This window comes from Psychrobacter sp. UBA6766, from assembly GCF_002453355.1.
In the GTDB taxonomy this organism is placed as follows: domain Bacteria; phylum Pseudomonadota; class Gammaproteobacteria; order Pseudomonadales; family Moraxellaceae; genus Psychrobacter.
In genome coordinates, this window is the sequence record NZ_DKGQ01000044.1 from 1 (window position 1) to 49,280 (window position 49,280).

Here is a 49,280-nt window from a genome sequence, read left to right on the forward strand (position 1 = left end):
GCTACTTTTGCAAGAGGTCTATTATACAAGGTCAAACGCATTCATCCCACTACCTTAGAGGGAGAGGATTTCTGCGGTAAAATGTTAAATAAATTGAAATAAAAGTAACTTAATATAAAACCCGAATATTATTTTCGTTATCATAAAAATCTTATCATCATTAAAAAGGACAAACCTAATAGGCTTGTCCTTTTTTTGAAACTGTCTTAACAGTATTGATTATTGATTGATAATATCAACACCCTTTGGCGGAGTAAATTTAAACTGGCTGCTATTAATACTTGGGTTCATTTTAATACCGCTAAACTTAATCGTCGTGGTTTGTCCTAACGTATCATTTAGTACCATCATAACAGGCTTACCGCCACTAAAGCTTATCGATAAGCTCTTAAAGCTTGCGCTATCTGACTTTGGATATAGCACGTAGTAGTTTTTATTAGCGTACGGCTGGGTTATTTTAAAATTCTTATCAATCTGGCTTGGATCGCCTGATAAGAGTAACGCTGGCGTATTACCTACTTGGCTATCAACATTTTGCTTGGTTGCTTGCTCAAGATCTTTGTCATAAACCCACATTGAGCTACCATTCGCCACAATCAGCTGCTCTGACGGTGATTTGGTTTCCCAGCGGAAGTTGTTTGGACGCTGGACGCTCATCGTTCCGCTAAAAGTACCGCTATTAGCGCCTTTAGTGGTTTGGCTAAAATTCGCCGTCATGCTTTTGGTATTGCTTAATAATGTGTTTAAACGTTTAGCGGCAGTTAAATTATCCGCGGGTGCCGCTGTAGCTGATTGGGTCAACGCTATCATAGGAGCAGCAACCCCAAGTGAGGTCATCAATATCCCAGTTAAAGCGCCGCCCATCACTTTCTGTTTTAAAGTCGTTTTTTTCGTTAGTGTCTTTTTCGCTAATACAGTCATTGTAAGTCCTCTCTCAAATGCAAAATAGCCTAAAAATAATACGTTTTAATTAAAATTTTTGTTTTCAACAAATGCTTATCTTACGTCATTGAGTTGACGTGATTAAACAATGCAGACAGTGTGCCAGTTTTTTTATTACGCGCCTAGTCGTGATTTGCAATCTTTACTACCGACGCCATACACGCTTGTAACCGACAGCGTTACACGGCATATATAGTCAAAATATCCTAAAAACGCTACGGTATTGCTGATATCAATTTTTTGTAGCCTCTGTCTGCGCAGGCACAGCAAGCAAGAAAAATTGATATCAGCAGTGCGTGATGTATCGATATTAATTGTCAATCACAATAACGCTGTTTATTCGTTACTTTTCGTATAAATGAGCGACATAAAAAAGCCCTTACTACCAAAGGGTAATAAGGGCTTTTTTAGTCATCAGATTATTGTAGTGAATAACTAAATAACTTAGATAGGCAATTATGCGCTTTCAACCATAACGTAACGACGGTTGAGTTTACCTTTAGTCGCAAACTTTACCACACCATCATTTAGTGCAAATAAAGTATGGTCACGACCCATGCCAACGCCTTCGCCTGCGTGGAATTCAGTTCCGCGTTGACGAACGATGATGTTACCAGCTGTGATAGCTTGGCCACCAAAGATTTTTACGCCGAGCATTTTTGGGTTTGAATCACGACCGTTACGAGTCGAACCGGCTGCTTTTTTATGTGCCATGAGAAAATCTCCTTGTTAATGTGACTTATCGCTGATGCGACAACTCTTAAGCATTTAGTGCGCTAGTTTAGCAATAATCGCTAAATGGGTAATTAGGCATTAATGGCTTTGATTTTTAACAAGGTGTACCATTGGCGGTGACCTTGCTCTTTGTGATAATGTTTACGACGGTTGTGCTTGATGATACGGATTTTTTCGCCGCGACCATGCTCAACCACTTCAACTTCTACGCTAGCGCCTTCAACGACAGGCTGACCGATTTTGACAGTTTCACCGTCAACAACCATCAACACATCTTCAAATTTGATTGTTTCGCCTTTTTCTGCTTTTAGTAATTCAACTTTTAAAAGCTCATCGACGACCACACGGTGCTGTTTACCACCAGTTTTGATTACTGCGTACATTGCCTGACTCCGTTTAACCCGTGTGCCGTGGCTGATATCATACCAGCGCTTTTGCGACGAACACGACAGGGAAAAATTAAAGGCGTTATTTTAAGTTTTTTTAGCCAAAAAAGCAAGTCATCTCTGTGATTCGTTTGGCTATTTTTCTACTTACCCTATTTTTTTAACCAACCGTCATAACGATTTAAGCCAATAAGACTTTAGGCAAACAGTATGGTCAAACCACGATTCACTTTTTCAAGAATCGAACTATAAATCGTTTTATATTCGCCTGTTACCGTATCAACTTCATCTTCAACGATTGCGGGCGAATGCGGCACTAACTCAGCGTTATCGTTTATTCTTGCCGATAAGTAAGTTTCGATAAACCCATGATTTAGCGTATCATTTTGACGCTGTGCTTTGGACTCCCAAAAGCCGCTTAATGGCTCACCATTGGCAAATTGAGCATTAAAGTTCGATGACATTGGCTTACCGCCCTGAACAAATCCGTGAGCAAAGTAGACTGCATTATCATTAGGAATGGTAATATAGTCTCCAGATGGGGTTGTCCCTGCGACGTTTGCGACACCGACCACATGTAAGTTGTTGGCTAAACTCGAACCAACAGTAGCGTCTTGGTATAAATTAGCATAGATTCCTTGAGCCAGATAATTACCTTGAGAATGCGTGACCAAAATGACTTTTTCGCCATTCAGTATAGCGCCTCTTATCTCTTCTCCCAACTGCTCGTATTCGCTTATAGAACGTTTTCCTGCTTTGCTAATAAAGTTGAATACACTAAATTTCTTGGCTTTATAGGTTTGATTGGCTTTGAATATCTCTTCATTAAAAATGGCGCGGCGAAGAGTTTCATAGTCTTGAGCATCATAGCTGGCATTTAGGCTCTCTGCATCTAAACGGGCTTTAGTTGCGATAAGCGCAGTATCTTGGATAGAGGCCTGAGCATCTAACTCATACACGTCGCCTAAAAGAGGACTGCTTGGGTTATATAAGGTACGTAAGCTGACTTGCTGGTTATTGACCAAGCCTGCAAATTTCGGACTCTCTCTTAAGCGGTTAAACAAAGCAATGGTGGAAGTTTGCGCCTGTACTTCTGAATTATTAATACCGTTCATATAATAAACGGTTACTGGTTTTGAGGAGTCTTGAACTGTAGTAGCGTTAGCGTGTCCTATTACCGATACGGTTAAAGCTAAAGCAGCGACAATTAAAGTTTGACAGTTTTTACGGGTATGATCTTGAGCATAAAACATAGAAAAATCCTTTTTTAAAGTATATGCTGAAATAACACTTAACAACCTCTCTCAGAATAATGCTATTTACGCTCCTTATCATCCTATTTTAAAATTTGCTCTATTTAAAATGACACTGTTTCAAAAAGTCATTTAAACACTTATTTTAGAATACCAGTCTGCATGAACATTTTTTAATATTCCATCTAATCCATATTAGAGCAAGGACTAATCGCATTGCCTTGATTGTCTATTTGAATTTCTATACTAACCGCTGGCTGGTAACCTTTTAAGCCGTTTTTAATCTTATTTTTGCGCGTATCGGTATCAAAAGTGAGTGACTGGATTAAGTTTTGGTCAGCTTGCGTAAGCGGCAATACACTGCAGTCGTAACGTTTTATCATCGCAACCGCATCTTGGTTAGGTTGGTCAAGATAATCCTGCAAAATAGAGGCACCTCTTAACGCTGCTTTTAATTCTGTTTCATTCGAAAACTTAGCGTGCAAAATACGCCTGATTTCAGGTCGTAGTCCATCTTGATCATTATTTATCGAGCCTAACTGAGCTATAGGATTATTGTTTGTAGGTAACCCGTTATCCATATCGGCTTCGGTTGCGATCTTACTCGACTGCGTATCGTTCGATTCAGTTCGGTTGTTCATAGAATCAGCATCGCCTTTAGACAAGCTGATGGTTTGGTCGCTATTTTTTGTAGACGTAATGCTGGAGCTGCTTACGCCTTCATTTGCGGTACACCCATAGCTTATTGCGCCGATGAAGAGTGTTAATAATAAAGCAGTCCAAGTAATTAACCTTAGCTTTACTTTACTCATGAGCTTCCCTTCTATTCAACAGCTTTAATTAGTATCTTTGTGTCAAACCTATAAGCATTATTAAATACTTATTTAATTCAAAAGCTTAACACTTTAAAATTTTAAAATAAATAACTATTACAAACTCCCTTACAGTGACCAAAATATATATACTCTATTCAGGTTGGAATCAGATTAGTGATTAGATTATCAAAAGATTGGCTCGGCCAAATTGACAGTAGAACTTCAATGAGAAGGTCGACATCATCGCTGTATAAATATTAACATTCACGCCTAAATATGATAGCTATGCTATTATAAGCAATCTTAAAACCCACCCTATTAATACGACTATTTACTATGACTAGCACTTCTCTAGCCTCTTCGGCGCTTAACTATAGCGATATTCAAAGTATTGTTGCAGATGATTTTGACATCATGGACAAGCAAGTATTTGGTAGCTTGAATTCAAAAGTCCAGCTAGTGATGAGCGTCTCGCAACACGTGATTAACGCAGGCGGCAAACGTATGCGTCCGTTGATTACCTTATTGTGTGCGCGCATGTTTAATGATGAGCCGTCACAGCAAGCCATGCATTTAGCGGCAATTACTGAGATGCTACATACTGCCACCTTAGTTCATGACGATGTGATTGATGAATCAGGACAGCGCCGTGGTAAGCCAACGGCCAATGCTACTTGGGACAATGCTACCGCCGTATTGGTTGGGGATTATCTGATTGCCCGCGCCTTTAACTTGTTGGTTGGTTTCCAAAGCTTACCGTTATTGCAAGTATTCTCTGATGGGACCTGTGATATTGCAGAAGGTGAAGTATTGCAGCTACAACATCAGCACAACCCTGAAGCTACGGAACAAGACTACTTAAATATCATCGACGGCAAAACGTCGCGCTTATTTATGATGGCAACCCAAGGCGCTGCTATTTTGCAAAATAAAACGGAGCATTTGCAAGCATTGGCTGATTTTGGTCAGCATTTCGGTAACGCCTTCCAAATCGTCGATGACGTGCTCGATTATAGCGGCGATAGCGAGATGATGGGCAAAAACCTTGGTGATGATTTGGCTGAAGGAAAACCAACGCTGCCAACCATCAAGGCGCTTGAGTTGTTAAAAGACAGCGATAAAGCGGGCTATAAGCAATTACGTATTGCCGTGCAAACGGGCAAAACTCCAAACGCTGAGCAGCTTATCAACTTAGTGCGTGGCTCAGGCTCGCTTGAATACTGTAAGCAGCGCGCTTTGGAAGAAACCAAACTTGCCCAGCAAGCGCTTAGCAGTTTGCCTGACAACCGTTATCGCCAAGGGCTTTACCAATTGACGGAACTTGCCAGCGCGCGCTTATTATAAAGATGGTGAAATTAAACAACTCTTATTCCTAAAACATTTAACTCTCAGATTTTTGGTAAAAAATGTCTTACTACTGAATTTTAAGTTAGGTCTTACTTGATAGTATTCCATATATAAGAGACGATCATGGCTGTGATAATGCAGCCTCCTCTTCAATAAGAGTAAAACTCCGATCAGTAGTTAGTATTGGCTCTTATATCTTAGCGTTCACACTTGAGTGTTGCTAAAATAGGGTTTTTCTGTCCATTCTATTTTTTACTGTATTTTTATAAGGTTTTCTTGCTACTATCTCTTAATCTTTGTTAAAAAAACAAAATTTAACAATAATCTATCTCACTATTCATTGCGAATTTTATAATTTACTTTTGTTGTCATGCTTGTAGTATCAGTATTTGTTAAGCATTTATTGAGCTAAAGCACAATTATAAAGAATAAAGACGTTTTTTTACTTCTTGACTGTGGGGTATACCCTATAGTTTATAATCATCTATTACTTTAAATTTGCTTATCCGGTTGTTACATGATTAGTAACTGATAAATTAGCAAAGGTAAAGGCGTATTACTTTTCATATTTATCCTGTTAAGATTTATTCATAAAATTTTTATACTGTAATTATTTGATAATTATACTGCCGAGGACATTGATGAAGCACTCTACTCTTGCGCTTGTAATAGCATCTGTACTATCTGGCGCTGTACTGGTCGGCTGTGACAAAAACGAGGATGCAGCTGGTGCAGCCGCCCAGCAGCAGATGCCACCTGCCGTTGTCAACGTTCAGACCGTCACTTTAGATACCGTACCGCAAGTTCAAACCTTTGCTGGACGTACTGCAGCATACCAAACCGCTGACGTTCGCCCACAGGTGAATGGAATTATTGACGAGGTGTTGTTCCGTGAGGGCAGCAACGTCAAAAAAGGCCAGCCTTTATATCGTATCAATACCGATAATTATGCGACGTCTATCACCAGTGGGCAGGCAGCTATTCAACAAGCTGAAGCCAATTACCAGACAGCACTGGCAAATAATGCTAATGCCAAAGCTGAGCTGGTCAGTCGCCAAGCTTCATTATCACAAGCGCAAAATGACTTAAATCGGTTGCAAGGCTTGATCGAAATTGACGCTATCTCAAAGCAGCAATATGACCAAGCTGTCACCCAAGTTCGCACCGCACAAGCGGCAGTCGAAAGTGCTCGTGCTGCTATCGGCCAGACTGAAGCCGGTATTGAGAGCGCGAAAGCCGGCATTCAAACCGCGAAGGCAAACTTACAAGCAAGCACATTAGATCTAAACCGTACTATCGTACGGGCGCCTCTCGCAGGTCGTACTGATCGCTCTAGCGTGACTGCTGGTACTTTGGTCAGCGCCGGTCAACCTGATCCTCTAGTGACTATCTCGCGCTTAGATCCTATCTATGTCGATATCAGCCAGTCGTCTTCTGAATTGCTTAAATTACGCCAGCAAATTTCTGCCGGTAAAGCGCAAGCAGGCATGAATTCGGTTGAATTGGTATTAGAAGATGGCTCAACCTATCCGGTTCGCGGCGAGCTTGCCCTATCAGAAGCAAAAGTTGATGAGTCAACGGGAGCAGTAACTTTGCGTGCAGTCTTCCCTAATAAGAACAATATCTTATTACCTGGTATGTATGTCAGTGCCCGCTTAACCCAAAGCGTTATTACTAATGCCGCACTGGTACCACAAAGCGCAGTGATGCGAACACCAAAAAGTGAAACGCAAGTTTATATCGTTGATGAGAATAATAAAATTCAAGTACGTCCTGTCACTATTAACGGCACCTATAAAGATCAGTGGGTCGTTACTGACGGCTTAAAAGCAGGAGATAAAGTAGTGGTTATCGGCGGCTCAAAAGTGAAGCCTGAGCAAGAAGTAGTCGCGAAACCTTTAGAAAACCCAAATGCCGCCCCTGCTAAGTCAGGTGCTGCTACTGCTCAAACGCCGCAGCAAGCTGCAACAACGATGGATAAGCCAGCCAGTAAAGATACCGCTGCTAAAAAGCCAGCAGAATCTACCGCTAACTAATTCCATTCAAAGATAGGAAGACTAGGAATATACTATGTCACGTTTTTTTATTGATCGCCCTATTTTTGCTTGGGTGATGGCTATTTTGGTCATGCTCATCGGGGTAATATCGGTTATTAATTTACCGATTGAGCAGTATCCACGTATTGCACCGCCGACCATTTCGGTTAGCGCAAGCTATCCAGGTGCGAACGCGCAGACCGTTGAAGATTCAGTGGTTCAGATTATCGAACAACGTATGAAAGGGCTTGATGGCTTGATGTATATGTCATCGTCAAGTTCGTCAAACGGCGGAGCGTCAGTGACGCTTACCTTTGAAAATGGTACGGATCCCGACACCGCGCAGGTACAGGTACAGAACAAACTACAAGCTGCAATGAGCTCATTACCTGAGTCTGTACAGCGTCAAGGCGTCAACGTCAATAAATCCTCTAGTAGCTTTTTAATGGTACAAGGGTTTATCTCCGAAGACGGCAGTATGGATAACAGCGATATCGCTGACTATATCAACTCAAACGTCGTTGATCAGCTCAGCCGTGTTGAAGGTGTGGGTGAAGTGCAGGTATTTGGTTCAGCATATGCCATGCGTATCTGGCTTGACCCTTCGCTGCTACGTAGTTATAACCTAGTGCCAGCTGATGTGGTCAATGCCGTACGTGCACAAAACGCGCAGGTGTCTGCTGGTCAGTTAGGGCAAGCGCCTGCGGATACGGATCGACAAGTTATTAATGCCACGGTTACCGTGCAAAGCTATTTACAAACCCCTGAAGAATTTAAAAACATCTTATTAAAAACTGATGCCTCTGGTGCAAAAGTGCGCTTAGGTGATGTTGCAAAAGTTGAGATCGGTAGTGAAAACTATAGTGTGACTGCGCTTTATAATGGTCAGACTTCCGCTGGTCTCGGTATTTCTTTGGCAGGTGGCGCAAACGCGCTTGAAACTCGTGAAGCCGTTGGCGCTCGTATGGCGGAGTTGGAAAAAAACTTCCCGAAAAATCTAACGACCGTTGTGCCTTATGACACCACACCATTTGTACGCTTATCTATTGAGCAAGTTGTCAAAACGTTAATTGAAGCGATTGTTTTAGTATTTATCGTCATGTTCATTTTCTTACAGAACTGGCGTGCGACTATCATTCCAACCCTTGCCGTACCTGTGGTTTTGCTTGGTACCTTCGCTGTCCTATATATCGCTGGTTTTAGTATCAACGTCCTAACCATGTTTGCGTTGGTCCTGTCCATCGGTCTACTGGTCGATGACGCCATCGTTGTTGTTGAAAACGTTGAGCGTATCATGGAAGAAAACCCTCATATATCAGTCAAAGACGCAACGATACAATCGATGGGCGAAATCAGTAAAATCGTGGTTGGTATCGCCTTGATTCTATCGGCAGTATTTGTACCGATGGCCTTCTTTGGTGGCTCAACTGGGGTTATTTATCGTCAGTTTTCTATTACTTTGATTACCGCAATGGTACTGTCAGCATTAGTGGCCCTTATCTTTACCCCTGCCCTATGCGTAACCTTGCTTAAGCGTAGTAAGAGCCACGATAAAGGAACTACTGAAGAGCAAAAAGGTTTCTTCGGTTGGTTTAACCGTTCTTTTTATAAAGTTAGCCGTAAGTATGAAAATTCTGTCGGTAAAAGCTTTAAATTTAAGTGGTTATACTTAATTGGTTACGTCGCCATTATCGGCGTAATGGCCGTGATATTCTTACGTATTCCTGGCTCGTTTTTACCCGAGGAAGACCAAGGTATTATGTTTACCTTAGTCCAGCTTCCCGCTGGGGCGACGCTTGATGAAACGCAAGATGTCCTAGACAAAGTAACCAACTATTATGAAACCCAAGAAAAAGACAACGTGGCTTCCGTGTTCTCTGTGGCAGGTTTTAGTTTCGCCGGTCAGGGTCAAAATATGGGTCTGGCCTTCGTGCGCTTGACAGACTGGGCGGAGCGGAGCGGTGATGAAAATACCGCACAAGCGGTCGCTGGTCGAGCGATGGGTTATTTCTTTACCCAGTTAAATGAAGCGCAAGTCTTTGCGATTGTCCCGCCAGCTATTACCGAACTTGGTAACGCCAGTGGTTTTGATTTAATGATTCAAGATACGGGTAACGTCGGCCATGAAGGCTTACTTGAAGCACGTAATATGCTGCTCGGTATGGCTGCCCAAAACGATCAAGTAACGGGCGTGCGTCCAAACGGCCAAGAAGATGCGCCGCAGTTAAAAATTAATATCAATCAAGAACAAGCCGCTGCTTATGGCTTATCTCTGGCCAATATTAATAGCGTGATCTCAACCGCTTGGGGTTCAAGTTATATCAATGACTTCGTTGATCGCGGTCGTATTAAGCGTGTGTTTGTTCAAGGCGAACCAAGCAGCCGTACCAACCCTGAGGATATCGGCAAATGGTATGTTCGTAATGATGCAGGTGAAATGATTCCATTTGATGCCTTCTCTAGCAGCGAATGGCAATCAGGCTCGCCGCGTCTGACTCGCTATAACAGCTTACCGTCAATGAATATCCAAGGTAGCGCCGCGCCTGGCCTTAGTACGGGTGAAGCGATGAGCTCGATGGAAGCAATGATGGCAAAGCTACCTGAGGGTGTGGGCTACGAGTGGACGGGTATGTCACTTGAAGAGCAAAAGTCAGGTGCCCAAGCGCCCATGCTTTATGCGCTATCAATCTTAGTGGTATTCTTATGTCTCGCCGCTCTGTATGAAAGCTGGTCTATTCCTTTCTCTGTACTATTAGTTATCCCACTTGGGGTGCTAGGTGCGGTGATATTTACGTGGCTACGCGGCTTCAATAACGATATCTACTTGCAAGTTGGTCTACTCACGGTGGTTGGTCTATCGGCCAAAAATGCCATCTTGATTATTGAGTTTGCGAAAGAGCATCAAGAAGAAGGTAATACCCTAAAAGAAGCGGTTATGATAGCGGCGCGTCAACGTCTGCGTCCGATTATAATGACCTCGCTTGCGTTTGGGCTTGGTGTTGTGCCATTATTCATCGCCACAGGTCCTGGTTCAGGCAGTCAAAATGCCATCGGTACCAGTGTGGTAGGTGGTGTTGTCACCGCGACATTATTAGGTATCTTTTTTATTCCAATGTTTTTCATTTGGGTACGTAGTTTATTCCCGTACAAATATGAGAATGATAAACCAAACGATAGAGATGATGGCAACGACGGTACACCTGGACCGCAAAACCCAACGCCTTCTGACCCAATGCCTTCTGAAAATTATCAGCCTGCAAGCTTTGGAGATAATACACAATGAGTGCTCAAAAAAACTTTACTTTACGCTCAGCAGCGGTAGCAAGTTTGGCTACCACTGCCCAACCAGCGCTAGCAGTACTACGCAAAAATGGCGGCCGCCTCATTGGCCTAACCGCTTTAGCCTTAAGCATGGCAGCTTGTAATACCATTCCAAAATCGGATATGCGTCCTGTTCTTGCTGAGCCAAACGTTCCTATCGAGCAAGCTTATGGCGCGTTTGATAAAGAAACCGTCAGCAGCGCCAATCAATCCAGTATTGCCGCGCAGCGCTGGCAGGAGTTCTATAGCGACGAGCGCTTAAAAGGTCTGATTGCGTTAGGGTTAGAAAACAATAAAGACTTTGAAAGTGCGCGTCTGGCGATTGAAAGAGCACGCGCACAATATCAAATTACCGATATCAATGACTTACCAAGTATTAATGGTGAAGCAGGTTATTCTCGTAGACGTACCTCGGGTCCAACGGGTTCAAACACTGGCGATAGTTATAGTGTCAACCTTGGCTTGGCCAACTACGAGTTAGATTTTTGGGGTAAAATTGCCAGTTTAAAAGAACAGGCGTTGCAGAACTTCTTAGCGACTACAGCGGCGAAAGACACCACTCAAATCAGCCTGATTAGTAATATCGCTCAAAGCTATGCCAATTTAAGCTACAGCCTTGCGCAGTTAAAACTGGCAGAAGCTACGGTTGAGAGTCGTGAAAAATCCCTGTTTATTGCAGATAAACGCTTTGAAGCGGGCATTGATCCTAAATTGCCGTCTTTACAAGCCAGCGCGTCATTAGAAAATGCCAGACTTGCCGTTCTACAGGCACAAAGCAGTATTTTAAGATCGCGTAATGCGCTGCAATTTTTGGTTGGTGGCCCAATTCCTACCAATCTTATCCCCGCACCTGCGGTCAGCAATATCACAAGCCAGCAGATATTTAGCGCCGGCTTACCAAGTGAATTGCTTCGCTATCGTCCCGACGTATTGGAAGCAGAATACAATTTAAAAGCTGCTGGTGCCAATATCGAAGTGGCGCGTGCGTCTTACTTCCCATCTATCAGCCTAGCCAGTAGCGTGGGCGTGAGCAGCAGCAGTTTAGATGATTTATTTAAGAGTGGTTCGGTCGGTTGGTCATTTGGTCCAAGCATTAGCGTCCCTATTTTTGATGCGGGCCGACTAGATGCCAATTATGATGTCGCTAAAATTGAGCGCGAACAGACGCTAGCAAGCTATGAGCGCTCTATCCAGACGGCATTCCGTGAAGTATCAGACGTCTTAGCCACACGCGCGACCTTAGGCGATCAGCTGGCTGCACAGTACCGTCTACAAGATAACTTTGAGCAAACGTATCAGATTGCCGATGCGCGCTTTAAAGCAGGTATTGCTAACTACCTAGATGTACTCGATGCGCAGCGTTCGTTATTCTCAACGCAGCAAGGTATTTTGGACTTAGAGCTACAAAAACTCATCAGCCAAATCGAGCTCTATCAAGTACTAGGCGGCGGTGCCAATCTTGATGTGCCAACGGTAATCCCTGTGCCGCATAAAAACTTGGTGCAATTGGTCAATTTACCTGCCAATAGCAATAAAGCAAAAGCGGTCGATGCCATCAATGCGGCGAGCTCAGCACGTGTGGCTTCTGTACAAGAAGCGCAAGCGATCAAGCAAGCACAGCCAACAGAAAAAGCGACTTTTAAGCCAACTGCTGTCGTTGATGTCAATAATGATGGCACAACAGATGCTGCTGTAGGGGTGGTCACTGAAGAAACCACTTTTAAAGAGGCCAATGTTGAGAAAGTACCGGTTACACAAATTGTTGAACCTTAAACCGTTACGAAGCAATCATATCGTGATACTTTATTATCACGTTGATAGTCGATAAGTACAAAAAGCCCTACCGACTTGGTAGGGCTTTTTGCTTTCGATAGCGACTATTCGTTATAGTAGTGCTAGTTATAGCAAAACGTTATATGCACCACCCCTTTATCACCTTGGCTGTGCTAAATTTATAAAAATATAGTCTTTAAAACAGCTTGCTTAATAAAGCTGATAAATAACAATGATTAAAATTAAATAAGGAAACCTCATGACTTATACTTTTAACCGTCAGTTCCCTGAAACTCGCCTACGGCGCTTGCGTTATAACGACAACGTCCGCGCGATGATTCGTGAAGTTGAACTGCATCCTAAGCACTTTATCGCTCCTGTTTTTGTTTTAGAAGGCAAAAATAAGCGCGAAGCAATTGCTAGTATGCCAGGTGTTGAGCGACTATCGATTGATCTGCTGATTAACTATGCTAAGGAATTATTAGCGGAAGGTGTAACTACCATCGATATTTTCCCTGTGATTGATAATTCACTAAAAACGCCTGATGGGAAATCGGCTTATGATGAAAATGGCCTCAGTGCTCGCGCTGTTAAAGCAGTCAAAGATGCTGTACCAGAAATGGTCGTGATGACCGATGTGGCGCTAGATCCTTATACCTCACACGGTCAAGACGGGCTGCTTGATGATAGCGGCTATGTCGTCAATGACGAAACCGTTGAAGTCTTGGTCAAGCAAGCGCTCGTCCACGCCCGCGCGGGCGCTGATATCATCTCGCCAAGTGATATGATGGATGGCCGAATCAAAGCCATGCGTGATGCCTTTGAAGCCGAAGGCTTTGTTAATACTGCTATCATGGCCTATTCTGCCAAATACGCTTCTGCTTATTATGGTCCGTTCCGCGATGCCGTCGGTAGTGCTGGCAATTTAAAAGGTGGCCATAAAAAGCAATATCAGATGGACTTTGGCAACCGCGCCGAAGCATTGCACGAAGTCGCCATGGATATCAATGAAGGCGCAGATATGGTGATGATTAAACCCGGTCAGCCGTACTTAGACCTAATTCGTGAAGTTAAAAACACCTTTGGCGTACCAACCTTTGCCTATCAAGTTTCTGGTGAATACGCCATGCACATGGCTGCTATTCAAAACGGTTGGCTAACCGATGCGGTAATTTTAGAATCCTTGATTGGTTTCCGCCGTGCGGGCGCTGATGGTATTTTGACCTATTTTGCCCTAGAAGCGGCACGTCAGTTAAATAACGCTTAATATGTATTAAATGGTTTTATATAAAAAATCGCGCCAGCTTATGTATTAGCTGACGCGATTTTTTATTGGCCTTATTTTAAAAGCTCAATAAAACCTATAAACGCACACGGTCATGCGCTTCGTTAAAGTCAATTTCCGGCCCTACAGGAATAATACGTGTAGGATTAATGTTGGCATGACTGGTGTAATAGTGCGCCTTGATATGCTCAATACTGACCGTTTCTGCAATACCGGGCGTCTGATATAGATCACGCAAATAGCCCCAAAGGTTGGGATAATCCATAATACGGCGGATATTACATTTAAAATGTCCAACATAAACCGCATCAAAACGCACGAGCGTAGTGAATAAACGCCAATCTGCCTCAGTAATCGTATCACCAAGCAAGTAACGTTGGTCAGCTAACCGTGCCTCTAACGTATCAATCGCATCAAATAGCGTCACTACCGCCTCTTTGTAAGCAGCTTCGGTTGTTGCAAATCCTGCTTTATACACGCCATTATTCACCGTTAAATAAACGAATTCATTAATCGTATCGATTTCTGTGAGCAACTCTTTTGGTAAAAAGTTAACGTCCGTCGCCCCTACTTCATCAAAGGCTGAATTAAACATCCGAATAATCTCAGAGGATTCATTGCTAACGATGGTATTGGTTTTTTTATCCCATAAAATTGGTACGGTCACGCGTCCGGTATAATCAGGCTTAGCCGCCACATATACTTCATATAAATAGCTCGCATTGACAACCGGATCGGCAATCACGCCAGCACCTTCTGCAAACGTCCAACCTTTATCGCCCATAAAGGGATGCACGACAGACAGCGAAATCATGTCTTCCAAGCCTTTTAATTTACGATAAATTGTGGTGCGATGCGCCCACGGACAGGCAAGCGATACATATAAATGATAGCGATTGGCTTCGGCTTTAAAGCCGCCCACGCCGGTTGGGCCTGCGCTACCATCAGCTGTCACCCAGTTTCTAAATCCCGCATCTTCACGCTCGAAGCGTCCTCCGCTTGCCGCGGTGTCATACCATGTATCTTGCCATTGACCATCGACCAATAAGCCCATATTTTGCTCCGATTTATTTTGGTTTTAAATGAATGGATATCAAGAACGACTGCTAGTAAACAATCAGCATTAAATGGTTGCCATCGTCATTTAGTTTTAGGAGTTATAGTAACATTTCTATGTTGCCTAGCCATTAAGCTTTGTTTGTTTCTCAAACAAAGCTTTTGGAAGATTCTTTAGAAAAAAGTAGTCATAAACTTTAACGATAGAGTGTTTATTTTGAACTGACTATAGCAGCTCTTTTAAAAAACAGACGGGCAAGCGCACACGCAATCGTCAACGCAAGTAACATCGAGACTAAAGTATGACTAAAAAAATGATCGCCAAAGAGCATTTTATACAGTCCCATTACCCAGCTTAAGACAGTCACTATTTCAAATATTCTGTAGCGATACTGATGCAGAGTGGGTAAAAATACTAAGCCATATAAAGAAAATCCTGCGCTGGCATGCGCGGCAGGGAAACATTTAGCAGGCGTTTGCGCCACTATATTTTGCCAAAGATTAAGATAATCTAAGCTTCCTCCAAATAGCGTTAAATGATTGGGGCAACTGACATGCGTGATATCTTTTAATAGGGCAATAGTAGAAGGGACGAGGATAAGAACGGTCAACAAATAGCTGGTTTCGTGGATTGAAAAGGGAACCATAAATTTATTGAGCCAACTATTATTAGCGATAGCAGGATGGTTTGAAAGCTTTGTAGACTTGATGGCTAATACAGCAATCAAATAGAGGGCTAGCAAAATCAATAGCGCTTTCGGCCCATCATAAAAGATAAAGGCATAAGGCTGAGCACCCTTTTCTAAAAGCCATTGTCCATTTGTATAAAAAAGCTCACTAATACGGATATCAAGCTGGCTATGCTCAAACACCAAAGTCGCGATAATCGTTAAGCAAAATAATTTCAGCCATATCCAATTAGAGGCATTATTTTTAGAGGCATTGTTTTTAGAGGCATTGTTTTCTAAAATCATTTAAGACATCCCGCGTAACCGATGAAGCTAAAAAAGCATCAATATCTTTTATTATCAAAGGCTTGATAACGCCAGTAACCACAAAATCACCAACAGCAACAAGGCTAAAGACTGGGCAGCGGAGCCGGTATCTTTGGCTATTTTAGCCAATGGATGTTGCTCGGTTGAGGTATGATCGACACTCGCTTCAATAGCCGTATTGATAAGCTCAACGATAAGAGATAAAAAAGAAGCGGTTACAAGAAGCATTTTGCTAGCGACGCCAAAGGGCATCAATGTAATGACGATCAGCAATGCAAGATTTAACCATACCACTTGTCTAAATGCGGCTTCAAACTTATAAGCGGCTTTAAACCCCTCTATAGAGTAGCCCGTCGCCTTTAAAAGACGAGCCAGCCCTTTTTTACCTTTCACCTTACTCGCAAAATTGTCAGGCGGCAGTAATTCAGAAGCGTTTATTGGGCTGTTAGCGCCATGGCTTAGCTGTTCATTGTCAGGAGGCGTATATTTGATAGTGCTCATATTGATGGCTTTATACTCATTATCGTGTAGCTACGGAACTGATTGTTAGGGGCTTAAACAATCAACCATTAGCAGAATCAGCAATGTTTGAGTATAAAGGATGAGACGTTAAGAAAGCGTTAAGAGGATATAAACCAAAGACTGCGTTAAGTAAAAAGGGCTTTTAAGCAGATGGTTAATAGATGTTATTTATAATAAATACTAAATATACTACCGCCTGAGCCGCCTAACGCATTGGCCTGATGGGTTAACTGCCAGTCCATATGAGTCACGATACGTTGGACAATACTAAGCCCTAAGCCGCTGCCTTCTACTTTGTAACTAGAATAGCTTGTCGACAGTGCTTCTTTGTGCAATACCTTATCTTTTTCGTACGGCTTAAAACGCTCAAACCTTTCGTACAGCAACGGCATCATCTCCTCAGAGATACCAAGACCAGTGTCACTAACGGTTATTTTTTGAGCGTCTATAGTGATAGTTACTTCGCCATCATCGGTATACTGAAATGCATTTTTTATTAAATTTCCCAATGCCATCTTTAGCAGCTCAGGTCGTACATAGGCGAAATATTCTTGTTCAGCCACTAAACTACAAGTGACGGTCTTATGACGGAGCAAATATTTTAGCCGCTCAATTTCACTGAAAGCGATATCATTTATAGAGGTTTGCGGCGTATCCAATTTTTCAGGAGCGCGAGAGAGTAACAATAACGCACTAATAATCTCGGAGGTTTCTTTCGCCGTGTGACTGATACGATTGGCAAATTCTCTCAAATACCTGTCATTTTCTAATTGAGAAGCCAACACCTCTGACGCCCCCATAATAATCGTTAACGGTGTACGCAGCTCATGGCTGACATCGCCGGTAAACAGTTGCTCTCGTTTTAGGTATTGCTCCAGTGTTTTGTTTTTCTCGTCAATAGCTCGTGCCAATATACCGACCTCAGAGGGCAGATGGGTCAACTCGGTTAAATTTTGGTGATCGGTTTCTACCGCTTTTTTTAAATCTAATAGCGGCTTGGTGATTTGCTTGGAGGTTAACTGCGAGAATATAGCAGCGATAAGTAAACTTAGAATAACCGCCACTCTTAACGCATTGGCAAAGATATCTTCTACATGCTCAAAGATGGCAAGAACGGGAAAATTTCCCATCACCATCTCATCGTTTTCTAGATAAGTGAGAATATAATCTTCTTGGCCTTGATTATAAAAGAAGAAATGCAAGTTGGTGTTGGTTGTCCCTGTTGCCATATCAACCGTAACCGACTTTTCTTGCGGGGTGTCGGTTGCTAAAGCTTTTAAATCGTCGGGCGCATTAGCATAGCGATAGATGGTGATACCGGGTTCTGCATGATAAATGCCCTGCTCGCCGTCCTTTTCTTGGCTAAGCTCTAACTGCTGTAATAAACGCGCTTTGACCAGCTCTTGCTCCATCCTCACTTCAGCATACATAAAAATACTGACGAAAGCGCTGCAAAGCAATATCGCAAACACGAAATAAGATAGGCGGAATTTATTGGTGATTGAATCGATACTAAACATAGCAGTTACTTCGTTGTAAAAGGCGTTAGATAAAATAAATATAGGTTTCAGTCTAAGTTTAATACCGGCGGCTTATCATTCAGTTAAGCCGTTCACTCATCCTAAAATACTTTATACCTTATCAGGATCAATAATCTGATAACCAACGCCCGGCACCGTGACGATCATCGGTGTTGCAAATGGTTTATCGACTTGGGCACGCACACTATGCAGGTGAGTACGCAAGGCATCGCTACTCGGGATATCCGCGCCCCATACCTTCTCCTCTAGTTCATTCTTACTGACGACGCGCGGCGACGCGCTCATGAGTATATTCAAGATCTTAAACCCAGTAGGTGTCAGCTTCAGCACGTTACCTTCACGCATAACTCTATGTTCGCCTGCATTGAGCGTGACGTCACCAACCGTTATACTATGCTCAAAATGATCGTCTTGCTGTCGGCGGATTAACGCTCTGATACGCAATTCTAATTCAACAAGTGAAAAAGGCTTGACCAAATAATCGTCAGCGCCACTATCGAAACCTGCGACTTTATCCAAGATCGTATCACGAGCCGTTAGCATAAGGACTGGCGTTTTATTATGCCACTCTTCGCGAAGGGTTTTACAGAGTTTTGTGCCATCCATACCTGGTAGCATCACATCTAATAAAATAACGTCATAATGATTATTCGCAGCCAGCGTCAAACCACTAATGCCATTGTGGGCGTTATCTAGCTCAAAGCCTTTAGCCTCAAAAAAAGCGTAAATATTGGCGACGATATCAGGATTATCTTCAATAATAAGTATCTTATACATAGACTGTCTCAGTCATAAATCTATCCCTACTTAGGTCAATCGGATGAATGGGTGGACTTAAAAAAGGTTGGCGCGCCTGCTACCTCATCAGTCGTAATATTAAAAAAGTTAAGTAACGTCGGGGTAATAAAATCATGTGATACAGGCTGATTAATTACCCTAAGAAGGCTGTTTTTATCAATACTGTTGCTAGCCGGAGACCAAATAATAACTGGTATCTGCTTTTGAGAATCAGGCGCAATAGCATACGGCAAACCATGCAAGTAGATATTATTTTCGCCTAAACTCTCACCATGATCGCTGATATATACCATGACCACATCATAACCCTGCTCATAATTTTTTAGCGTATCAATCACATTATGCAAGAAATAATCAGTATAGCGAATGGCATTATCATAACCGTTAATCACGGATTGATTATCGCATTTAGACAGCTCGTTGGTCATACAGACGGGTTTGAATTCCTCAAACGCTTGGGGATAACGCTTGAAATAAGCGGGACCATGATTACCCATTTGATGTAAAAAAATGAGCGTGTCTTTGGGAGTTGTGGTTGACTTTACCAGCTTATCAAAGCCCTTCAGCATACCAATATCTCGACATTCGCTATCGCAACTTGGATTGGTTTTAGAGGTTTTGAAGTCCTCAAAAGTGACGCGGTCTGCTACGCCTTTAGAGCTAGAGTTATTGTCACGCCAAACGACATTAACACCTTGTTTGTGTAAGGTATCAAGGACGTTTTCATTATAATCAGCACGGTCTACTTCAAAGTTATCTCGGTTGGCATAACTGAACATACACGGTACTGAATAAGCGGTTGAAGTACCACAAGAAGTTGTCTGTTTAAAGCTATAAAGATTGTCCTGCTCAGCCAGTAACGGCGTGGTGTTACGCGCATAACCGTTTAAGCCAAAATGATCCGCACGTGCGGTTTCTCCTACTACAAATACCATAAGCTTAGGTTTCGTAGCTTTACTACTGGCGACGCTGCGTTTGGCATCTGTCGCGTGCAGCAATAGCGTATCAGGACGACGCAATGCATCGACATAGTCGCTACTTAATTTGGCGACAGAGTAGATAGAAGTGATGGGATTGACGTAACTGCGCACCATTTTATGTTGACGAAAAAAAGTAGCGTATTGGTCGCCAAAAGGTAGTAAACACACGGCCATTAAGCCTGCAGAAAGACTGAGAGTAACCGCCCTTTGCCATAAGGCGCGACGTAAAGGGGTGCGCTTGATACGAATTTTGGCGATAATAACAGCAGGTATAACGCCTAATACCAGCACCCTAATAAAGAAACTTAGCGACATCAATCCCATCGCTTCTTGTTGATCGGTCTGTAAGCCATTGATCAGCATACTACGATCAAATATTGTACCGTAAGCGTCTGTGAAATAACCGCACACTGCTGCTATCATTAGCACAGCGATGAGCATGGGTTTGGCAATAGGCCGATAACATAACAACTGCAATACTAGCCACATCAACCCTGACAATAATCCTGTGATAGAAACCATAAAACCAATATTACTACGAATAGGATAAATGCTTAGCACTTGCGCAAAAAAACTGACATTGGCAGTGGCGATTAAGTAGAGCGCCACAATTATCATCAAATAATGTAGATTAATCTCACGATGCGCAATATTGCTAAGATAGATTTGCTTGGTTTTAGCTTTAGCTTTGGTAATGTCAGCGCTAAGTGCTTGCGAAGTTAACATAGACGGGCTTCTCAACAGGGCAGTAAGAAATGGAATTTCTTACCATAACAGTTAAGCTGTTAAGAAGACGTTAAGGCAGTTCGATTGAGCGAAGGTTTGAATGAAAATGTCGACCAGTCAGTATATAAATACTACTCGTTTTTCAACACCTTGATTGAAAGATTTTTAGTACATTTCATCCTTATAAAACGGGCATAAAAAAAGCCCCAATCATAAAGATTGGGGCTTTCGAATCTGGTAGGCGTAACTAGATTCGAACTAGCGACCTCTACCATGTCAAGGTAGCGCTCTAACCAACTGAGCTATACGCCTATTTAGGACATGCATTTTAGCAAGTTTTTAAAACTTTGCAAGCCTTTTCTATCACAATATTGACTTATTATTAGAATACTTATTATTAAGCTTTATAATTAAGGACTTAAGAAAATCAGGTTATTCTAAAGAGCTCTAGTTATCTAAGATAGCTCATAATTTATAGATTTTTAATAGTACAGTCGATCCACTATAAAATAAACACAGGGCTACTGGGATAAATTTTGTGTAGCCTCTGGAGTGACGAAGTCACACAGCAAGCAAGGAAAATTTATACCAGTAGCAGTCCTAAAAATTGTATTCTTTTTATTTAAGATTCACTATATTAAAATATAACTTCCAGATTAAGGCAATCAAATGACCTTACGCATTCACGCTCTATTTCATACAGATTACGAAGACCTCAGCTTTATTAAGTATTGGGCAAATACTCATCAGCATTCTATTACCTACACGCGCTCTTATAATAAAGATGCCTTGCCTACGCTCGACAGTTTTGATTGGTTAATCGTCATGGGCGGGCCGATGAGTGTCCACGATGAAGACAGCCATCCTTGGTTGATTGAGGAAAAACGTCTGATTGGGCAGAGTATTGCTAGCGGAAAAACAATGATTGGCGTTTGCTTGGGCGCGCAGCTAATTGCGCATTGTTTGGGAGCGAGCGTAGAGCCAGCGGATGTTAAAGAAATTGGCTGGCTACCTATTAAATTAACCAAAGAAGCCCAAGCCCATCCTTTATTGCAAGATTTACCAAAGCAGCCCTGTACTGTCTTTCATTGGCACGACGATGGTTTTGAATATCCAAAAGGAGCGATCCCTTTAGCAACATCAGAAGCGTGGCCCAATCAAGGATTCCTGTATCAAACGCCTCGGCATAAAGCGCTCGGTAATTGGATCATGGCTTGGCAATGTCATTTTGAGATCACTAAGAAAAGTATCGTTAAAATGGTAGCAAATGGTAACCATGCCATTCAAACAGGTCTTATCGATTGCCCTGAAACCGTGCAGTCGCCTACTGAGATAGTAACGCTTGGTGATAAGTATATCGCCGATAATAATACTTGCTTAGCGGCTATGCTCAACCGCATGGTAAAAAGCCGCTAAGACGTCATTCCTGTTCTAAAATGAATATTTAAAGCATAAAAAGCTCAACGGTTTAGCCGCTTTTTGCCTTTTTTAGCCGCAAGTCCACTCTTTACCGGTTCTGCTGGTTTGATGTCACCATTTTTACGCCGCCATAGGTCACTAAGACGACACCGAGCGCTATTAATGACGCTCCTAAAAACAACCCTTCTGGTGGATTTTCTCCTTGTAAAAAAATAGCAATCGGTACACCAACGACCGCCCCAACTGAACCTAATAAACTTAGCAGCACGGGGCCACCCGTTTTTTGCAGTAAAAATAGCAGCAAAAACTGACCGGCAAAAACGAATGCCTGCACCGCAATCAATCCCAGCGGTAACATTTCAGCTAGCGGAACTGCCAGTGAATAATTTGGCAGGATGCTGACGAAACCCAGCAGCATTGAAGCAGCTATTAGCATGCCCGGTGCCAACGCGCTTGGCGACAGATTGTCTGGCCAATATAGGGTGCGATAAATATTGCCAATCGCTAATAACACCGGACCACAAAGCGCCAGACCAATCCAAAATACGCTGGCATCGGGCGCAGCAAATTTACGCGCTGCCAGCACCCCTGCTCCGGCCAGTGCCGCGACCACGCCAAGCGCGCGCAGTTTGGTAAAACGCTCTATTCTCAAGACTATCGCTGCTAAATAAGTCAGTAGCGGCGGCAGAGAAATAATCAAGGCAACAAAACCTGCGCCGACATGTGGAATAGCGGAGAAAAAAATGAGATTTGAGCCAGCGACACTGACTAAGGCAGCAACCAAATAATAGCTTAGCGTTGGTTTGCTTAAAGGTGGTAGCTCGCGGCGTAGAAATGCATAACTAAATAAAATAAACGCCGCGCCAGTAATGGACCAAAAGAGAAAGGCTAGCGGCGTTAGCCCAACCTCGCCGGCAAACTTTGCTAAATTGGTAGAAATACCGATTAACCCGCCGCCAGCGATAAGACATAGCACAGGAATGAGCCACGCTTTTTTACCATTTACCATACCTTGCTGCGCTGACTCATTCATAGGTTACCTTACTCTTAAAACAGCGGCTTTATCCATAGTCAACAGTACTGTTATCCATTAACTTGGCCTAGCATTATTATTAGCTTTTATCTTATCAAGACAGATTCGCGTTCGCGCCAATGCAACCACAAACGGGTATCGAGCTCAAACTGATGATAATTAGGTTCCATATGACAGCAAAGCTGATAAAAGGCTTTGTTATGCTCTTGCTCTTTGAAATGCGCCAGCTCATGCACCACTATCATACGCAAAAATTCAGGCGGCGCTTCTTTAAACAGGCTAGCCACCGTGATGCTGTTATGCGATTTTAGCTTACTGCCTTGAACGCGCGATTGATACGTATGAATACCAAGCGCCTGTTTGAGTACGGCAAGCTTACTATTATAAGTCACTTGCGACAGCGGACTGCTTTTACGCATATACTGATTTTTAATCTCATTAATATAGCGGTATAACGCTTTATCGCTTTGTATTTGATGGCGATGGGGGTAATTTCTATCCAAATACTCACCCAATCTGCCCGTGTTAATCAGCGTCGCCGCTTGGCTTTGAATCTGCTCAGAATAATGAGCAATATATCTTAACGTGGTCAATGTAGTTATCCTTGACGTTTTATTTTTAACGACTAATAGTTAGTAATTACTTAATGCGCCACTGAATTAGACAATAAATTCATCACCACCACCCCACCAACAATCATAGCAATACCAATCACGGCTGCGGTATCAAGCGTTTGCTTAAAGAAAAACAGCCCCACCAATGAGGTTAATACGATACCAAGCCCGCCCCATAATGCATAGGCAATACCAATAGGAATGGTTTTTATGGTTTGGGTTAATAAATAAAAAGAAATCGCATACAGCACTGCCATAATAAGGGTAGGAATCAGGCGTGTGAATTGTTCTGACTTGACTAAAAAAGTGGTGCCAATGACTTCGCAAACAATAGCGGTGGCAAGGTAACCGTAAGCAATCATGGTTGGACTCATATTTAAGGCACCTATATTGATTAAAAAGCAATTGATTAGAAAATAATCGGTTAAAACGTGTTGCATGGCAGCAGATAACACTAAAACACAGCCAATTAAAGCAAAAGCGCTAAAGAAACCTCGGATGGCTATTTTATAGGTTTATAAGAATGCTTGAAATAGAGATTTTGAGGTTTACCGTAATATAAGGTTTTTCTTTAGTTTCAAACAGATAGTCCTCTCAAACCAGTTAATAACGTGACATCTATAATCTCTATCGAAGCCCAGCTTTTCACACGCTCTAAATACATTGTATTAGAGTTACTGATGAAAAAATTCAACCAAGCCGCCATTTTAAAAGTAAACTCACTCAATTTTATCCTGTTTATCATTATATTTATAATTTATCGCCTAATAAGGTTGACAGCCCATAACTACTTGGCTAAAATGTGCCCCACATAACGCAAACAAGATAAGCAATCGCTCCTACCAAAAGCTTTGTAAACTTGTTTTATTCACCGTTATGACAGCTTATTCTCCAATAGCTCAGTTGGTAGAGCAACGGACTGTTAATCCGTGTGTCCCTGGTTCGAGCCCAGGTTGGAGAGCCATATTCTAAAAAGCCTTCATCAGTTACTTGATGGAGGTTTTTTTATGGTCGCAGCTTTTAGTCGTTAATCACACCCAGCGCAATACTCATAAAGCGACGGTGTTCTTTTAGCGACTTTTGTTGTATGGTAAGAAGACTGTGACCAAGTTTGTTTTTGTCTGAGTGTTTTATTCCTACTCACTAAAAGTAATGGTTTATTATGATACCTGTTCGTATAAAAAATAGATTCTCTGATCACCCGCAAAAAATCACACGCCCGATCAGTATTCGCTTGTCTGAAGAAATGATTGAGCTTTTGACTGCCACTGCATCAGAGTTAGGTTTTAAACGTATCCAAGGCTTAATTCGTCTCTATATCCGTCAAGGTCTTGACCGTGACCATCAAGACTATACCCTCGCTCATGATGAAGTCTTTATCGAAACGTTACGCAAAAAAGGCGTCAGTCAACGCATTATTGATGAGGCAATTGTGGTGACTCACAATAATAATATCACTCATCCCTTATCTGAGCTTCAAGACGATTAAATAGAGAATTCTTATAATCATTAAAAAGACTGAGACCGCTGAATGGCGCTCGGTCTTTTTTTAACCCTTCATCCGGTCAACTGCCAATCTAATTAATAAACTTCCTTCTTTTCCCTCCTTTAAAAATCTTCTTAAAGAGCAGCAATCTATATTTAAGGATAAATAAACATACACAACCATCAAGGCCTATAGATTATGATAAGAGCCATGTCTGAGTATAAAACATGGGGCTGTCCTAGATAAGTAAAATAAAGTCTTAATGATTCATGCAGTTTCACAAGGAGGGATAAGAGGATGAGTTTATATAATCGTTTCAACAAAGTTATGTTATTAACACTCACTTTAGTGATGCTGCCTATTATCAATGGCTGCTCACAGCCGCAACCTGATGTGAGTAGTCAGACCATACCAACCAACTCTGATCATTGGCAAAAAAAGCTAGGGGGTACATTCGAGCGCCTGCCTGAGACTGATAGACAACTCTTAAGCCGATATATGCTCCGCATGAAGCTGAGCGGCGCTTATGAGTCAGGAGCAATGCCTCGCATTACCATCAAGCAAGCGCTGATTCAACAAAAGGAATATGAGCGCCTACATCCTAATAATCCAACGGGTAAGAAAAGCCCGATTGTGACCAGTGGGCAGTTAGGGACTGGCAATGCACAAAACTACTCTGTCGCTCTACTGCCTGTCAAAGCCAGTGATAGTGACAGTTTAAATCAAATAAAACTGCATTTTATGCTGTCAAATCATGGCAAAGTGGCGATTAAAAGCTTTAAAGGTAAATTTGCTATGAAAGACAAGCGCCTACCAAAAAGCAAAGTCTTTAACGTACCACTGACGCAGTTCAAACCGCCCATTGAGCCTGAACAAACTGGTAAGATCATTATTGAGAGTAGTATTGAAGATATTAATGTCATGCGCGCGATTAAAAATAACAGCGACATCAGTATTGAGATTAACGAAGGCAAGCTGGTTTTGGTACATGGACAAGAAATAGTATTCAAGCAATCGTTAGCAAAATAAGAAAGAACTTACATAGTCAGCTCGAAATAAGATCGATACGTTAATAACGGCGGGCGACTGATATAAACTTTCCTTTTTGTGCAGTCATGAAAAAAGCCCCAATCAGTTATTGATTGGGGCTTTTAAATTTGGCGGAGACGGAGAGATTCGAACTCTCGAAGGGCTATGAACCCTTGCCGGTTTTCAAGACCGGTGCATTCAACCGCTCTGCCACGTCTCCATTGGTGCATCATTATATAGATATCATCGCATAATGCAAGCAGTTGATATTAAAAAAATGAAATTAATTTACAGATGTTTTTAAATCAATAACTTACCGTTTGCTCAAAACTTTTTACTCAGTGCTTGATCTTACAATATTCACTCGGCGCTACTTTATTTACTTGAAGCGAGATGCAGACACATATCAAGCAGCCTATTGGCATAGCCCCATTCATTGTCGTACCAGGCAAAAACCTTATATTGCTCGCCTACTTGCATCAGCTGCTGCCCATCAATAATAAGCGATTCTGGCTGATGGATAAAATCACTGGAGACCAATGGCTCCTCAGTATAAGCCATGATGGTTATCAAATGACCAACGCTGGCAGCTTTTAATCTTTCTCGAACCGCCTCAACGCTGACGTTTGGCGTACTAAACAAAAACGTCACATCAATCGCCGCCACATCAATGGTAGGAACGCGAATGGAGTGACCATTTATCTTTCCTATCATTGCAGGCAATACGCGTTCTGTCGCGGCGATACTACTAGAGGTGGTTGGAATAATATTATAACCAGAGGCACGCGCCCGTCTTGGGTCGCGGTGCGCTTGGTCCAAAACCGTTTGATCAGCAGTCACAGCATGAATCTCGGTCATCATTGCTGACTTTACCCCAAATGCCTTATCGAGCGTAGCAATCAGCGGCACCAACGCCTGCGTGGTACAAGAAACGCTCGATATAATGGGTAGTGCCCGCGTTAGCTCGTCGGTATTCACGCCCATTACAATACAAGCATCGACAGTGTCAAAGGGCGCGGCACCAATAATCACTTGCTGCGCGCCCGCCGCAATATGTAGCTGCGCTTGCTCGTAAGAACGAAAATGCCCTGTACACTCTAGCACCACATCGATGCCAAGCGCTCGCCAAGGTAGGTTTTTTGGATCAGGCTCTGAGAGCATTTTGATACAGTAAGTCAGATTGTTTTTAGTCAGACACAGCTGAGTGTTGTTGCCGCTGCTATTATCGTTACTGCTCTCGGTTTCATTACTGCTCTTGGTTTCATTGTCTAAAACCTCAGCACTGACGCCAAGTCGACTCAGACGGCCATGGGTACTATCGAATTTTAACAAATGTAATAAAATATCAGCCGGTGCCAAATCGTTAATCGCAACCACATGAATAGCGCGTCCTAACACCTCAAAGCGCTCTAGCAATGCGCGCAAGACATTACGCCCTATACGGCCAAAGCCATTAATAGCAATCCTCAAGGGCTGGGTATGCTCGTCTGTCGCATGCATAAGGGTTACTCTAGGATCAGCGTTTAATTGGTAAGTTGCGCTAGAAAAATCAGGCATAACATCAGACATACAAGGCCCTGCTATCAGAGGTACTACTATAAAAATATCGCCATAATGGGATATAAAAAGAATGACACGCGAGCTCTACACCATATCTACATGCTCGAACCATAGCAACACGACAATGCTATTGGCAAGTTTTTATCCCGCTCTAGATACTAAGGCGTAATAAAAATTAATGCCAAACGAATGGTATTATAATCAATCGCTTGCTTTAGATGCTCAAAGATTGGACGCAGCTTAATACTACCATCATCATTAAAATCATTTGGGTTATTGGCAACTCTAATCGCCACATACGCATTGCCAACCGCTGTCATCACCTCATCGTCTGGACGCAAATGATCACAAGCCAGGCTTGGATCTTGCGATTTTAGTTCAGCAATGTGGCGCATAATAGTGGATTGTGACAGCTGACGCGATTGCGAAATCTCCGCAATCGACAAGCTCTCTTCTAGTAGTATTCGTGTGGCTAGCAAGGTACTATCCGACTTATCAGAAACTTGGTTGCCAAGTTTTTGTTTTTTCTCTATCTGCGCTTGCTGTTGCTCACGGCGTTTTTTCTGCAAATTGGCATAAGCGTCAATCACCGACTTACTAAGCGTTCCGCCTGATTTTAGAATAAATTTCTCATGCGCCTGCGTCATACTTTCTTCATCGAGCATCGCATAATTGGCATCAGCTTCCTCCGACAGCGCCAAAAATCGTTTGTCGGCGCCGCGTGCCAATGGGTCGAGCTGCAAGCTCATATCATTCATGCCGAGCAGTTGCAGACCTGCCAGCGACTTTAATCGTGACAACGCAACATAACCTTGTCCAAGCTCAAAGGTACGCGACAAATCAATCTCTGCCGCCTCAAGGGTCATGCCTTGCGATTTATGAATGGTAATCGCCCACGCCAGACATAACGGCACTTGTAAGTAGCTTGCCAGCACATCACCCGTCTCATCTTCGATAATCCATTCTTCAGGCTCAGCGACGACTTCACGACCCGAGTTTAGTCGAACCACGGGCATTTTTTGCGTGGTTGGTTTTTTGGTTTTTGGCGGCTTTTTATCACTGGCTTTATCTTTTTTAGCTTTGTTTTTTATACTCTTAGCAGTATCAGTATCGCTTTCAGTACTTTCCTCACTACTTTCAATTAAATCATCGCTAGTATCTTTACTATCATCGATTTTTACCGCGGCAAAACCAATCAGCTCACCCATCGTCCCGTTAGAGACGCCAAGCTCGCCATTGTTTTTGATAAACATCACTTTGGCGCCGACCTTTAATACCAAATCATCTTGGGTACGAACCGTCTTTTTAAGGGTTTCAACCAATTTGCTATCGCCAGTCGAGGTGGCTTCAAAGCGCATCATCTCGCCATCTAAGGCGGCAAGCTCTTTGTCATTGATTTTATTAACGTTGAGGTTATGGGTATAAAGACGGGTACGCTTGATATCGACATTTTGATCGAAGGTAGCCTCCAGCGCAGCAATGGCTTCAAAGGTAACTTCTTGACGGCGAATTTGATTGAGAATATCGTCTAAATCAAGTCCACCATTTGCCGCTTCGCTCACTTGACGATGTTGCTCAGACAAGTAGCAAATGTGAAACTTGGCATCGAGCCACGCTTCACTCATAAAAGCAAACTTTTCACGATTGGTTTCGCCTTTACTCCCAATCGGTGGCAGCTGAAAAAAGTCACCCGCAACAACGACCTGAATACCGCCAAAAGCTTTGTCATTTTTACGCACATACTTTAAAACTTGGCTGACCAAATTAAGCTGCTTGGCATGCAGCATCGATATCTCATCAATGATGAGCACCGCGGTATCCTTTAATCGGTCTGCCAAAAATTGCTTTCGGGATAAATTGGCCAAATCGCGATCAGATAACTCGTCTTTAATCCCAATACCCGACCAACTATGAATGGTGGTGCCGTTCATGTGGGTGGCAGCAATTCCGGTACTAGCCGTGACGGCAACGGGGACACGGCGCGCGCGTAGATAATCGATATATTGGTTGAGCGTATAAGTCTTACCTGAACCTGCTGAGCCAGTCAAAAACACATTTTGACCTGTTTTTAAGATATCGAGAGCAGAAGATTGACGCATATATCCAAACCAATTAAATGAATAGTAATAAAAAAAAGGGCATAAAAACGGATTAGGGGGAAAAGCTATCAACAATTATAACAGCTGAACCGACTTTGCGAACCATTTTAACCGTTAACCTGTTAATAACTTAAAGTTATATGATACAAAATATATCATTATAAAAAGTCATTATCGCTTCAAGCAAAAGCTCAGTACGATAGGAAGATAGCTTGGTCAGGATGGCCAGGTATCTATGTTCAAGCCACCATAATACCCAACAAGGAATCGTTCATGTTATACGCTTATCCCAATACTGAAAACAGTCCCGTCCAATTCCGCGAAAAATATGACAACTTTATCAATGGTGAGTGGGTTGCGCCAGTCGATGGCGAGTACTTTGATAACCCAAGCCCAATCGATGGCAAAATCATTTGCCAAGTAGCGCGCTCAAAAGAAGCCGATATCGAAAAAGCCTTAGACGCCGCACACGCTGCCAAGGATGCTTGGGGCAAAACCAGCGTCACTGAACGCGCAAATTTGCTACTAAAAATCGCGGATAAAATGGAAGCCAATCTAGAGGCTATCGCCATTGCCGAATGCTATGAAAACGGCAAGCCAGTGCGCGAGACGCTCATGGCAGATATTCCATTAGCCATCGATCAATTCCGTTATTTTGCCAGCGCCATTCGTGCGCAAGAAGGCGGCATCAGTCAAATTGATGAAGACACCGTTGCTTATCATTTCCATGAGCCGCTTGGCGTGGTCGGCCAAATTATCCCATGGAACTTCCCGATTTTAATGGCCGTTTGGAAAATCGCCCCGGCCCTCGCCGCTGGTAACTGTATCGTTATGAAGCCTGCTGAGCAAACGCCTGCTTCTATCTTATTTATGTTAGAAACTATCGGCATTGCTGATTTATTACCAAAAGGCGTGCTTAATATTGTCAACGGTTTTGGCGTTGAAGCTGGTAAACCACTGGCCTCTAACCCACGAATTAATAAAGTGGCGTTTACTGGTGAGACCACCACTGGTCGCCTTATCATGCAATACGCCAGTGAAAACATCATTCCAGTGACACTAGAGCTTGGTGGTAAAAGCCCAAATATCTTCTTTGCCGATATCATGGATGAAGACGATGACTTCTTAGATAAAGCAGTAGAAGGTTTGGTCATGTTCGCCCTAAACCAAGGTGAGGTCTGTACCTGCCCATCTCGTGCGCTGGTACATGAAAGCATTTATGATGAATTCATGAAACGCTGTATCGCCCGTGTCGAAGCCATCAAAATGGGTAATCCATTAGATACTGACACCATGATTGGCGCGCAAGCAAGCTCAGACCAGTTAGAAAAAATCCTCTCTTATTTGGATATCGGTAAAAAAGAAGGCGCAAAAGTCTTGGTTGGCGGCGAGCAAGCCAAGCACGATAACGACTTAGCAGAAGGTTATTATGTGAAGCCGACCATCTTTGAAGGCACCAACGATATGCGCGTGTTCCAAGAAGAGATCTTTGGACCGGTACTTGCCGTCACCAAGTTTAAAGACGATGAAGAAGCCATGAGCATTGCCAACGATACCTTATATGGCCTCGGCGCAGGAATTTGGACTCGTAGCGTTCATAAAGCTTATCGTTTTGGTCGCGGTATCCAAGCAGGCCGCGTTTGGACCAACTGTTATCACATTTATCCATCGCACGCCGCCTTTGGTGGTTATAAGCAGTCGGGTATCGGCCGTGAAAACCATCTGATGATGCTCGATCATTATCAGCAAACCAAAAACATGCTGGTATCGTATAGTCCTAAGAAGATGGGCTTCTTTTAGATCATTCTTTGCATATTGTTAAATGAACCAATGCAATCTGTCGCAAGGTAGATTGCATTTTTGCCTTAATAAAGCATTAATAAGCATAAACTGCTCATAAGTGATAAGGAGTTCATAATGAAAGTGACGGCGACAGATTCCTGTAAAGCGCTCATTGAATTATTAAAGTCTAAACATGGCGATCTGATGTTTCATCAATCTGGTGGCTGCTGCGATGGTAGCTCGCCGATGTGCTATCCACTGGGCGAGTTTAAAGTAGGCGGTCAAGATGTGTTGGTTGGCGAGCTGGCGGGCTGTCCTTTTTATATGGGAAAAGCGCAGTATAAACTTTGGCAACACACCGATTTAACCATCGATGTGGTCGCTGGGCGCGGGGCAAGTTTTTCGCTAGAAATCCCCGAGGGCAAGCGCTTTATCGTGCGCTCTGAGATATGTGCGGTATAGCAGATTCATGGTAAAAAACGCTATATGCTTTAAATAGACGCTTTGAAATATTTACAGCTCGATATGTATAGTAAGTAAGAAAAACTTCTATCAGCACAGTTCCATTTCAAAGGCATCTGCTTTATATTGAACTGACTCTATTATTTCAGTGACCTAATAGATACGGTAAAACGTCAGCTATTTTAATCAGTACGTTTTAATAAGCATGGATGCTAAAAGGAAGATAATATGGAAGTTGATCCAAAATTTGACTACATCATCGTGGGCGGCGGTTCTGCGGGCTGCGTACTTGCCAGCCGTCTGACAGAAAATCCCGATATCAGTGTTTGTTTATTGGAGTACGGCGGCGAAGGCAAAGATCTCGCCATCCGCGTACCAGCAGGTTTAATCCTTTTAGTCCCAGGAAAACCGTTAAAATTAAACAATTGGTGCTTTCATACTACTCCGCAAACCCATCTTAATAATCGACGCGGCTTTCAACCACGCGGTCAATGTTTGGGCGGCTCATCCGCCATTAATGCGATGATTTATACTCGTGGTAGCGCGCTTGATTATGAACGCTGGGTTGAGCAAGGCTGCGAAGGTTGGGGTTTTGACGATGTCCTCCCCTACTTTATCAAGGCCGAAAACAATGTCCACGGCGCAGACGAGCTACATGGCGATAGTGGTCCCTTGCATGTCAGCGATTTATTAAGCCCGCGTGAAATCTCAAAAGCATTTGTAGAGGCAGCCGTCGCCAATGGCTTGGACCACAATCAAGACTTTAATGGCAAAAAGCAAGACGGCGCAGGGTTGTATCAAGTCACCCACTTTCATGGCGAAAAGCAAGGTCAACGTTGTTCTGCTGCTGCCGCCTATTTACACCCTGTGCAAAAAACTCGTTCAAATTTAACTGTCATTACTCACGCGCAAGCCAACCGCGTCATCTTTGAAAATAAACGAGCCGTTGGCGTCGCTTATGAAAAAGATGGCGTCGAGCATACGGTAATGGCGCGTCAGGAAGTTATTTTGTCAGGTGGCGCTTTTGGTTCGCCGAAAGTTCTGATGCTGTCTGGTATTGGTCCCGCTGAGCATTTACAGTCGCATGGAATCGATGTGTTGGTCGACGCGCCTGATGTTGGCGGTAATTTACAAGATCATTTAGACGTGGTTTTTGATTATGAGGTCAATACCACCGATGTTATCGGTATTGGTATGGCAACGCTCTCAACCTTGACCAAAAGTATTCGACAGTGGAGAAAAGATGGTACTGGTTTACTCTCTACCAACTATGCCGAAGCGGGTGCGTTCTTTAGCGTCGGTGATGCCCCAAAAGAGTGGCCAAATACCCAGCTGCATTTTGTGATATCTCGCGTCATTGAACACGGTCGTGACCTCAGACGCGGCTTTGCCATCTCGTGTCATGCCTGTTATTTGCGCCCTGAAAGCCGCGGTACGGTTAGGCTCGCGTCAGCCGACCCCTCAGAGTGCGTATTGATTGATCCAAACTTTCTCTCACATCCTAAAGACGTAGAGTATATGGTCGCTGGTGCGGAGCGTACCCGCGCTATTATGCAAGAAGCGCCCATCGCCAAATATATCACCGAAGATTACCCTGCCCCTTATATCGAAAAAGACGGTATGCTTGGCTATATTCGTAATAAGTCAGATACCATCTATCATCCTATCGGCACTTGTCGAATGGGTTCAGATGACAAATCTGTGGTTGATTTAGAACTCAAGGTGCGCGGCGTGAGCGGCTTACGGGTTATTGATGCATCCGTGATGCCGACACTAATCAGCGCCAATACCAATGCGCCAACGATTATGATTGCGGAGAAGATGGCCGACTTGATTAAAGCAAACCACAATCACGTTGAGCAAGTCGCGTCATAAAATACCAAAGGATAAATGTTTTATACGGGCGCTTTTATTTAACAAGCCCACCTATTAAAGATTGGCGCTTAGATTCAAAAATACAGATATTAAAATGGAACATTTTCTATCAAATTAAATAATAGATACCTTGCGTTACAACTGCGTAAGGTAGTATATTTAAACCAATTATTTATATTGCTATTTATTGCAGTCTGCAATTTGAGTTAATAACACCTGATTCATTTTCATTTTGCATACTATAAATACTTTATTTATAAACACTTTAAAAGGAATTAGAAGCTCGTTAATTATATAGGGTTCGCTTATGAACCTATAGATATGTTGGCGACTACTTATCATTACATAGGATGTAAGAATGCAAAAATCACTCTTCAAACTGACCCTGTTAGCGACGGTTATCTTGGGAATCAGTGCCTGTAGCGGCGACAACAAAACCACCGATGACTCTGCTGCCAGCTCAGGCGCCAAAGGCGCAAAAACCTTGCTTTATTGCTCAGAAGGTAGCCCTGCTGGCTTTGACCCAGCGCAGTATACGGCAGGAACTGATTTTGATGCCAGTGCCTATCCTATCTACAACGGCCTAGTAGAATTTAAAAGAGATGGTACCGAGATTCAGCCAGCATTAGCCGAAAGTTGGGATATCAGTGAAGATGGCAAAACTTATACCTTCAATCTGCGTAAAGGCGTCAAGTTTGGTAAAACCGATTACTTTACCCCGACCCGTGATTTTAACGCTGACGATGTTGTTTTTACCCTAGAACGTCTCACCAACCCAGAATTTGAATTTAACAAAGCGTATCCTGCTGAATTCCCGTATTCGGTCGGTATGGGGTTGCCTGACCTTATCTCTAATATCGAAAAAGTTGACGACAATACCGTCAAAGTCACCCTAAGTGAAACCAACGCTCCGTTTTTACAAAACCTAGCAATGGCCTTTGCTTATATCGATTCTGCTGAGTACGCTGACAAATTAATGGCGGCTGGTAACGCGGCTGATATTAATAATAAGCCAGTTGGTACTGGTCCTTTCGTCTTTACCTCTTATCAGAAAGATGCGCAAATCCGCTATAGCAAAAACCCAGACTATTGGAACAAAGATGACATTCATATTGATAATTTAGTGTTTGTCATCACCAAAGACTCAGCCGTGCGCGCGCAAAAGGTGCAGGCTGGTGAATGTCATGTATCTGCTTATCCAAAACCTGCTGAAATCGATTCTGTCAGAAAATCGGGTAAGGTCACAGTGCTTGATCAACCGGGCTTTAACGTTGGTTATGTCGGCTATAACGTTGAAAAACCGAAGCTTAGCGACCTTAAAGTTCGTCAAGCGTTAGATATGGCTATTAACAAAGACGCTATCATCAATGCGGTCTACCAAAGTGAAGGGGTTAAAGCAACCAATCCTATGCCACCAACGCAGTGGGGTTACGATGAATCGATTAAAGATGCGCCTTATGATGTCGAAAAAGCCAAAACCCTTATCAAAGAAGCAGGTGCTGATAACCTAGCTATCAACTTATGGTATATGCCGGTTCAGCGTCCCTATAACCCAAATGCCAAGCTCATGGCTGAAATGCTACAAGCAGATTGGGCCAAGATTGGCGTCGATACCAAGCTTGTCACTTACGAATGGGGTGAGTACTTAAAACGCGCCGCGAAAGGTGAGCCTGATGTGATTTTAGCGGGCTGGACAGGTGACAACGGCGATCCTGATAACTGGCTTGGCTCGCTATTATCTTGTGATGCGGTCGGTGGTAATAACTACTCGCGCTGGTGTAATAAAGATTTTGATAATTTAGTGACCAGTGCCCGTCAGATTACCAACCAAGATGAGCGTGTCGATGATTATGTAAAAGCTCAGCAGATATTTAAAGAGCAGCTGCCTTGGACGACGATGGCGCATTCGGTCGTCACCGTATTCACCGCACCAAACGTTGTCGATTATAAAATCAGTCCGCTTGGTGCCATACGCTTCGATGGTGTGAAAGTTGAATAGCAGCCACTCATAAAGTCCGGAACGACAGGCACAGTTATTTAATCGGTATTCGGCTGGTCAGACGTTTTGTTTGTTCCAGCCGAATTTCTATAAGTTCAGCATCCTGTTACGCGCTTTGCTCAACATTTTGTCGCGGACCTTCTCATTACTGCTAACGCTTTAATATTCGATTTATAACTTTTGCACCGTAACTATTGAACCACAACAATTGAGCAGCCCATGCTACTTTATATTCTGCGTCGAATTGCTATTTTAATTCCTGTTTATCTTGGCTTAACGCTATCCACTTTTACTCTGATTCGTCTCGTTCCTGGAGATGCTGTCGAGATTATGATGGGTGAGCGAATGGTCGATCCAGAGCTGCATGCTCGCGCTCTAGAAAGACTCGGATTGGATAAACCTCTCATCGTCCAATATTGGGATTACTTATCCGGTATATTGACCGGTGATTTTGGGGCATCCTTTCGAACGCGCGCCCCAGTATTACAAGACTTCTTTGCCCATTTTGTCCCAACACTAGAGCTTGCGGTATGTGCCATTATCATTGCTAGTGTCGTCGGTGTCAGCTTAGGTATCTTTGCAGCGCTGCGCCGCGGTACGTGGATTGATTACACATTGATGTCAGGTGCGCTGGCGGGATACTCGATGCCTATCTATTTATTAGGGCCTATCCTGACGGGTATATTTGCCCATTATTTAGGCCTGTTACCTGTCGCTGGAGTTATTTCTGTCGCTCAGTTTTTAGATGTCCATCCACTCTATGGCTCATGGCTATTAGGTTCTCTAACCTCCGGTGAGCCTGGCGCATTTTGGAACGTGGTAAAACATTTTATTTTGCCTTCTATTGCTTTATCGACCATTCCACTCGCGATGATTGCGCGGATGACGCGCTCGGCAATGCTAGAGGTATTGGATGAAGACTATGTGCGCACGGCACGTGCCAAAGGCTTATCGCCACGCCGAGTGATATTGGTACACGTGATGCGCAATGCCTTGATTACTGTCGTCACTGTGATTGGCTTACAAATGGCGACCTTGCTCGCTGGCGCGATTATCACCGAGACCATCTTTAGTTGGCCGGGCGTTGGTAATTGGCTTCTCGATGGCTTTTTTACCCGTGATTATCCTATTGTACAGAACGGTATCTTATTGGTCGCCACCGCCTTGATTTTAGTCAGCTTATTTATTGACATTTTGTATGGTCTGATCAATCCGCGTATTCGACATACCTCATAATTTGATAATGATAAATACCCATATTATAAATAGTGGCGTTAAATGCCTATATGATTTAGAGCAATTTTTAGCAAGTCCTCTGCCCTTTTTTTCAGGAATGAGGCTCTAAGTGCTCTTAGCGCTGGCCACTATAGGAACTACTCATGAAGCCTTCTGTTCTTCCCTCAGATCTTAATCTGATAGCCGCTACTCCGCCGTCATCTTTGCAGTTATTTTTGTCGACGTTTTGCCGAAATAAAGGCGCGGTACTGGGTTTTCTTGTCTTAGCCTTAATGGTCATTATTGCTGTACTTGCGCCCGCCCTCGCGCCGCATGACCCTTATGAATTATTTACCGGCCAAGAGCAATTACCACCAGCCTTTCTAAGCGGTGGCGATACCATGTTTTGGCTTGGTACTGATGATGCCGGCCGAGATACGTTATCGCGGGTAATGTATGGCGCGCGTTATTCTTTATTTATCGGTCTGAGCGCGACCACCCTTGCGATGCTGGTCGGTATCACTTTAGGGCTTAGCGCTGCGTTTTGGCCAAAGGTTTGGGGCAAAGCGGTGATGCTGGTCAATGATATTTTGATGTCTTATCCAAGCTTGCTATTGGCCATCATTATTGCGGCCATCTTAGGCCCTTCTATGACCAATACTATTATCACCATTGCACTGGTTTGCACGCCGCCGTTTATTCGTCTAACACGAGCAACGGCGATGGTAGAGCTACAGCGTGAGTACTTTATCGCCTCGCAAGTGATGGGTGCTGGCGTACTAAGATTATTATTTATCACCATTTTACCCAACTGTATGGCGCCGCTTATCGTTCAGGCAACGATGATCTTTTCCTCTGCTATTTTAGAAGCAGGGGCGATTGGTTTCTTAGGCTTTGGCGTCCAACCACCAGATGCCGAATGGGGCGCGATGCTCGGTACGGCGCGGCAATACATTCAAAGTAATGTTTGGCTTGCCATTTGGCCCGGTGTCGCTATTTTCTTAGCTGCTCTGTCGATTAACTTGACAGGCGATGGCCTGCGCGATGCGCTAGATCCAAAATTAAAGCAGGTGACCTAAATGACTGATACATTAAATGCAACCACTACCACTGACACTTCGATGAATGGTTCATTAACAAAAGAAACGCCGTTATTATTGGATATTGAAAATCTTTCGGTTACCTTTGGTCAAGGTGCGCGTGCTTTTCGCGCCGTCGATGATGTGTCATTGAAAGTCACCCAAGGCGAAGTCATCGCCGTTGTTGGTGAATCTGGCTCGGGAAAGTCGGTCACCATGATGGCGCTCATGGGCTTATTGCCGCCTTCTGCGACGGTTCGCGCGCAGCGGGTGATGTTTGATAATAAAGACATGCTCAGTATGTCCGCAAAAGAAAAACGCGGCATCATTGGCAAAGACATTTCTATGATTTTTCAAAATGCGATGTCTTGCTTGAACCCAAGCTTTACGGTTGAGATGCAATTGGGTGAAGTGCTACGTAAGCATCTTGGACTGCGCGGTTCGGCAGTTCGCTCGCGCATATTAGAGCTGCTCGAGTTGGTTGAGATGCCCGATGCTAAGAATCGGCTAAAAGTTTATCCGCATCAATTATCGGGCGGTATGAGTCAGCGTATTATGATAGCGATGGCTATTGCTTGTGAGCCAAAACTACTCATCGCGGATGAACCAACCACGGCGCTTGATGTCACCGTACAAGCGCAAATCATGGATTTGCTTGGCCGCTTACAACGCGAAAAACAGATGGCCATGGTATTAATTACCCATGATTTGGGTCTGGTCGCGCAAAATTCACGTGATGTTGCCGTCATGTATGCAGGACAAGTGGTTGAAACCAGTACAGTGCCAGAGATTTTCCAAAATCCTACTCATCCTTATACCGATGCCTTGCTGCAAGCCATTCCTGAATTGGCGATTGGTCAAGACAGACTCAACAGTTTGCCGGGTGTGGTGCCAAGCCAATATGACCGCCCAAGCGGCTGCTTGCTCTCCCCTCGTTGTCCGTATAAAGAAGCCGCTTGCGAAGTGCCACCGCCTATTTTAGATACGCCTAATGGCAAAGTACGCTGTATTCACTCCGAACTACCAAGCTTACCTACTCGCATTTCTACCCCGCATCCTGCTACTTTGGAGTCCCAAGCATGAGTCATAAAGTGGTCTTAAAAGCAGACAATCTACACAAGCATTACCCAGTATCCCAAGGGTTGGGAAAACCAAAAGCTCATGTGAAAGCGCTAAATGGCATCTCGTTTGAGCTTGAAGCGGGCAAAACGCTTGCCGTCGTTGGTGAGTCGGGCTGCGGTAAATCTACCCTTGCTCGTCAATTGACCCTGATCGAAGAGCCTACTGATGGTGAGCTATTTATCAACGATGAGGCGACAACTGGCTATAGTAGAAAAGCGTTAAAAGAGTTGCGAACCGAGATTCAGATGGTTTTTCAAAATCCTTATGGCAGCTTGAATCCGCGCCATACGATCGGTTATCAATTGACTGAGCCATTAGATATCCATACCAAGCTATCAAAGGAAGAAAAACGCGAAAAAATAAATGAGATGATGAGAAATGTCGGCCTACGTCCCGAGCATGCAGGGCGTTTTCCCCATATGTTTTCAGGTGGCCAGCGCCAACGTATTGCGCTCGCCCGCGCGATGATGCTCAATCCAAAAATTGTCGTCGCTGATGAACCAACCTCCGCGCTCGATGTGTCGATTCAAGCGCAAGTATTAAACTTATTCATGGATTTGCAGGACGAATATCACACTGCTTACGTTTTTATTTCGCACAACTTATCAGTAGTCCGTCATGTTGCTGATGACGTGATGGTGATGTATTTAGGTCAAGCGGTTGAGCATGGACCAAAAGAAGCGATTTATAATGCGCCAAAGCATCCTTATACCATTGCTTTATTGGCAGCGGCGCCCACTGTGAATGGTCATAAGAATGATTTAACGCTGCAAGGTGAGCTTCCAAGTCCGCTAAATCCGCCAAGTGGTTGCGCGTTGCATAAACGCTGCCCTTATGCCAAACCAAAATGCAGTGAAGTCGAGCCACAGCTGCGGGAGTGGGATGGCCGGTTGGTTGCTTGTTTACGCTTAGAAGAGATATACGGATAAAATAGCCGTCCGTTTATTAAGATGCGTTAAGCATTTATCACACCGCGACATTTTGGAAATTGACAACAGCCAAAAAAGTGCTGGCCTTGATGCGCGCCTTTTTTGGCGATTCGCTGAACCATCTCACCACTGCACTTAGGGCATTTTGGAAAAGTGGGAATATCCTCGTTACTGACAGGAGTAACGGGTTGCTTTGTTATCGAAGATTGCTGAGTTTGAGGTTCAGACTCTACAATTTTAAACGGGGTAATAAAGACTTGTTTAACGTTATTGTTATTATTAAGTACTTCAGTGCTAGGCAGTACATTGATAGAGGGAACCGTCGATGTATTAAAATCTGACTGTTCAACCTGCGTTTGACCAGACCAGCGAGCATACTCTTTAACTTCGGTTCTAATTGGCGCGTCTGCTTGAGGACTTGATTGTTCTGTCAAACTCGCATTTAGCTTCAATTTTTTTGACTTGCTAGCATTACTATGCTTATCTTTCAAATAAGCTTTATGCGCCCTGTTAGTGCGCCAAGACTTGCTAAATCGATTGCTCTCAATTTGTTCAACGATCGCTTTGACTTCTCCATCGTTAAGTATCTTATTCTGCTTTTTCTTAATATAAGAAACCATACCGCTCGTCAATACATGCTCAGGTAGTTCATCGCGAGTTTTAAGCTCACACTCCCCAATAAATGCAATCATCGAATGAAAATAACTCATCTCCAGTTCTAATAAATCAGACAGCGTTTTTATATGTAGATAATTTTGGTGCAGTGGATTTTGGAATTTATATTTGCGCCCATTCGGAAAGGCTTGGGTCCATTGTCGTTGTCTTTCGTTACCATATATCCAGCCTTTATAGTTCTTGGTTTCGATAACAAAGATGCCATACCTAGAGACGATAACATGGTCAATTTGGGTACTACCACCATCCGCTAATGGCAAAGTGATATTGTTTAAACGATGATACACGTCTTTATCAAGTTTTAGCCACATGGCCACATTGATGACGGTCTCGCCGACGATACCTTTAAAGCTGGACATCAAAGACATGGTTTTCTACTATATAAAAAGTCAAATTGGTTATTTTAAGCGATAAGCTCTTGGAAGGCGTACTTCTAAATCGCTCATAACTTTAATAATACATTGAAACAGCACAATTGTAGTAGGCTATCGCATGATTATTTAAGCTATAACGCTCAGTCATGCTCTAAAAGCATGTTCAATACTGACGACTTTATTACTACCCTTGGATCATACGTATGAATACTCGCGCCGCCTCTTTGCTAAAAATTACGCTTGGTACCTCTTTATTGTTATCTCTACCAATAATGGGACAGGCCGCTAGTACGACACCACAAAAATGGAAGCTGGATGTACCAAAAACCAGCGCAGATTTTGAGGTCAAATACTTAGGCAAGGCGACCACTGACGGTAAGTTTCGTAAGGTAAACGGCGCCATCAATTATGACGTCAGAAAGCCTGCCAGTACGACCATTAATTTTACCGTACATACCGATAGCATCGACACCGAGCGCCGCCTACGCGATAGTTTTTTGCGCCGAAAAGAGTTGCTCAATACCCAGCAATATCCAACGATGACGTTTGTCTCAAAAAAAGTCACGATGATTACCCCTAAAGAAGCCAATGTCACAGGCGATTTTACCGCCTTGGGTCAAACCAAACCGTTAACGGTAAGAGTCACTCTATCGGATGTCGAGATTGACCCTGTGACCTCTCAACCAACGTTAAAGTTTCGCGCAACGGGTATGGTAGACCGCTATAATTACGGGGTGACAGCCTTCCCAAAATTGATTAGCAATATCATCCCGCTTGAGATATCAGGAAAGTTGATTGCTGCGAATTGATTAAGTGACAAAAAACCCAACTTAGAAATTCTAAGTTGGGTAGATAACATTATAGATTTTCAAGACGTTCTTTACAGAAACGTTTAATTATTTAAAAACATTATGACCTAAAAATGACTCGAAAACCTATTGCATCTTAAGACTATATTTTCTAACGTTTTTAGTACTGCCATATTTGCTCTTCTGCTATGCCAGTTTTGTCTATTTTATTTCTTCTTTTCTGAATTTTAGTATCTATTTTTTCTTGCTTTTTCATCGCCTTTTGGTTGATATCGTCTATCATTGCCTGAATCTTTTTATCAATTTTATCTTGTTCTTTTTGACGCTGCTTGTCTACTTTATCCAGCTCTTTTTGACGCACCTTGTCTATTTTATCTTGCTCTTTTTGACGCTGCAAATTCAGCTTACTTAGCTTTTTTTTGACCTTTTTACTTAACGTAATATCATTTTTGGCTGATTTATTGGCAGGTTTATTCGACATGACGGCTCTCCTTAGTCGTATTTCACAAAACACTTAGATACTTGATGGTAAGTCAATCCTCATGTCTAATCAACGTGCCAGTACAAAACGGCTACATGTCATTAAGCTCTGTTTAGTTCAGGAAACTAGATATAACACTACTAACGTTCGACTATAAAAAGTTTATTTTATTTGAAAATCATAGAGAGCCAAGAGACAAAAAAATTAGCCTCGATATCTGCTGCTTTAAAAGTGGGGAAATATGCATGGCATGGGTCGATTTTCTTTAAAAGCTTCGCTCGGCGCTCGTCCCTCGCCCACACGTTTTAATTATGAGGATTTAAGAGAATTATTATTTCGTTTATTTGGATTTCTACCTTCTGAGTCTTGTAGCTCATACTATCGGTGACGTTCATTACGCTAGCTGATGTGTCTAATAAGTTAACAGACATTATTATTTTATTCGAAATAATTCCTCATAGCACTGGCAAATAACTGCTAAGCAGCTTTCTAAGAACTTATCATCAACATAAATTAAAGTCTCAGTTTCTGAGACATCACCTTCATTTCTAAAATATGAATCAGCAGGTGTAATTTCGAACGGTAAACTATCTTGCTTCTCTAAGAGCTCTGTATAAGAATGACCTTTTCCATGCTTTAATACATTAATAGCGTAGTAAAACTCTTCAAACCTTATGAGTAATTCCGTATTTCTATCTTTTTCAAGTCGTCTTTTTAGCTCTTTAAAAGCTGAACCTTTTTCAATTTTTAATTCATTCTGAATTACTGCTTCGAATAGTGAAAATAGTCCTATAACGAATATAGCTCTTTCCCATTGCATCTTTTGAAGATTTATCACTAATCTAGTCGAACCTGATTGTTGAAGCTCCTCATAAATCAGGTTTTCGATTCTATTAAAATTTTCAATGTGTGTTTCTGTACTTTCAGATATAATTTGAACAAATCTTTGCATCATTATTTTCCGTAGTGTTTTTAACAGAGAATAACTCAAAAGACCAAAAAGAACATCATAAAAAAGAGCTGCCAAATTACTCCAGCAGCTCTCATATAAACTCAAGAAATAGGTGTAAGCTTAGATTAATTAGACCAAACTATTCACCGCATCAATCACCGCTTCAGCAGTAATGCCGAACTCTTTATAGAGCTCGTCCGCAGGCGCTGACTCGCCATAAGTAGTCATTCCGATAACTTTACCATCAAGACCAACAAACTTATACCAATAGTCGACATGCGCAGCTTCTACTGCTACGCGAGCGCGGATATTGGCTGGCAATACCGCTTCACGGTAGCTCGCATCTTGCTCCATAAAGATTTCTGCACATGGCATAGAAACGACACGAACACCAACGCCATTTTCGCTAAGCGACTTATGCGCTTGCATAGCAAGACCAACTTCTGAACCCGTGGCGATGATGATTGCTTGTAATCCTTTATCACTGCTGCCCTGCTCTTTCGCTAGGACATAACCACCTTTAGCGATATTAGCGAGTTGATCGCTGTCACGTGCTTGATGTGGCAAGCTTTGACGGCTAAAGATAAGCGCAGATGGATTGTTTTCTGACTTAATTGCTTCAACCCAAGCGCTTGCAGATTCGGCCGCATCACAAGGACGCCATGTCCGAAGGTTTGGTGTCGTTCGTAAGCTCGTTAATTGCTCGACTGGCTGATGCGTTGGGCCATCTTCACCCAAACCGATTGAATCATGGGTGTAAACATGAATCACACGCTGCTTCATCAATGCGCCCATGCGCACCGCATTACGCGCGTACTCCATAAACATGAGGAAGGTTGCCACGTAAGGGATAAAGCCGCCATGCAGCGCGATACCGTTGGCAATCGCGGTCATACCAAATTCACGGACACCATAATAGATATAGTTGCCGTCGCTATCTTTCTCGATACCTTTGGCGTCTTTAAATAGCGTGAGGTTTGAGCCTGCAAGATCTGCTGAACCACCTAGTAGTTCTGGTAATAATGGCTGCAAGGTATTGATCGCATTTTGACTGGCTTTACGACTGGCGACATCACCGCCCTGTTCTTGAGTCTGCTGAATATAGGCTTGTGCTTGGCTATCAAAGTCAGCAGGCAACTCACCATTTAAACGGCGTATTAGCTCAGCTGCGAGCTCTGGATAGGCCTTTTTATACGCTTCAAAGTCAGCGTCCCAGTTCTTTTGTTGAACGTCGCCTTTGGCTTTGGCATCCCATGCTTCATAGATTTCGTCGTCTAATTCAAACGGCGCATGAGTCCATGCTAAAGCGTCACGAGTCAAGACGATTTCATCATCACCAAGTGGCGCACCATGACTCGCTGCTAAACCTTGCTTGTTCGGACTACCAGCACCAATCGTCGTTTTACAAATAATTAAGCTTGGTTTATTGGTCTCAGCAATTGCTTGCTCAGTGGCTTTGGTAATTTCATCGGTATCATGACCGTCAACTTTAATCACTTGCCAGCCATAAGCTTCAAATCGCGCTTGCGTATCATCAGTGAACCAGCCTTCGACATCGCCATCAATTGAGATGCCATTATCATCATAAAAGAATACTAATTTACCAAGACCTAACGTGCCCGCTAATGAGCAGACTTCATGGCTGATACCTTCCATCAAGCAGCCATCACCTAAGAACGCATAAGTATGGTGGTCAACGATATTATGACCATCACGATTGAACTGCGCCGCTAGTGTCTTCTCTGCAATCGCAAAACCAACGGCATTAGCGATGCCTTGACCTAGTGGACCCGTCGTGGTTTCAATACCTGGGGTATAGCCAAGTTCAGGATGGCCTGGGGTTTTTGAATGCAACTGGCGAAAGCCTTTTAAGTCATCGACACTGACATCGTATCCCGTTAAATGCAGCAATGAGTAAATCAGCATCGAGCCATGACCGTTTGACAATACAAAGCGGTCACGGTTATGCCATTGCGGGTCAGCAGGATTGTGCTTTAAAAATTTGCGCCACAACACTTCGGCAATATCAGCCATGCCCATCGGCGCACCTGGATGTCCAGAGTTGGCTTTTTGAACCGCGTCGAACGACAGTACACGGATGGCATTGGCAAGTTTGCGTTCATTAATTGGGGTCGGCATAGCGTGTCCTAATATTCGAATGAAAAGTATGGAGCATAAAAGAAAGGGTTACTCAGAGGGCAATCCATCAGAAGATAGACTATAAAAGCAAAGTGTAATATTAACATATTTGCTATCAGGCAATCTAAAAATGCGCTGACAGAAGCGTTTGTATTTAACAATTATTCGTATCAGTTTTATTAAACCAATACGTATGAAAAAACCGCGAGTCAGTAATTGACCCGCAGTTTAGATAAAAAATTAATTTTTTAAGCTGAAATGGTTTCAACACCGCCCATAAACGGACGCAATACTTCCGGAATCCTGATACTGCCATCGGCGTTTTGATAATTTTCCATCACCGCAAGCAAGGTACGACCAACGGCCAAACCTGAACCATTTAGCGTATGCGCTAGACTGGTTTGCTTGCCATCTTTCACTCGCGTGCCCATTCGGCGGGCTTGGAAATCGCCGCAGTTAGAGCAACTTGAGATTTCACGATAAGTATCTTGGCTTGGTAACCATACCTCGATGTCATAAGTCTTTTGTGCTGCAAAACCCATATCACCAGTACATAATTTGACCACGCGGTACGGCAGATTTAGCTGCTGCAAAATGTACTCAGCTTGACCCGTCATCGCTTCGAGCAAGTCATCTGATTGCTCAGCCGTAGCAATATTAACCATCTCAACTTTTTCAAACTGATGCTGACGAATCAGACCACGGGTATCACGACCGTGCGAACCTGCTTCACTACGGAAACACGGCGTATGCGCGGTAAACTTCAACGGCAGCTCTTTACTATCCAAACGCTCACCACGAACCAAGTTGGTCATCGGCACTTCCGCCGTTGGAATCAGATAAAAATCAGTGCCCTCATTATTGGTATGATTGGTCAATTTAAATAAATCATCTTCAAACTTTGGCAACTGACCCGTACCTTTTAAACTCTCAGAATTAACGATATAAGGCACGTAGGTTTCAGTGTAGCCATATTTAATGGTATGAGTGTTGAGCATAAACTGAATCAGGGCACGGTGCATTTGCGCAAGCTGACCTTTTAACACGTTAAAGCGGCTACCTGTTAATTTTGCAGCAGCTTCAAAGTCGAGCATACCAAGCGTCTCGCCAATATGAGTATGATCTTGAATCTCAAAGTCAAACTCGCGCGGCGTTCCCCATTTGCGCACTTCGACGTTATCGTCTTCTGACGTACCAACCGGCACATCGGCGGCAGGGATATTTGGAATTTGCATTGCCGCTTGGCTAATACGCTCTTGCAGGGTTCGCAGCTCATCTTCGGCTGTTTTAATCTCGCCACTGACACTTTGCATCTCAGCCAACAACTCGCTAGCATCTTCGCCCGATTTTTTTAGCACGCCCACTTGCTTAGCACCAGCGTTACGGCGTGATTGCAACTCTTCGGTTTTAATTTGCAAGGACTTACGTTCGTTCTCGATACTTTGCCAAAACGCCATATCAAGCGAATAACCACGTGTGGCCAACTGCTGTTGTAAATCTGTTAAATCACCGCGTAAGAGTTTTGGGTCAATCATAATAGTTGCCTATAGCGCCAAAAGTGAGTAAGAAATAAAAAGAAGAAAATAGTAGCAAGGTCATATTGCAACAATGCGAAATAGCGCGCAAAGCCTTACAATGTTGTTATAAAGCTGAGTGATAACGCCATGTCAATTATAAGAATAAGTCGGAGCCGCTATCATACCAAGACCGAGCAGATTTGACCATGTTTTGGCTAAATTTTGCTTAAGCTTTGGCTGGGTTTTAACGAAGTCGCTCGTGCTTTCTATTGCATCTTTACTCAGCAAATATGCGACTATATAAGACGCATAATTCCATTATTAACCGCGAGACCGTTTCGACAATATTATAAATAGCCGTGCTATCGATGAACAGCGCTGCTTATATGTTTCATTTAAGAGCAGTTTTCGGTAAGATAAGCGCATATCTTTATTCTACTTCCCGCCAAGCATCGCTAAGTATGGCATCGCAGCTTCGCTTTGGCGCTTTTCATCCCACTCTTTTAACACAAGTATCTGAGAAACCTTTATGGCCCTGTACCCCTACACGCTTCAACCTGTCGCCTTAAACCTAACCGAGGCCGAATTTCACCAAGCACAGTATGAGCTATTTGCCAGTGCCAGCCCGTCGTTTGGTCTGTCGAGTATTAAGATGAAAGAGTGGATTATTATGGCGGTGGTCGTCATTTTAGCCATCGCTGGCTTAGTCTTTTTGACCGGTTACTCAACCATTATCTTTTGGCTCATGTTAGCGGCGGTGGTCATTTATCTATTGGTGCGTACCCTTGGGTTTAAATGGTATGTCAAAAAAGAGTTTGAAAAACAAGTGGCTGACCAAGAAATGCCTGATGAGATGCGCCAAATGAAGTTGGGGGTGCAAAAGCATGGTCTGGTCATGGCAATGCCGGTCAATCAGCCTGATATGTTTAATAGCAATCAGATGCGCGGTATGCAAATGCGCGCTAGTAGTACTCAGCAAGCGGTCATCCCTTGGAGCGCTGTTAAAAGCTGGGATGAAACCGATGACTATATCTTTATGATGTTTGAGTTAAAAGGTCAACAAGGTAGCCAAATCATTCCAAAACGTTTACAAGCACAGAAATTCCCAATTGATACGGTACGCCAGCACCTACAAGAAGTGATTGCTGTTAAAGGCCTAAATCCTGAGAATCTACAACCTCCTACAAACGTATAAATGTCACTTTCATAATGACGCAGCTGATAGGGTTATTACGATTAAGTATGATTCTGGATGACATTTGAGTCTTATAAAATAGTTTGAATAGCATAGAACCTATGGTTTCGTTAAATCAATCGCAAAATTATATTAATTGAATTTAACTAATCGTAGCTTCTTTGCTATTATAATAAGCATCAACAAGAAACAGATAGAAGGTTTAGGAAGTATAGAAAGCGTATGGCAAACATAGCATTAATGAGCGTAGCAATGAAGAATACGTCTTGCTACACGCTTAGACTGCTATACTGGGCTTAGTAATTAAAGTCTGAGTTTATAAAACTGAAAAACCTATCTATTAAATCTACACTCAAACTATAAGGATAATATTATGAGTAATACTAATAACGTAACCAACCAAATTGGTCTAGAAAAAGCAGATATGAGCGAAGTGATTGCTAAGCTAAACGGCTTATTATCAAGCTATCATATGTTTTACATTAACGTACGCGGTTATCACTGGAACGTAAAAGGTGAGCATTTCTTCACCTTGCATCCAAAATTTGAAGAGCTATATATCGCTCTACAACTACAAATTGATGAAATCGCTGAGCGTATTTTGACGTTAGGTGGTACACCGCTCCATGCTTATAGCGACTTTAGCCAACACACCAACATTCAAGAAGATAAAAACGTCAAAGACGGTAACGCCTGCGTCAAAGGTGTGGTCACTGGCCTACAAACTCTTATCGAAGAACAGCGAGAAGTATCAGCGTTAGCAGAAAGAGCGGAAGACCAAGGTACAGCGGACTTAGTCGATGAATACGTACAGCAGCAAGAAAAGCTCATTTGGATGTATAATGCTTTTTTAGGCTAATAAAGGCTTATTACTAAAATCAAGAGCAAAAAAAAGCACCTAAATTGAACTGAACCCCATAAGTT

At 43.0% G+C, this 49,280-nt stretch carries 40 protein-coding genes and 3 tRNA genes; 20 read left to right on the top strand and 23 right to left on the bottom strand.

Annotated elements, in window-relative coordinates:
- Positions 1–219: 219 nt before the first annotated feature.
- The 5 genes from lolA to B4K26_RS10270 all read right to left on the bottom strand — a co-directional run bounded on the left by lolA (position 220) and on the right by B4K26_RS10270 (position 4,128).
- Positions 220–921, bottom strand: a complete 702-nt coding sequence (lolA, locus tag B4K26_RS10250; protein WP_296245345.1) for an outer membrane lipoprotein chaperone LolA — start codon at positions 919–921, stop codon at positions 220–222.
- A gap of 477 nt (positions 922–1,398) precedes the next feature.
- A complete protein-coding gene (rpmA, locus tag B4K26_RS10255; RefSeq protein WP_296245346.1) occupies positions 1,399–1,656 on the bottom strand; it encodes a 50S ribosomal protein L27 in 258 nt (85 codons plus the stop codon).
- A 92-nt stretch (positions 1,657–1,748) separates the two neighbouring features.
- A complete protein-coding gene (gene rplU, locus B4K26_RS10260) occupies positions 1,749–2,060 on the bottom strand; it encodes a 50S ribosomal protein L21 (protein ID WP_144297745.1) in 312 nt (103 codons plus the stop codon).
- Between the two features lie 200 nt (positions 2,061–2,260).
- On the bottom strand, positions 2,261–3,316 hold the full coding sequence (locus tag B4K26_RS10265) for a hypothetical protein (RefSeq protein WP_296245347.1): 1,056 nt from the start codon (positions 3,314–3,316) through the stop codon (positions 2,261–2,263).
- Between the two features lie 185 nt (positions 3,317–3,501).
- Positions 3,502–4,128: a hypothetical protein gene (locus B4K26_RS10270; RefSeq protein ID WP_296245348.1), complete on the bottom strand. Its 627-nt coding sequence runs from the start codon at positions 4,126–4,128 to the stop codon at positions 3,502–3,504.
- A 339-nt stretch (positions 4,129–4,467) separates the two neighbouring features.
- On the opposite strand from B4K26_RS10270, the gene B4K26_RS10275 reads away from it, so the two are divergent.
- From B4K26_RS10275 to hemB, 5 genes are all read left to right on the top strand, one after another.
- Positions 4,468–5,475: a polyprenyl synthetase family protein gene (locus B4K26_RS10275; RefSeq protein ID WP_296245349.1), complete on the top strand. Its 1,008-nt coding sequence runs from the start codon at positions 4,468–4,470 to the stop codon at positions 5,473–5,475.
- A gap of 644 nt (positions 5,476–6,119) precedes the next feature.
- Positions 6,120–7,514 (top strand): efflux RND transporter periplasmic adaptor subunit, encoded by a 1,395-nt coding sequence (locus tag B4K26_RS10280; RefSeq protein WP_296245350.1) that lies wholly within the window; start codon positions 6,120–6,122, stop codon positions 7,512–7,514.
- A 34-nt stretch (positions 7,515–7,548) separates the two neighbouring features.
- Complete coding sequence (locus B4K26_RS10285) at positions 7,549–10,797, top strand: efflux RND transporter permease subunit (protein ID WP_296245351.1); 3,249 nt, start codon at positions 7,549–7,551, stop codon at positions 10,795–10,797.
- Positions 10,794–12,608, top strand: a complete 1,815-nt coding sequence (locus B4K26_RS10290; protein ID WP_296245352.1) for an efflux transporter outer membrane subunit — start codon at positions 10,794–10,796, stop codon at positions 12,606–12,608. Before B4K26_RS10285 ends, B4K26_RS10290 begins: the two co-directional genes overlap by 4 nt.
- A gap of 259 nt (positions 12,609–12,867) precedes the next feature.
- Positions 12,868–13,875, top strand: coding sequence for a porphobilinogen synthase (hemB, locus tag B4K26_RS10295; RefSeq protein WP_296245354.1), 1,008 nt, complete (start codon positions 12,868–12,870; stop codon positions 13,873–13,875).
- 94 nt (positions 13,876–13,969) lie between these two features.
- On the opposite strand, the gene B4K26_RS10300 is transcribed toward hemB, so the two are convergent.
- The 7 genes from B4K26_RS10300 to B4K26_RS10330 form a co-directional block, all read right to left on the bottom strand.
- The gene (locus B4K26_RS10300; protein ID WP_296245355.1) at positions 13,970–14,947 is read right to left on the bottom strand and encodes a glutathione S-transferase family protein; all 978 of its coding nucleotides are present in this window, start codon (positions 14,945–14,947) and stop codon (positions 13,970–13,972) included.
- 214 nt (positions 14,948–15,161) lie between these two features.
- Positions 15,162–15,923: a PAP2 family lipid A phosphatase gene (locus B4K26_RS10305; protein ID WP_296245356.1), complete on the bottom strand. Its 762-nt coding sequence runs from the start codon at positions 15,921–15,923 to the stop codon at positions 15,162–15,164.
- 54 nt (positions 15,924–15,977) lie between these two features.
- A complete protein-coding gene (locus B4K26_RS10310) occupies positions 15,978–16,445 on the bottom strand; it encodes a diacylglycerol kinase (RefSeq protein WP_296245357.1) in 468 nt (155 codons plus the stop codon).
- 185 nt (positions 16,446–16,630) lie between these two features.
- Positions 16,631–17,986 (bottom strand): sensor histidine kinase, encoded by a 1,356-nt coding sequence (locus tag B4K26_RS10315; RefSeq protein ID WP_296245359.1) that lies wholly within the window; start codon positions 17,984–17,986, stop codon positions 16,631–16,633.
- Positions 17,987–18,097: 111 nt separating this feature from the next.
- A complete protein-coding gene (locus B4K26_RS10320; protein WP_296245360.1) occupies positions 18,098–18,784 on the bottom strand; it encodes a response regulator transcription factor in 687 nt (228 codons plus the stop codon).
- 35 nt (positions 18,785–18,819) lie between these two features.
- On the bottom strand, positions 18,820–20,511 hold the full coding sequence (locus B4K26_RS10325; RefSeq protein WP_296245361.1) for a phosphoethanolamine transferase: 1,692 nt from the start codon (positions 20,509–20,511) through the stop codon (positions 18,820–18,822).
- 235 nt (positions 20,512–20,746) lie between these two features.
- Positions 20,747–20,823: transfer RNA gene (locus B4K26_RS10330), tRNA-Val, on the bottom strand.
- Between the two features lie 357 nt (positions 20,824–21,180).
- Between B4K26_RS10330 and B4K26_RS10335 the strand changes: the two genes are divergently transcribed.
- Positions 21,181–21,927 (top strand): type 1 glutamine amidotransferase, encoded by a 747-nt coding sequence (locus B4K26_RS10335; protein WP_296245362.1) that lies wholly within the window; start codon positions 21,181–21,183, stop codon positions 21,925–21,927.
- Between the two features lie 91 nt (positions 21,928–22,018).
- On the opposite strand, the gene B4K26_RS10340 is transcribed toward B4K26_RS10335, so the two are convergent.
- The 3 genes from B4K26_RS10340 to B4K26_RS10350 all read right to left on the bottom strand — a co-directional run bounded on the left by B4K26_RS10340 (position 22,019) and on the right by B4K26_RS10350 (position 23,951).
- The gene (locus B4K26_RS10340; RefSeq protein WP_296245363.1) at positions 22,019–22,963 is read right to left on the bottom strand and encodes a DMT family transporter; all 945 of its coding nucleotides are present in this window, start codon (positions 22,961–22,963) and stop codon (positions 22,019–22,021) included.
- A gap of 86 nt (positions 22,964–23,049) precedes the next feature.
- Positions 23,050–23,556 (bottom strand): M48 family metallopeptidase, encoded by a 507-nt coding sequence (locus tag B4K26_RS10345; protein WP_296245364.1) that lies wholly within the window; start codon positions 23,554–23,556, stop codon positions 23,050–23,052.
- A gap of 50 nt (positions 23,557–23,606) precedes the next feature.
- Positions 23,607–23,951 carry a DMT family transporter gene (locus tag B4K26_RS10350; RefSeq protein ID WP_296245365.1) on the bottom strand — a complete coding sequence of 115 codons (345 nt, stop codon included), beginning with the start codon at positions 23,949–23,951 and terminating at the stop codon, positions 23,607–23,609.
- Positions 23,952–24,465: 514 nt separating this feature from the next.
- Between B4K26_RS10350 and B4K26_RS10355 the strand changes: the two genes are divergently transcribed.
- The 3 genes from B4K26_RS10355 (at position 24,466) to B4K26_RS10365 (ending at position 26,092) form a co-directional block, all read left to right on the top strand.
- Positions 24,466–24,541 (top strand) — tRNA-Asn (locus B4K26_RS10355).
- A 198-nt stretch (positions 24,542–24,739) separates the two neighbouring features.
- Positions 24,740–25,066, top strand: coding sequence for a CopG family transcriptional regulator (locus B4K26_RS10360; RefSeq protein ID WP_296245366.1), 327 nt, complete (start codon positions 24,740–24,742; stop codon positions 25,064–25,066).
- A 294-nt stretch (positions 25,067–25,360) separates the two neighbouring features.
- A complete protein-coding gene (locus tag B4K26_RS10365) occupies positions 25,361–26,092 on the top strand; it encodes a hypothetical protein (protein ID WP_296245368.1) in 732 nt (243 codons plus the stop codon).
- A 129-nt stretch (positions 26,093–26,221) separates the two neighbouring features.
- Here the strand turns inward: B4K26_RS10365 and B4K26_RS10370 are convergent.
- The 3 genes from B4K26_RS10370 to B4K26_RS10380 all read right to left on the bottom strand — a co-directional run bounded on the left by B4K26_RS10370 (position 26,222) and on the right by B4K26_RS10380 (position 29,751).
- Positions 26,222–26,312, bottom strand: a tRNA-Ser gene (locus tag B4K26_RS10370).
- 155 nt (positions 26,313–26,467) lie between these two features.
- The gene (locus tag B4K26_RS10375) at positions 26,468–27,592 is read right to left on the bottom strand and encodes a type I glyceraldehyde-3-phosphate dehydrogenase (RefSeq protein WP_296245389.1); all 1,125 of its coding nucleotides are present in this window, start codon (positions 27,590–27,592) and stop codon (positions 26,468–26,470) included.
- A gap of 218 nt (positions 27,593–27,810) precedes the next feature.
- Positions 27,811–29,751: an AAA family ATPase gene (locus B4K26_RS10380; protein WP_296245369.1), complete on the bottom strand. Its 1,941-nt coding sequence runs from the start codon at positions 29,749–29,751 to the stop codon at positions 27,811–27,813.
- 273 nt (positions 29,752–30,024) lie between these two features.
- On the opposite strand from B4K26_RS10380, the gene B4K26_RS10385 reads away from it, so the two are divergent.
- From B4K26_RS10385 to B4K26_RS10420, 8 genes are all read left to right on the top strand, one after another.
- Positions 30,025–31,551, top strand: coding sequence for an aldehyde dehydrogenase family protein (locus B4K26_RS10385; protein WP_296245371.1), 1,527 nt, complete (start codon positions 30,025–30,027; stop codon positions 31,549–31,551).
- A gap of 117 nt (positions 31,552–31,668) precedes the next feature.
- Complete coding sequence (locus B4K26_RS10390; RefSeq protein WP_296245372.1) at positions 31,669–31,995, top strand: DUF779 domain-containing protein; 327 nt, start codon at positions 31,669–31,671, stop codon at positions 31,993–31,995.
- A gap of 228 nt (positions 31,996–32,223) precedes the next feature.
- The gene (locus tag B4K26_RS10395) at positions 32,224–33,870 is read left to right on the top strand and encodes a GMC family oxidoreductase (RefSeq protein ID WP_296245373.1); all 1,647 of its coding nucleotides are present in this window, start codon (positions 32,224–32,226) and stop codon (positions 33,868–33,870) included.
- 358 nt (positions 33,871–34,228) lie between these two features.
- On the top strand, positions 34,229–35,869 hold the full coding sequence (locus tag B4K26_RS10400) for an ABC transporter substrate-binding protein (RefSeq protein ID WP_296245374.1): 1,641 nt from the start codon (positions 34,229–34,231) through the stop codon (positions 35,867–35,869).
- A gap of 219 nt (positions 35,870–36,088) precedes the next feature.
- On the top strand, positions 36,089–37,105 hold the full coding sequence (locus tag B4K26_RS10405; protein WP_296236668.1) for an ABC transporter permease: 1,017 nt from the start codon (positions 36,089–36,091) through the stop codon (positions 37,103–37,105).
- Between the two features lie 143 nt (positions 37,106–37,248).
- On the top strand, positions 37,249–38,163 hold the full coding sequence (locus B4K26_RS10410; RefSeq protein ID WP_296245376.1) for an ABC transporter permease: 915 nt from the start codon (positions 37,249–37,251) through the stop codon (positions 38,161–38,163).
- Positions 38,164–39,246, top strand: a complete 1,083-nt coding sequence (locus B4K26_RS10415; RefSeq protein ID WP_296245378.1) for an ABC transporter ATP-binding protein — start codon at positions 38,164–38,166, stop codon at positions 39,244–39,246.
- The gene (locus B4K26_RS10420; protein ID WP_296245379.1) at positions 39,243–40,214 is read left to right on the top strand and encodes a peptide ABC transporter ATP-binding protein; all 972 of its coding nucleotides are present in this window, start codon (positions 39,243–39,245) and stop codon (positions 40,212–40,214) included. Before B4K26_RS10415 ends, B4K26_RS10420 begins: the two co-directional genes overlap by 4 nt.
- Positions 40,215–40,240: 26 nt before the next feature.
- Here B4K26_RS10420 and B4K26_RS10425 read toward each other — a convergent pair whose 3' ends face one another.
- On the bottom strand, positions 40,241–41,257 hold the full coding sequence (locus B4K26_RS10425; RefSeq protein WP_296245380.1) for an NERD domain-containing protein: 1,017 nt from the start codon (positions 41,255–41,257) through the stop codon (positions 40,241–40,243).
- A gap of 209 nt (positions 41,258–41,466) precedes the next feature.
- Between B4K26_RS10425 and B4K26_RS10430 the strand changes: the two genes are divergently transcribed.
- Entirely contained in the window at positions 41,467–42,072 is a 606-nt protein-coding gene (locus tag B4K26_RS10430) for a YceI family protein (RefSeq protein WP_296245381.1), read from the top strand.
- A 160-nt stretch (positions 42,073–42,232) separates the two neighbouring features.
- Here B4K26_RS10430 and B4K26_RS10435 read toward each other — a convergent pair whose 3' ends face one another.
- The 4 genes from B4K26_RS10435 to serS form a co-directional block, all read right to left on the bottom strand.
- Positions 42,233–42,553 carry a hypothetical protein gene (locus B4K26_RS10435; protein WP_296245382.1) on the bottom strand — a complete coding sequence of 107 codons (321 nt, stop codon included), beginning with the start codon at positions 42,551–42,553 and terminating at the stop codon, positions 42,233–42,235.
- A gap of 433 nt (positions 42,554–42,986) precedes the next feature.
- Positions 42,987–43,580, bottom strand: a complete 594-nt coding sequence (locus B4K26_RS10440) for a hypothetical protein (RefSeq protein WP_296245384.1) — start codon at positions 43,578–43,580, stop codon at positions 42,987–42,989.
- Between the two features lie 54 nt (positions 43,581–43,634).
- Positions 43,635–45,644, bottom strand: a complete 2,010-nt coding sequence (tkt, locus tag B4K26_RS10445) for a transketolase (RefSeq protein ID WP_296245385.1) — start codon at positions 45,642–45,644, stop codon at positions 43,635–43,637.
- Between the two features lie 248 nt (positions 45,645–45,892).
- Entirely contained in the window at positions 45,893–47,179 is a 1,287-nt protein-coding gene (gene serS, locus B4K26_RS10450) for a serine--tRNA ligase (RefSeq protein ID WP_296245386.1), read from the bottom strand.
- A gap of 511 nt (positions 47,180–47,690) precedes the next feature.
- On the opposite strand from serS, the gene B4K26_RS10455 reads away from it, so the two are divergent.
- A complete protein-coding gene (locus B4K26_RS10455) occupies positions 47,691–48,356 on the top strand; it encodes a YcxB family protein (protein ID WP_296245387.1) in 666 nt (221 codons plus the stop codon).
- Positions 48,357–48,729: 373 nt separating this feature from the next.
- The gene (locus B4K26_RS10460; RefSeq protein WP_296245388.1) at positions 48,730–49,215 is read left to right on the top strand and encodes a Dps family protein; all 486 of its coding nucleotides are present in this window, start codon (positions 48,730–48,732) and stop codon (positions 49,213–49,215) included.
- Positions 49,216–49,280: the final 65 nt, after the last annotated feature.

Coding starts and splice junctions, on each gene's coding strand:
- B4K26_RS10325 (WP_296245361.1), bottom strand. CDS start 20,511: ATGTTAACTTCGCAAGCACTTAGCGCTGACATTACCAAAGCTAAAGCT.
- rplU (WP_144297745.1), bottom strand. CDS start 2,060: ATGTACGCAGTAATCAAAACTGGTGGTAAACAGCACCGTGTGGTCGTC.
- B4K26_RS10375 (WP_296245389.1), bottom strand. CDS start 27,592: ATGCATGCGACAGACGAGCATACCCAGCCCTTGAGGATTGCTATTAAT.
- B4K26_RS10335 (WP_296245362.1), top strand. CDS start 21,181: ATGACCTTACGCATTCACGCTCTATTTCATACAGATTACGAAGACCTC.
- B4K26_RS10380 (WP_296245369.1), bottom strand. CDS start 29,751: ATGCGTCAATCTTCTGCTCTCGATATCTTAAAAACAGGTCAAAATGTG.
- B4K26_RS10320 (WP_296245360.1), bottom strand. CDS start 18,784: ATGTATAAGATACTTATTATTGAAGATAATCCTGATATCGTCGCCAAT.
- B4K26_RS10415 (WP_296245378.1), top strand. CDS start 38,164: ATGACTGATACATTAAATGCAACCACTACCACTGACACTTCGATGAAT.
- rpmA (WP_296245346.1), bottom strand. CDS start 1,656: ATGGCACATAAAAAAGCAGCCGGTTCGACTCGTAACGGTCGTGATTCA.
- B4K26_RS10340 (WP_296245363.1), bottom strand. CDS start 22,963: ATGAATGAGTCAGCGCAGCAAGGTATGGTAAATGGTAAAAAAGCGTGG.
- B4K26_RS10435 (WP_296245382.1), bottom strand. CDS start 42,553: ATGTCGAATAAACCTGCCAATAAATCAGCCAAAAATGATATTACGTTA.
- B4K26_RS10290 (WP_296245352.1), top strand. CDS start 10,794: ATGAGTGCTCAAAAAAACTTTACTTTACGCTCAGCAGCGGTAGCAAGT.
- B4K26_RS10410 (WP_296245376.1), top strand. CDS start 37,249: ATGAAGCCTTCTGTTCTTCCCTCAGATCTTAATCTGATAGCCGCTACT.
- B4K26_RS10275 (WP_296245349.1), top strand. CDS start 4,468: ATGACTAGCACTTCTCTAGCCTCTTCGGCGCTTAACTATAGCGATATT.
- B4K26_RS10385 (WP_296245371.1), top strand. CDS start 30,025: ATGTTATACGCTTATCCCAATACTGAAAACAGTCCCGTCCAATTCCGC.
- B4K26_RS10350 (WP_296245365.1), bottom strand. CDS start 23,951: ATGAGTCCAACCATGATTGCTTACGGTTACCTTGCCACCGCTATTGTT.
- B4K26_RS10280 (WP_296245350.1), top strand. CDS start 6,120: ATGAAGCACTCTACTCTTGCGCTTGTAATAGCATCTGTACTATCTGGC.
- B4K26_RS10270 (WP_296245348.1), bottom strand. CDS start 4,128: ATGAGTAAAGTAAAGCTAAGGTTAATTACTTGGACTGCTTTATTATTA.
- B4K26_RS10400 (WP_296245374.1), top strand. CDS start 34,229: ATGCAAAAATCACTCTTCAAACTGACCCTGTTAGCGACGGTTATCTTG.
- B4K26_RS10310 (WP_296245357.1), bottom strand. CDS start 16,445: ATGAGCACTATCAAATATACGCCTCCTGACAATGAACAGCTAAGCCAT.
- B4K26_RS10390 (WP_296245372.1), top strand. CDS start 31,669: ATGAAAGTGACGGCGACAGATTCCTGTAAAGCGCTCATTGAATTATTA.
- B4K26_RS10455 (WP_296245387.1), top strand. CDS start 47,691: ATGGCCCTGTACCCCTACACGCTTCAACCTGTCGCCTTAAACCTAACC.
- B4K26_RS10315 (WP_296245359.1), bottom strand. CDS start 17,986: ATGTTTAGTATCGATTCAATCACCAATAAATTCCGCCTATCTTATTTC.
- lolA (WP_296245345.1), bottom strand. CDS start 921: ATGACTGTATTAGCGAAAAAGACACTAACGAAAAAAACGACTTTAAAA.
- tkt (WP_296245385.1), bottom strand. CDS start 45,644: ATGCCGACCCCAATTAATGAACGCAAACTTGCCAATGCCATCCGTGTA.
- B4K26_RS10265 (WP_296245347.1), bottom strand. CDS start 3,316: ATGTTTTATGCTCAAGATCATACCCGTAAAAACTGTCAAACTTTAATT.
- B4K26_RS10285 (WP_296245351.1), top strand. CDS start 7,549: ATGTCACGTTTTTTTATTGATCGCCCTATTTTTGCTTGGGTGATGGCT.
- B4K26_RS10395 (WP_296245373.1), top strand. CDS start 32,224: ATGGAAGTTGATCCAAAATTTGACTACATCATCGTGGGCGGCGGTTCT.
- B4K26_RS10405 (WP_296236668.1), top strand. CDS start 36,089: ATGCTACTTTATATTCTGCGTCGAATTGCTATTTTAATTCCTGTTTAT.
- serS (WP_296245386.1), bottom strand. CDS start 47,179: ATGATTGACCCAAAACTCTTACGCGGTGATTTAACAGATTTACAACAG.
- B4K26_RS10300 (WP_296245355.1), bottom strand. CDS start 14,947: ATGGGCTTATTGGTCGATGGTCAATGGCAAGATACATGGTATGACACC.
- hemB (WP_296245354.1), top strand. CDS start 12,868: ATGACTTATACTTTTAACCGTCAGTTCCCTGAAACTCGCCTACGGCGC.
- B4K26_RS10365 (WP_296245368.1), top strand. CDS start 25,361: ATGAGTTTATATAATCGTTTCAACAAAGTTATGTTATTAACACTCACT.
- B4K26_RS10420 (WP_296245379.1), top strand. CDS start 39,243: ATGAGTCATAAAGTGGTCTTAAAAGCAGACAATCTACACAAGCATTAC.
- B4K26_RS10360 (WP_296245366.1), top strand. CDS start 24,740: ATGATACCTGTTCGTATAAAAAATAGATTCTCTGATCACCCGCAAAAA.
- B4K26_RS10460 (WP_296245388.1), top strand. CDS start 48,730: ATGAGTAATACTAATAACGTAACCAACCAAATTGGTCTAGAAAAAGCA.
- B4K26_RS10305 (WP_296245356.1), bottom strand. CDS start 15,923: ATGATTTTAGAAAACAATGCCTCTAAAAACAATGCCTCTAAAAATAAT.
- B4K26_RS10430 (WP_296245381.1), top strand. CDS start 41,467: ATGAATACTCGCGCCGCCTCTTTGCTAAAAATTACGCTTGGTACCTCT.
- B4K26_RS10425 (WP_296245380.1), bottom strand. CDS start 41,257: ATGTCTTTGATGTCCAGCTTTAAAGGTATCGTCGGCGAGACCGTCATC.